Raw genomic sequence first — 55393 nt, forward strand, 5'->3', positions numbered from 1 at the left:
TGCTCGACCTGCGCGGAGTCTCCGCGCTGACGCACTTGACGGAGCTGCGGATCGTGGACGGCGAACGGTTCGCCTCCGTCAGGGGAGTCGGGTACCTGCCTTCCCTGGAGAAGGTGACCTTCGAGAACTGCCCCGCGCTGGCGGACTTCGCGGACCTGGCCGGCCTCGCCGCCGGGTTCCGGCTTCACCTGGACGGGCTGGGCCTGCTCCGGGACCTCGCCCCGTTCGCATCCCTCTCCGGCCTCCGCGGACTCAGCCTCGACAGGTGTCCCGGACTGCTGGACCTCACCGGCCTCGGCGCCCATCGCGCGCTGGAGGAACTGTCCGTCAGCCGTGCCGACGGCCTGAGCGACCCCGGTGACCTGGGCGATCTGCCGACCCTGCGCGAACTCGGGTTCAGCGGTCTTCCCTCGCTCACCGGCCTCGGTCGCCTCGACGGCCTGACCGCGCTCGCCAAGGTCAGTGTGCGGGACTGTCGTTCGCTGACGGACGTCAGCGGCCTGGGCGGCACCCCGGTCACCGACCTGACACTCGACGGCCTCACGAGCCTCGACTCGCTCGGCGTCCTGGAGGCCTGCCCCGACCTACGCGTACTGAGCGTGGAACGCGTCCCGCAGCTGACCGGCTTCCCCGCCGTTCGCTCCCTGACCCGGCTCTACCTCTCCCGCCTGCCCTGGGGGGACCTGTCGCCCCTGGCCGGACTCACGTCGCTCCAGTACCTGCGCATGGGCTACATGGACGAAGTGGCGGACATCGGTACGCTCGCCGACCTGCCCGATCTCTCCGAACTCATCCTCGGCGGCCTCCACGCCCTCACCGAGTTCGGCCCCCTGCTCAAGATGAAGTCGTTGCGACGGCTCAACAAGTCACTGCAGATGAACGCAGAGATACTGCAAGGCCGACGCGATCCCGTCCTGATCGAGCTCGCGGCACGCGGGCTCGCGATCGACCAGCGCTGACTCTTAATCGACACCGGTGATGAAGTGGCCGTGCGATTCCGGATCGCGATCAGGGTACGCGCCACGGTGGCACACCGGACATGACGCTCTGTCATACCCAAGGGCGCTCGGTGAAGGGTTTGGACAGTCAGGTTTGGGCAGTCGGTCGCCGGCGTCGCGGACGCGTGGTCGAGCCGCGGGCGTGGGCCGGTGTGAGGTGGGGCGCAGCGGACCTTTGGTGAAGGCGACGTTTCAGTCCCCGACGTGCGCCCGTACTGTTTCGGCCAGCTCGTCCTCCATGGGTGGGCCGCTTGCGGTAGTCGGGCCCGGTCGCGACGATCACGGCCTTGGCGCGGTGGACCGTGCCCGCGGTGTCCGTGCCGGTCTTGACGTCCCCGGTCAGGTCGACCTCGACCGTCTCGGCGCCGCCGCGTTCGGCCTGGGCCTGCAGGTCCTGCATGAGGGCCGGGCCGTCGACGCCCTCGGGGAAACCGGGGAAGTTCTCGACCTCGCTGGTCGTGGCCAGGGCCCCGCCGGCGAAGGCCGCGCCGCCGAAGACGAGCGGCTTGAGTTCGGCGCGGGCGGTTTAGAGGGCGGCGGCGGTGTATCCGGCGGGCCCGGAGCCCATGACGATGGCCTCGCGGACGTCCGTGCTCGTGCTCATGAGGTTGGCTCCGGCGCGATCTCCTTGATCAAGCCCTCGGTGAGCAACTTGATCTCGTCCCGGATCGGACGCACGGCCTCGACACCCTGGCCCGCCGGGTCCTCCAGCTGCCAGTCCAGGTACCGCTTGCCGGGAAAGACCGGACAGGTGTCGCCGCAACCCATCGTGATGCAGACGTCAGATTCCTTCACCGCGTCCACGGTGAGCATCTTCGGCATCTCGGCGGAGATGTCGATGCCGACCTCGGCCATGGCCTCGACCGCGGCCGGGTTGACACCGGCGCCCGGGTCGGAGCCGGCGGAACGGACCTCGACGCGGTCCCCGGCCAGATGGGTCAGCCACGCGGCGGCCATCTGGGAACGGCCGGCGTTGTGGACACAGACGAAGAGCACGGAGGGCTTGTCGGACATCAGGAGCTCTCCCTTGTCTCACGACGGCATCAGGCACGAATGACTTCAGCGCCCAGTGGTGTCAGTCGCCACTGATGTGAGAGTATCAGCCCATGATGACGTCAGTCGACGCTGATCTGATGCGAGTCCTCGCCGACCCGCTCCGCCTCCAGATCGTCTCCCTCCTTGCCAAGGAGACGCTCTGCTCCACGCACCTGATCGAAGAGACCGGTGCGAAGCAGACCAACGTCTCCAACCACCTGAGGGTGCTGCGCGAGGCCGGGGTCGTCGAGACAGAACCGTGCGGCCGGTACATGTACTACCGGCTGCGCCCGGACGTCATCGCCCAGCTCGCAGGTCAGTTCGCCGACCTGGCCGAATCCGCTCGCGATGCCGCCGAGAACAAGAGGGCCTGTCCGTGACCCCCACCGAAACAGCCGCGACGACCGGGGAGTCCTCGGTCGTCGCGAGGCTGTCGACGCTCGACCGCTTCCTCGCCGTATGGATCCTGCTCGCCATGGCCCTCGGCCTCGGCCTCGGCAGGCTCATCCCCGGCTTGAACGACGCCCTCGCCAAGGTCGAGATCGGAGGCATCTCCCTGCCGATCGCCGTCGGACTGCTGATCATGATGTATCCGGTCCTGGCCAAGGTCCGTTACGACAAGCTCGACGCCGTCACCGGCGACCGCAAGCTCATGGTCTCGTCGCTGGTCATCAACTGGATCGTCGGCCCGGCGGTGATGTTCGCACTGGCCTGGATCTTCCTGCCGGACCTGCCCGAGTACCGCACCGGCCTGATCATCGTCGGTCTCGCCCGCTGTATCGCCATGGTCATCATCTGGAACGACCTCGCCTGCGGAGACCGCGAGGCCGCGGCCGTCCTGGTCGCGCTGAACTCGGTCTTCCAGGTCCTGACGTTCGGCCTGCTCGGCTGGTTCTACCTCGACATCCTGCCCGGCTGGCTCAACCTGGGCGACGGCGAGCACCTCGACATCTCCATGTGGAAGATCGCCCTGAACGTCGTCATCTTCCTCGGCATCCCGCTGCTGGCCGGGTTCCTCACCCGCCGCATCGGCGAGAAGGAGCTCGGCCAGGAGAAGTACGAGTCCGACTTCCTTCCGAAGATCGCCCCCTGGGCCCTGTACGGACTGCTCTTCACGATCGTCATCCTCTTCGCCCTGCAGGGGAAGACGATCACCTCGCAGCCCCTCGACGTGGCCCGTATCGCGCTGCCACTGCTCGTGTACTTCGCGATCATGTGGTTCGGCACCTTCGCCCTCGGCAAGGTCATCGGCCTCGCCTACGACCGCACCGCCACCCTCGCCTTCACCGCGGCCGGCAACAACTTCGAACTGGCCATCGCGGTCGCCATCGCCACCTTCGGCGTCACCTCCGGCCAGGCCCTGTCCGGCGTCGTCGGCCCGCTCATCGAGGTTCCGGTCCTGGTGGCGCTGGTGTACGTCTCCCTGGCCTGGCGACGGAAGTTCAGCGCCGCCCAGACGCTCACACCGGTACAGCAGGAGGGCTGATGCACTGCCTGGACTGCTACAGCGGTGGACGGCAGGCACCGGCGATCGGCGTCGGCCGCCGGCGCGGGGCAGCAGTCCCCGACCTGCACCAAGCCGATCAACCGCGCGGTCGCCATCGATCCACCCGTACGACGGCTGCTGTGCCGGACGTGCTCCGCCGCCCATCAGGCACACGCCACCTTGTTGCCCCAGGTCGCCAACACCGTCCGGACCCCGTGACCGACTGCGGTCGGACGCGGGTGGGGTGATCGGCGGCGGCCAGGCCGGGCTCACCGCCGGCTACCACCTGCGCCGCCCCGGTGTGGACTTCGTCATCCTCGACGCCCAGTCCACACCGGGCGGCGCCTGGCGGCACGCCTGGGACTCCCCGCACCCGTTCTCCCCGGCCGCCAACTCCTCACTGCCGGGTCGTTCGATGCCGCTACAGGCGGGACAGAGGTACTGCACCGCCCCGTACGCGTCACCGGGGTCCACCGGGACGGCGAGTTCCTGCGTGTCGAGACGGATGTGGGCGCCTGGCAAGCCCGGGTCGTCATCAGCGCCACCGGCACCCGGTGGCGCCCCTTTCTGCCCGCCGTCGCCGGCCGAGCGGGCTTCCGCGGGCGCCGGCTGCACACCGTGGAGTACCGCAGCCCGCTCGACTTCGCGGGACAGCGGACCGTCGTGGTCGGCGGCGGCAACTCCGGCGCGCAGATCGCCGCCGACGAGCAGGGTCGCTCAAGCTGCCCACTTCCGTCCCTGTGCTGTTCGCGGCGGTCAGGCTGCGGCTGGCGTAATGGTCAGCAGCTTGCCCATCGCGGCCAGCACGGACGGCTCGACGCGGTAGTAGACCCAGGTGCCGCGCCGCTCGGAGGTGAGCAGCCCGGCCTCCTTGAGCTTCTTCAGGTGATGGGAAACGGTCGGCTGCGAGACACCGACGTCGGAGATGTCGCACACGCACGCCTCACCGCCCTCGTGCGAGGCCACGGCGGAGAACAGTCGCAGTCGTACCGGGTCGCCGAGCGCCTTGAACATCCGCGCGGCAGTCTCGGCCTCCTCCGCCGTGAACGGGCGCTCGGTGAGCGGCGGGCAGCACGGCGCCGCAGCCTCGCGGGGGCCGGGGTCCAGCAGCGGCAGCACCTTCGTATTCGACATACATCTATGTTGACACATGTCGAACCAGTGGGGTGAGGGGTGGACGGTCCCAGGCGCGGTTCAGGTGGGAGGCGATGCGCTGCGCAGCCCGGGCGGCATCCCTTCCGGCCCCGCGCAGGGAGTTCGACGACAGGCTGCGCTGCCACTCCGGCCGGACGTGCGCCGGCCCCGGACGCGTCAGTGACACCCCCTCACGACGGCGAGGGTGCCCGGCAGCGCCGAGCTCGCCGGGTGGGCTCGGGTGACGCTCGCGGCGCGGTCCAGCGTGAACGCGCCGCCCTGGAGGCGACATCCGTACCCGTGTCCGGGTACGAATGTCGGCGTCCGGCCTGTCGGTGCAGTGCAGCAGATGGGCGGCGACCTCGGCGCGGTGCGGATAGCGGTCCGGGTCCCCGTCGAACGGCAGGCCGAGCAGGGAGCTGTCCCGGGCCGGCGAGAGGTGAGGCTGTCGTAGTAGCGCAGCCGCCACCGATCGCCGCGACATCGACCTGTTCCACGATCCCGTGAATTCGATGAATGTCTATGTTGACGCTCATCAATACAGGTGCCATGCTGAGTCGCGCAAGCCATCGACGAATGTCGAAGCAAAGGGGAATCTCGTGAACGCGCCCACCACCGACCAGCTGCCCGTCGCGGTCGTCGGCGCCGGCCCGATCGGTCTGGCCGCCGCTGCCCGCCTCATCGAGCGCGGCCTCGAACCGCTCGTCCTGGAGGCCGGGCCGTCAGCCGGCACCGCCGTACGGGCCTGGTCGCACGTGAGGTTGTTCTCCCCCTGGGCCGAGGTCAGCGACCCGGCCGCGGAAAAGCTCCTCGCCCCGACCGGCTGGGTTCGCCCCGACGGCACCGCCTACCCCACCGGCGGCGACTGGGCCGAGCGCTACTTGCAGCCGCTCGCCGACATTCTCGGCGACAAGGTCCGCTACGACGTCACAGTCACCGGTGTCGCCCGCGCGGGCCGGGACCGCATCGTCGACTCCGGCCGCGACGAGCAGCCCTTCACCGTGCACATCCAGCTCACCGACGGCCGCGAGGAGCTTCTTGCCGCCCGCGCCGTCATCGACGCCTCCGGCACCTGGTCCACCCCCAGCCCGATGGGCGCCGACGGCCTGCCCGCCCTCGGCGAGAAGGCAGTCGCCGACCGCATCTCCTACCAGGTCCCCGACTTGGGCGACCCGGCCGTACGCGCCCGGTACGCGGGCAAGCGCACCGCCGTGATCGGCTCCGGTGCCTCCGCCTTCACCGCCCTCGCCCACCTCGCCGACCTGGCCAGGGAGGAGGACGGCACCCACGCCGCGTGGATCCTGCGCCGCGGCATCGGCTCGAGCACCTACGGCGGTGGCGAGGCGGACGAGCTGCCCGCGCGCGGTGCGCTGGGCCTGCGTGCCAAGGCGGCCGTCGAGGCCGGCCACGCGAGCGCGGTCACCGGTTTCCGTACACAGGCTGTGGCGCGGGAGGGTGACCGGCTCGTCCTCGTTGCCGAGGACGGCCGCCGTCTGGACCCGGTCGACGAGGCCATCGTCCTGACCGGCTTCCGACCCGACCTGTCCTTCCTCTCTGAGGTCCGCCTCGGCCTCGACGAGCGCCTCCAGGCCCCCACCGCGCTGGCCCCGCTGATCGACCCGAACGTGCATTCCTGTGGCACGGTCTACCCGCACGGCGTGAACGAGCTCTCCCACCCGGAGAAGGACGTCTACCTGGCAGGCATGAAGTCCTACGGCCGCGCGCCCACGTTCCTCGCGATGACCGGTTACGAGCAGGTCCGCTCCATCGCCGCCGCGCTCGCCGGCGACCAGGAGGCCGCCGAGCGCGTCGAGCTGACCCTGCCGGAGACCGGTGTATGCGGCGGCGCGGGCCTGTTCGACGACCCCGACGCCGCCCAGAGCGGCGAGGGCGGCGGATGCTGCGCCGCGCCCGGCACCCTCCAGATCGGCATCGGCGCCCCGGCCACCACCTCCGGCGGCTGCTGAACTCCCCACCCACCCCAGGAGGTTCGCCATGACGTCCCGTGTACAGCTCGCCCTCCGCGTCCCCGACCTCGGCGCATCCGTGGCCTTCTACACGAAGCTGTTCGGCGCCGAGCCCGCCAAGCTCCGTGACGGCTACGCCAACTTCGCCATCACCGAGCCTTCGCTCAAGCTCGTCCTGATCGAAGGCACTGTGGACGAGGCGACGCGCATGGACCACCTCGGCGTCGAGGTCGAGAGCACCGAGGCCGTCCACGGCGCCACCGCTCGCCTGGGCGAGGCCGGCCTGGCGACAGACGTGGAGAACGACACCACCTGCTGCTACGCCCTCCAGGACAAGGTCTGGGTCCACGGGCCCGGCCAGGAATCCTGGGAGGTGTACGTCGTCAAGGCCGACGCCGACTCCCTGGCCAAGCAGCAGGGCAGTACCTGCTGCGGCGGCATCGCCGAGGCCGACACCGGCACGCAGGAACCGGTCTCTGCGGGCGGCTGCTGCTGACCGCCGATGACCGACATCGACACCAACGGGGCCGTGACCGGGACGGGGGTCCTGTCAGGGCCGGCAGGAGCGACCACCGCGGCGTTCTCGCTCGGCCTGGCCGTTTCCGCGCTCGCCGGTATTCGGGCGGGAAGGACGCTCGACCGGCGTGGCCCGTGCACCGTCATGACGGCAGGCCAGCCCCTGGCGCCGCCAGCCTGCTCGTGCTGGCCACGACCTCCAACCTGCCTATGTTCTCCGCCGGTTGGGCGCTGGCCGCCACGTTCTACCAGCCCGCGTCCGCTGCCCTCGTCCACTGGTGGCCCGGACATGTCCGGGCCCTGACGATCGTCCCCCTCGCCGGCGGTCTGGCCTCCACCGTCTTCGCACCCCTGGCGGCCCTGCTCGCCGACCACCTGTCCTGGCGGCACACCTACCTCGTCCTGGCCGGGATCCTCACCGCAGTCACCGTCCCCGCCCACGCCCTCGCGCTGCGAGCGTCCTTGCCGGACGCCCATCCAGTCCTGCGCAAGCCGCCGCAGGCGCGGCCCCGGTGGTGCGCAGCGTCGTCGCCCTCGTACCGCTCCTGATGGAACGCGGGTACACCACCAGCCAGGCAGCATGGAGAAGAAGTGCACGCTGCGCGCGGCCGGCGTGCAGTTTCTCGCCGGCTCTGATCTCGGACGCAGCCGGAGCCGGTGTCGGCGCAGGAGTACATCGAGCAGCGTTGGCCGCCGCGCATCTCGTTCTGGCTTGCCTCCGGTGTCGACCCGGCAGAGTGTGCGCGCCGCGCCGGAAAAGCATCCAGGTTCTCTTCCGTTACTACGCCAGATTTCTGGTCGAGGCGCGGAACCGTGCCAACAGCCTGATCGAGGAGCCGATGCGAAGGTGGGAGGGGCAGGACAGCAGCGCAGAGGACGCGCGTGAGCCGAACCTTGGCCCGGAAATGCCCCGGAACAGCTGGTCAGAGGTGGGATGGCAGTGGGACATATCCAGAGTTGCTCTGCGCGTCACCCCGTGGCTTAGTGGTCGGCTGCGGAAGTCCTTCGGGGGTTGACTTGAGCGCTCGTCTTGTGGCGTCCAGTCAGCGGAGTGGACGTGCCACCGGTGTCATTGCGCATGACGCCAGCGTGGCCCATCTGTAGCCAGCCGGGAGATCCGGATCTGGACCCGGTCTGCGGCAGCGGATATGCCCAGTTCTCGTCCACGGATTCCGGGCTGGTGGGTCGCTGCCGTCAGCCGCGCACCACAGCCAGACACTCGTCGTAAAGGTCCATGATGTCGCTCTTGCCGTCGTTGGCGACCCACGTCATCGATGCGGCATCCAGGCACGCGAACGCCGTCGCGATCACCGCGTGGGCCTTCGCGCCTTTGTTGTCGGTAGCTGCGTCCATGCGGGTCTCGACGAGCGGCAGCAGATCCTCCTGGAATCGCAATCGCTTTTCGAGCCAACCGGCACGCAGCGAGGCGGTGTTGTGCAGGAGACGGAACCGCTCCAGGGCCTGTTCGCGGCTGTCATGCAGGCTCAGTACGGCAGCAACCCCTGCGCGCAGGGCTTCCCAGACGTCGACCTCGGCCGGCAGTTCGCTGATCGCGTCTGTCAGGACCTGCCCGAAGCGGTCCTGGTTGCCGCCGAGAAGGTCCTCCTTGGTGCCGAAGTAGCGGAAGAGGGTGCGCTGGGAAACGCCGGCCTCCCGGGCGATTTGGGCGATGGTCGTCTCGTCGTAGCCCTGCTCGGTGAACAAGCGCAGAGCCGTTTCGAGGATCTCTCGGGAGGCCATCTGTCGTGTCCGGTCCCGCAGCGTGGCCGGAGTCGTCGCTGCCTTGGCGTCCTGTTGCATACCACCAGATTACCCAGCGCTGCCAGACCGGCATACACTTCCCAAGTGGCAGTGACCGCCAATCTGGCATACGCTGCCAGAAGGGTCGCGGCACAGCACACTGCCCCACGGACAGAGCCGCTCATCCCCTTCCCAGAAGTACGCAAAGGAGCGCATCATGCCTGCACCCACAGCTTTGATCACTGGTGGAACCAGCGGCATCGGCAAGGCGACCGCCGAACTACTCCACTCCCGCGGCTACCGCGTCATGGTCACTGGCCTCGGCAATGTCGCCGACGCCGGGCTTCCCGAAGGCATCACGGCTGTCCGGGCCGACGCACGGTCCCTGCCGGACATCGACCAGGCGATGGATCAGGCGCGCCGGCAACTCGGCTCCCTCGACCTGCTCTTCCTCAACGCGGGCGTCTCCCGCCCCGGCCCGATCGAATCAACCGACGAAGCCGCCTTCGACGCCCTGTTCGACATCAACGTCAAGGGCAACTTCTTCACGCTGCAAAAAGCGCTCCCGCTCCTGAATGAGGGCGCCTCCGTCGTGTTCACCGTGGGCGCCGCCGAAGGTCTCGGAGCCGCCATGACAGCCGCCAAGGGCGCACTGTTGCCCTTCATGCGGTCCCTCGCGCTCGAACTCGCCCCCCGCCGCATCCGCGTCAACGCCGTCAGCCCAGGACTGATCGACACCCCCGCCTACAGCAAGATGGGTGTCTCCCAGGAAATGATCGACTCCTGGGCCCGGGACGTCCCGCTCGGCCGCGTCGGCGCTCCCGCCGACATCGCCGAAGCCGTGGCCTTCCTCGCCTCAGACGCCGCCGGCTACATCACCGGCGACAACCTCACCGTCTCCGGCGGCATCGGTGTTCACTCCAACGCCTGACGAGTGATTTGGCTCTGACCTGGAAGGTTCACCGGGGTCGATGCTCAGGCTGTGGCCCCGGCGAGCCGACGGCCCGTGCGGGAAGCCGGCCCCGCCACTTCGTTCTCCACCACGGATAGATGGGCCGCCCACCTTCCCTGCCCGTGTGCTCCGCCGTGCCCTTGGAACTGACAGCTGCCGAGCGCCACCGGCTCAAGAAGATGGCCTACGGCCGCAAGACGCCGCACCAGGCACGCCAGCGGGCGGATGATCGTCCTCCTGGCCGCACGAGGCCGCAACAACGCCCAGATCGCCGCTGAAATCGACCTGCACGTGGGCACCGTGCGCCGCTGGCGCGGCCGATTCGCGGCCGGCCGGGTGCCCGCCCTGGCCGACCGCAAGCGGTCGGGGCGGCCTCCGACGTTCACCGCGCTGCAGATCGCCGAAGTCAAGACACTGGCCTGCCGGTTGCCCACCGAGTCCGGAGCCCCGCTCTCGCGCTGGTCATGCCCCGAGCTTGCGCGCGAGGCCGTCACCCGGGCCGTCGCCGACACGATCTCCGCCTCCACTGTGGGCCGCTGGCTCAGGGACGACGCACTCAAGCCCTGGCAGCACCGTTCCTGGATCTTCATCCGCGACCCGAACTTCCGCGCCACCGCTCAACAGGTCCTGGACCTGTACGCGCGCATCTTCGATGGCACCCCGCTCGGAGAGACGAATACGTCATCTCCGCGGATGAGAAGACCTCCATCCAGGCCCGCTGCCGCTGCCACCCCACCCTGGCCCCCGGCCAGGCCCGAACGATGCGGGTGAACCGCACCTACGGGCGCGGCGGCGCGCTGGCCTGCCTGGCCGCCTACGACGTCCACCGCGCGAAGGTTTTCGGCCGTTGCGAGCCGACCACCGGCATCGATCCGTTCATGGCCCTGGTCGCCCAGGTCATCACCCAGGAGCCCTACGCCAGCGCCAAGGGCGTGTTCTGGGTCGTCGACAACGGCTCCTCCCACCGGGGCAAGAAGGCCGCCGACCGGCTTGCCGCCGCCTTCCCAGAACGCGGTACTGGTGCACACCCCGGTCCACGCCTCCTGGTTGAACCAGGAGGAGATCTACGTCTCCGTCGTGCAGCGCAAGGCCGTCTCGCCCAACGACTGCACCGACCTCACCCAGGTCGGGGACCGGCTCCGAGCATTCGAATACCGCTACAACGCCACAGCACAGTCGTTCCAGTGGAAGTTCACTACCTCCGACCTGGACGATCTGCTGGCCAGACTCGACCGGCACACCGCCGATCACCAGGAGGAATCCTCCGCCGCACCGGCAGCTTGATCAGCCCCCGGAGGACTTACGACGCCGACCGCTTAGACGCACGCGGGGAAGGGCGCCTGTCAGGTGAATTGCCTGGGCAGGCGCCCTTTTTGGCGTCTAGAAGAAGCCCAGTTTCTTCGGCGAGTACGACACGAGGAGGTTCTTCGTCTGCTGGTAGTGGTCCAGCATCATCTTGTGGTTCTCGCGGCCGATGCCCGACTGCTTGTAGCCGCCGAACGCCGCGTGCGCCGGGTACGCGTGGTAGCAGTTCGTCCACACCCGGCCCGCCTGGATCGAGCGACCCGCGCGGTACGCCGTGTTGAGGTCGCGCGTCCACACGCCGGCGCCGAGGCCGTAGAGGGTGTCGTTGGCGATCTTGATGGCGTCGTCGAAGTCCGAGAACGACGTGACGGACACGACGGGACCGAAGATCTCCTCCTGGAAGACCCGCATCCTGTTGTCGCCCTGGAAGATCGTCGGCTGTACGTAGTACCCGCCGGCCAGCTCGCCGTCGTAGTCGATACGGTGACCGCCCGTCAGTACCTTGGCGCCCTCCTGCTGGCCGATGTCCAGGTAGGAGAGGATCTTCTCCAACTGGTCGTTGGAGGCCTGGGCGCCGATCATCGTGTCGGTGTCGAGCGGATGGCCGGGCTTGATCGCCTCGGTACGGGCGACCGCCGCGTCGAGGAACTCGTTGTAGTGGCCCTGCTGGACGAGCGCGCGGGACGGGCAGGTGCACACCTCGCCCTGGTTCAGCGCGAACATCGTGAAGCCTTCGAGCGCCTTGTCCCGGAAGTCGTCGTCCTGCGCCCACACGTCGTCGAAGAAGATGTTCGGTGACTTGCCACCGAGTTCGAGCGTGACCGGCTTGATGTTCTCGGAGGCGTACTGCATGATCAGCCGCCCCGTCGTGGTCTCGCCGGTGAACGCCACCTTCGCCACCCGCGCGCTGGACGCCAGGGGCTTGCCCGCCTCGACACCGAAGCCGTTGACGATGTTCACGACGCCCGGCGGCAGCAGGTCCGCGACCAGGCTCATCCAGTAGTGGATGGACGCCGGGGTCTGCTCGGCGGGCTTGATCACGACAGCGTTGCCCGCCGCGAGCGCGGGCGCCAGCTTCCACACCGCCATCAGGATCGGGAAGTTCCACGGGATGATCTGCGCCACGACGCCCAGCGGCTCGTGGAAGTGGTACGCCACCGTGTCGTCGTCGATCTCGCCGAGCGACCCCTCCTGGGCCCGGACCGCTCCCGCGAAGTAGCGGAAGTGGTCGATGGCGAGGGGGATGTCGGCGGCCAGGGTCTCGCGGATCGGCTTGCCGTTCTCCCAGCTCTCCGCGACCGCGAGCTTCTCCAGGTTCGCCTCCATGCGGTCGGCGACCTTGAGGAGGATGTCGGCCCGTGCGGTCACCGATGTGCGGCCCCAGGCGGGGGCGGCGGCGTGTGCCGCGTCCAGCGCGCGCTCCACGTCCTCGGCCGTGCCTCGCGCGATCTCCGTGAACGGCTGCCCGTTCACCGGACTCGGGTTCTCGAAGTACTGCCCACGGGCGGGCTCCACGTACTCGCCGCCGATGAAGTGGTCGTACCGCGACTGGTAGGAGACGATCGCGCCTTCGGTGCCGGGCGCTGCGTAACGGGTCATGTGCTCTGCCTCCCGAGGAAGGGCCGCCCGCCGTTGGACAGCTCTCGCCGCGAGAGTAGGGACGGAAAGGTTGCAGGTACGTTGCGCGGCACGGCGGCACGGCGGCACGGCGGCACGGCGGCACGGCGGCACGGGGACGGGGTGGGGTGGCGCGGGCGGGGGAGTCGGTGTGCCGATGTCGGGTGGACGTACCCGTGGTCGTCAGTGGTGTGCCCACCCGGGGGACGCCGACTGTTCGGCTTCCAGTTCGGCAAGCCGTGCCCGTACCGGAGCTGTCGGGCGCGTGACGGCCAGCGCCCTCCAGACGTCGAGGTCGTCCTCGCCCCACGAGGCCTGGGCCCATTGCGCGAGCAGGTCGGGGTCACGGGCGGAGACGAGAGCGGCACGCAGCCCGTCCGCGAGCCGTCGGCGCAGCCGCACCACCGCCGGGGCCTGCGAACCGGGCAGCAACGGACCGGCGTACGCCGCCATGGCCGCCGTGACCGCTCCGACGCCGAGTCTGCGCTCCACGACGGCGACGTCGGACTCGACCGGAACCGCGAGCCGATAGGGACGTGATCCGAGGACCTCGGCCCCGAGCAGCCGGCGCAGCCGGGCCAGCTCGGCCCGCAACGTCACCGGCGTCACCGACTCGTCGGCGTACAGCGCGCACAGCAGCTCGTCGCCCGTCAGACCGTCCGGATGCCGGGAGAGCAGCACCACGAGCTCGCTGTGTCTGCGGCTCAGGCGCAGCTTGCGGCCGTCCGCCACGAGCAGTGCCTCGTCCCGGCCGAGCGCCGTCAACTGCAGGGCGTCGGTGGCGGCCGGTGCCGGGGAGAGCAGTGCCAGTTGGGACTCGGCGGCGCGTGCCACGGCCTGCACGAAGCCCAGGCTGTGCGGATGCGCGAGCCCGTCCCCGCCGGTGATGTCGACAGCGCCGAGCAGCCGACCCGTGCGAGGGTCGTGTACCGGAGCCGCCGCACACGTCCATGGCTGGACCCGCCGGATGAAGTGTTCTGCCGCGAAGACCTGCACCGGCCGGTCGAGCGCGACCGCAGTTCCCGGAGCGTTCGTCCCCATCGCGGACTCCGCCCATCGTGCGCCCGGCACGAAGTTCATGCTGTCCGCCTTCTGGCGCGTGGCGGGATGTCCCTCCACCCACAGAAGTCTGCCCTGCGCGTCGCACACCGCGAGGAGGTGCTCGCCGTCGGACGCGAACGTGCCCATGAGCTCCCGGAACAGCGGCATCACCAGTGCCAACGGATGTTCCGCCCGGTACGACCCGAGGTCCCCGCCGGTGAGGTCCACAGACGCGGAACCTTCCGGCCGGACTCCGGCCCGTGCCGAACGCCGCCATGATTCGGCGACCACGGCCCGTACCGGACGAGGTACCGTGCCCGCCTCGGTGAACGCCTCGTGGGCGCGACGCAGTACACGAACCCGCTCGACGGGATCGGCACCCGGGTTCAGGGCCACCCATGGATCGGTCAATTCGGCCTCCCCGGCGGTGTCGCGGCGGGACGGAAGGGGTCTGGACGAGACGTGTCCGTACGCGGGTTGGGTCTGGATGCTCCGATCTGGACGTGGGTCCGGTCGCTCCGGACACTGCGCGGCTGGTGCCATCGTCACTCCGCCGGCGGACGCGGACAAGCGTCGCGGCCGATCCGGACACGTCGGCCGCGTCCCGTGGCGCTCCGGCCCGGATCTCGGCCGGTCAGGCGAAGTCGACGAGTCTCATATAGCGCGTCCAGTCCCAGTGGGGACCCGGATCGGTGTGGTCGCTGCCCGGCACCTCGTAGTGCGCGAGGATGTGCGAGCGGTCCTTGGGGATCGCGTACGCGGCGCAGATCGACGCGGTGAGTTTCGCCGACTCCTCGTACAGGGCGTCGGTGAAGTAGGCGGGCTTGTCCACCCAGCCCTCGTGCTCGATACCGATGCTGCGGGTGTTGTAGTCCCAGTTGCCCGCGTGCCAGGCGATGTCGCGCTCGCGCACCATCTGCGCGATGTGGCCGTCGGCGGACCGGACGACGTAGTGCGCGGACACCTGCTTCTTCGGGTTCTGGAAGATGGCGAGGGTGTCCGAGTAGGTCGCCTGCGTCACGTGGATGACGACGAAGTCGACGGGGTGGCTCGTGGGGCGGCCGGCCACCGTGTAGTTGGACGTGTTCGCCGGGACCCATTCGGACGGCGGGTAGTCGTAGCCCTGCGGCTCCGCGCCCGCCCGTGTGCTGGGGAGCAGCGCGGTCGAGAGCGTGGCGAGGGCCGCGCTCTGCAGCAGGCGCCGCCTGCTGGGCAGGGAGGCGGACAGGGACTTGGCTCGGTCCACGGCGGTTTCCTTTCGGGGGCGGTGACCTGCTCGGCAGGACGGAACACACGGGCCATGCGCCTCCGTTCACCCGACGGCGGCGTCTCGCGTGAAACACGTTACGGGTCTTGCCGGTTGGGGAGGAGAGGCCCGCCCGGGTCCGTGGACAGCACGGTGAATGTGGATAACTCGGTCACCTGAAAGGGGGATCGGAGCGCCCGTGAGCGGCAAGTTGCTGACGAGGCGTCGGGCGAGAGACCGGTCGCCGGCGACGGATCCGCGCGCCGACAGCTTGCCGAGAGCGCGGTGTGAGGCGGTGAGAGCGGGCGAGGACGGAGTAGGGACGCGCCGAGGACCGGGGGACAGCGGTCGGGAGTGGTGAGAGCGGGGTAGGGCGCCTACGCCCCGCCTGCTCCCACCGCCGCCGCCGGATCATCGAGCACGGCTCGTACGACGGAATGCGCGGCGCCCAGCAGAGGGCCCTGCGGGCCGAGCCGGGAGACCGACACCGCGCAGGCGGGACCCGCCGTCCTGCGGGCCAGTTCCCGCTCCAGCGAAGGCAGCAGCCAGGGAGCGAGCCCGGCCAGGGCCCCGCCCAGCACGACGGCCTCCGGGTCCAGCAGATTGACGGCGCCCGTCAGCGCGATGCCCAGCGCGGTACCGGCGTCGCGCAGGGCCCGCCGTACGTTCTTGTCGCCTTCCGCGGCGTGCTCGGCCAGCAGCCCGACCCGGTCCTCGCCCGGTTCCAGGCCCGCCGCGCGCAGTACGGCCTCCTCGCCCGCGTACTGCTCGAGGCAGCCGCGTCCCCCGCAGGCGCACGCGGGGCCCTCGGGCCGTACCGGCACGTGTCCCAGCTCGCCCGCGAAGCCACGCGTCCCGCGCAGCAGCCGTCCGTCCACGACCACGGCCCCGCCGATACCGATCTCCGCGGAGACGTGCAGGAAGTCGCGTGGTGCCTGCTCGTTGAGCCAGAGTTCGGCCAGGCCGCCGAAGTTCGCCTCGTTGTCGACGGTCAGCGTCAGCTCGCCGGGCAGCAGCGGCCCCAGGTCCGTGTCGTGCCAGCCGAGGTTGGGGGCTCGCACCACGGTCCGCGCGTCACGCGCGACCAGGCCGGGCACGGCGACGGCCAGGCCCGCCGGCCACAGCCCCTCCCGATCCGTCTCGGCGATGATCCGGCGTACGAGCGCGGTGAGTTCCCGCAGTACGGGTTCGGGCGCACGGCCGCGGTTGGTGCCGTGCCGCACGACCCGCGCGCGTACCCGGCCGCGCAGATCGACCGCGCAGACGGCGAGGTGGTCGACGCCCACCTCCGCGCCGATTCCCGCCGGGCCGCGACCGCTCAGGGCCAGTGCCGAACCGGGCCGGCCCACCCGCGCAGGCCGCTCGGGGCCCAGCTCCTCCAGCAGCCCCGAGCGGATCAGCTCGTCCACGAGGGTCGAGACGGCCGCCCGGGTCAGTCCGATGCGCGAGGCCACGGCCGCGCGGGACAGCGGCCCGTCGGCGTTCACGGTGTGCAGGACCCGCGACAGGTTGCGGCGGCGCATGCCCTGCTGGGTGTCGGGCAGCCGTCGGCCGGGACTGCTGGGGTGGGCCTCGTGCAGCGGTGCGGTCATGCCTGAGTCAGTCCTCGTCCGGCCGGTTTCCCTGAGGGTTGTCCTGTCCGTGATGGCGCCTCCGGTCAGCGGGAGCCGGCCACAACCGGCTTCCGGTTCTTGCTGACCGGAGGCGAAGCCGTCAGCGCCGATCGGCCTCCCTCTCCAGCAGCGGGGCGGCGTCGGAGATCACCCCGGCTATCCGCGCGAGCGCGGCCTCGTCCCGTTCCCCGGCCGCGAGCACCGGCCCGCGTGCCGTGTTCCAGCGCCGCGCCACCGCTGCGGGATCCTCCCCGGTCAGCACACCCGCGGCCTGTGCGGCGGCGCCGAGCGCGACCAGTTCCCTGGCCTCGGGCACCTGAACAGGGCGTCCGGACAGCCGTCGTACGGTCTCCTGCCAGGCGGTTCCCCGCGCGCCCCCGCCGATGAGCAGGAGCGGCGCCGAACGGTCCGCGTCCTCGTCGAGGACCAGGTTCAGGGCGCCGAGCAGCGAGTGCACGGCCCCGTCGTAGGCGGCCTGGAGCAGTTGTCCCCGCGTCGTGTCGTGCCGCAGCCCGTGCAGCAGGCCCGAGGCATGCGGCAGGTTGGGGGTGCGCTCGCCGTCCAGGTAGGGGAGCAGCGTCACCTCCGTGCCGGGCTCGACGGCCTCGCGGTCGATGCCGAGGAGTGCGGCGACGCGGTCCACGGCGAGCGTGCAGTTGAGGGTGCAGGCCAACGGCAGCCAGTCGCCCCGCGCGTCGGCGAAGCCCGCCACGGTGCCGGTGGGGTCGGCGGGGCGCCGTGTCGATACCGCGTACACGGTGCCCGACGTGCCGAGGCTGAGCACCGCGGTGCCCGGACGCAGGCCGAGGCCCAGCGCGGCGGCGGCGTTGTCCCCGGTGCCGGGAGCGACCAGGGTGCCCTCGGCGAAGGGCAGGCCGTCGCGGGCGCGTACGGTTCCGGCGACCTCGCCGGGCCGGACCACCCTGGGCAGCAACGCCGGGTCGAGCCCCACGTGCCCGAGCACCTCCTCGTCGTACTGCTCCGTGCCGGACGCCCACCAGCCCGTACCGGAGGCGTCGCCCCGGTCGGTCGTGCCGAGCCCCGTGAGGAGTCCGGTCAGATAGTCGTGAGGCAGCCGCACGGAAGCGGTGGCGCGCACCGACTCCGGCTCGTGCTCGGCGAGCCAGGCCCACTTGGTGACCGTGATGGACGCGCCCGGCACGCTGCCGGTGCGCTCGGCCCACGCCTTCGGGCCGCCCAGCTCCTCCACGAGACGGCGGGCCTGCGGCGCCGACCGTACGTCGTTCCACAGCAGTGCGGGACGCACCGGAGCGCCCTGGGCGTCGAGTGTGACGAGCCCGTGCTGCTGGCCGCCGACCGACACCGCCGCGGCTTCGCGCGCCGCGTCCCCGCACTGGTGCAGCGCCTCGCGCAGCGCGTCCCACCACTGGCGCGGATCGCTCTCCCGGCCCGCGCCGGAGGACACGGTGTGCGGCGCCTGGCCGCTGGCGACCACTGTTCCGGTGGCCACGTCCACGACCAGGGCCTTGGTGGACTGGGTGGATGTGTCCACACCGACGACGAGCGGACCCTCGGCTGCTGACATCGGGCTCTCCCTCTTCCGCGGCTCCGCGGGATCTGACGTGCTCTTTTCCGGGTTCATCGGGTCGGAACAGCCCCGGTTTCACCCGTTGCCCCTCCTTGGGGACATCTTCTCTCTTCCCAGAGATGCATCCGCATACTAATTTGTTAAGTGCCATGACGAAATAGTCGGAGCAAGCAAGGAGCCGCGGCATGAACTACCAGCCCACCCCCGAGGACAGGTTCACCTTCGGCTTGTGGACCGTCGGCTGGCAGGGAAGGGACCCCTTCGGTGACGCCACCAGGGCCGCCCTGGACCCGGTCGAGTCGGTGCAGCGCCTTTCGGAACTCGGCGCCCACGGAGTGACCTTCCACGACGACGACCTGATCCCCTTCGGGTCCTCGGACACCGAGCGCGAGTCGCACATCAAGCGCTTCCGGCAGGCCCTCGACGCGACCGGCATGAAGGTGCCGATGGCCACCACGAACCTGTTCACGCACCCCGTCTTCAAGGACGGCGCCTTCACCGCCAACGACCGGGACGTGCGTCGCTACGCCCTGCGCAAGACGATCCGCAACATCGACCTGGCGGTCGAGCTGGGCGCGGAGATCTATGTGGCGTGGGGCGGCCGTGAGGGTGCCGAGTCGGGCGCCGCGAAGGACGTACGCGTCGCGCTGGACCGTATGAAGGAGGCATTCGACCTCCTCGGCGAGTACGTGACCACTCAGGGTTACGACCTGCGCTTCGCGATCGAGCCGAAGCCGAACGAGCCCCGCGGCGACATCCTCCTGCCGACGGTCGGTCACGCGTTGGCCTTCATCGAGCGGCTGGAGCGGCCGGAGCTGTACGGCGTCAACCCCGAGGTCGGCCACGAGCAGATGGCCGGGCTGAACTTCACGCACGGCATCGCCCAGGCGCTGTGGGCGGGCAAGCTCTTCCACCTCGACCTCAACGGTCAGTCCGGCATCAAGTACGACCAGGACCTGCGCTTCGGAGCGGGGGATCTGCGGTCCGCCTTCTGGCTGGTGGACCTCCTGGAGACGGCCGGTTACGCGGGCTCGAAGCACTTCGACTTCAAGCCGCCGCGGACCGAGGACTACGACGGTGTGTGGGCCTCGGCCGCGGGCTGCATGCGCAACTACCTGATCCTGCGCGAGCGGACGGCCGCCTTCCGGGCCGACCCCGAGGTCCAGGCGGCCCTGCGCGCCTCGCGCCTGGACCAACTCGCCCAGCCCACCGCCTCGGACGGCCTCCAGGCACTGCTCGCGGACCGTGCCTCCTTCGAGGACTTCGACGCCGAAGCGGCCGCCGAGCGCGGGATGGCGTTCGAGTATCTCGACCAGCTGGCCATGGACCACCTGCTGGGCGCCCGCGGCTGACCGGGGCCGACCCCGGCAAGGCCGCCGAGGAAGGCCGGGCAAGGCCAGACCACGACGGAGAGCGTCCCCTGCGCTGCGGCGTCCGGAATCATGCGATCCATGCCATGAGTCCGTATCAAGTTCCGCGCAGGGGTCGCGTCGTGACCGGTTCGAGGCGACTCTTGACGGTATGGCCACGCCGCCTTTACCGCCCCAGCCTCCTCGGCCGCCGGACAACACACCGCCGTACGGCGGCGGTGGGTACGGTCCGCCGCCCGGAGGCTTCGGGCCCCCTCCCGACGGTTACGGTCCACCTCCTGGAGGCGACGGTCCGCCGTGGTACGGCGGGGGTGGCGGGCAACCACCACCCCCGCCGCCTCCGCCGCCACCCGGATCACGGGGCGGTCCGGGCGGGGGCCGCAGGACGCTCCTGCTCCTGCTGGGCGTGATCCTGGCGATCGGCGTGATCTCCGCCGTCGTGCTCGTGGCCACCGGAGGCGACGGCTCGTCGGACAAGAAGCCGCCGGCGGAGAGCAGTTCCGCCACGGGACGGCTGCCGTCGCCCTCACTGAGCCTGCCGTCGCAGCTGCCGAGCGAACTGCCCTCCCTGCCGTCGGGAGTGCCGTCCGAGGTGCCCAGTGGTCTGGAATCGCTGCTCCCGTCGCTCGCGAGCGACGAAGTGCCCTACTACATGCTGCGCACCGGTGACTGCTTCGACGTCGACGACAGCCGTCCGGGCCAGGCGGTGAAGCGCTCGTGCGACGGGGCGCACGACGCCGAGGTCGTGACGGTCACCGAACTGGAAGGCGCGTACAAGACCGATGCCGCCCTCAAGAAGGCGGCATCGGACCTCTGTCGGAAACCCCTGGACACCAAGGCGGCCGAGCAGCCCGCCGACACCGTGGGCGGCACCCTGGTGCAGTACCCCGATCCCGCGGGCTTCGAGGTCGGCATCGACAACGTCGCCTGCAGCCTGGCCGCGGACATCGGTGCGGGGAACGGCAAGCTCACCGAGCCCTTGAAGTGAGCACACACGCGCGCGCGTCAACGAGCGATCCCACGTGACGAGGGATTCACGTGATCCACGCGCGCGTGGAGGGCGAGAGCGCCGGGTGGGGGGCGTCCGATCAGATCCCGTGCGGCAGGTGTACGTACGTCACGGTGGTCTCGACACCGCTGTCCACCAGGCGTCCCCGCGCGTCGAACGCCCCTGTCCCGTCGGTCATCCCGAAGTCGTTGTCGTTGATGAGGGCGAGCGTGTCACGGTCCACGCGCGCGACGCCCTCGATCTTCCCGGGTACGCCCTTCACCTTGCCGAGGTCGACGACAAGACGCTTGCGCAGCACGGGGACACCGGATGCCGCGGGATCCTCCGACTGCTCCAGGGACGGCGACGTCGTGCTGTCGTCCCACTTGTCCCCGAGGATGTCCGCCCCGCGGCTGAGCTTCACGACCTGCAACCGAGCGGCCTTGTCGGTGCGCTCCTCGACCAGCAGCCGGTCGCGGCCCACGGCCACCACGGAGGAGATCTTCAGCTCGGACGTGTCGTCCTCGCCGGGGTCGACCACGCCCACCGGGTCGAACCGGTACGCGTACTCGGCGGTCACGGCCTGCTTCTTCGTCGAGAAACGCAGCAGACGCGTGGTCAGCGACGCCTCACCCGCATCCGTGTCCGGCAGGGACAGCGGGCTCTGCACGGCCAGCACCAGGTCCCCGCCGGGCAGCTGTGCGAGCCCCTCGAAGCCCCGGTTGATCTTCCGGTGCAGCAGAACCGCCGGCAGCGCCTCGACCACCGGGTAGCCCGCGCCGGTCAGGTCCAGCCCCTTCGGGACGTACCGGGTGAGTACCTTCCCGCGCGCGGAGACGTGGACCAGCGAGGGTCCGTACTCGTCCACGAGCCAGAAACTGCCGTCCTCGGCACGTACGATCCCCTCGGTGTCCAGACCGTTCGGGTCGAACGAGAGCGGCGTCCCCGCGTCGTAGGAGTACGGCGCCTCGTCGCGTCCCTCCTGGTTGGACAGACCGGTGACGGGCCTGCCCGACGTGGTGGTGATCGGGATCGCGTCCAGCACCTTCACCGTGTCGCCGGACACCCGGACCCTCACGATCGCCGGGTCGAAGCCGGGTACGGGAAACGTACGGCGCTTCTCGCCGTCCACCTTGATCTGACCGTTGGGCCCGCGGTCCGTGACGGTCCAGAACTCTCCCTTGCGGCCTGCCGGGTAGATGTCGCTCCCGATGCCGCCGAGATCCACGCCCCGGTCGTCGGCCACGGTGCCCGGCAGCAAACCGTTGCTGAACGTGCCGAGCGGCAGGTCGCCGAGCGTCGCGGAACCCGTGACCCGCGCCTCGGCGGAGGGCGCGCCGACCGCGGGGCCCGCGACCGCGAGCGCGGCCAGTACGGCGAGCGGCACGCCCACGGCGACGGAACGGTGGGCACGGCGGCGGCCTACGGCGTACGGGGACATGGAGCCTCCTGGGACACAAGTTCGATGACAGCCGCAAGATTTCGCCCTCGCATCGAACGGCGCACGGCCGACGGGTGAACACCGGGAGTCCAGCGCTCATCCGGTGAGGGCGAGTCCCACCCTGACCGCCCCTACCGACCCGCCGCCCGAGGTCACTTCTGTCCCTCGGCCAGGGCCAGGGCCGTCGCCGGGTCCTGCGACGCAGGGCCGACGGGACTCCAGCGGCCTCGCTGTTTGCGGTACGGCCACCAGCGGCCGTCCGGGCCCAGACGGAGCTGAGCCTGTCCGCCGGCCAGGGTCCAGCGGTTGCGGGACGCGCGCAGTACGGGCCGCTCGCCCTCCTCCCAGGCCGACTCCAGGGCGGCACGCGCGCGTGCGAGCGTTTCCGACCCCGCCGACCCGTCCGCCTCCAGTACGTCGAGTGCGGGCGCGCCCCCGTACTCCCAGGCGCGCACCGCGAGCGCCAGACCCTCGCGGTCACGCCCCGAGCCTTCCGCGAGTCTGGCGGCCACCGAGGACTCCGGCCCACCGGACGCCAGCCGCACGGCATCCTGCCCGGACGTCAGTTCGGCCTCCACGGCGCGCTGTTCGTGGCCAGGCCTGAGCGCCTCGGTGAGCAGCCGGTGCGCCTCGCGGGCGGCCTGCGCCGCCAGGAACTCCAGCGCGGCCGGGTCGACGCCGGGAGCGGGAGCGGTCTCCGTGTCGAGCGAGGGCGGCAGGCCGGGTTCCGCGGGCACGGCGGGTGCCTCCGGCAGCGGCGGCAGTATGTTGCCCGCCGCGTACGCCTCGGCGGCGTCCACGCCCTCGTACGTCTCCTCCCGCGTCGTGTCGGTCTCGGCGGCCCGGGGGACGCTGCGCGTCTGCAGCTCGTCGAGGAGCTCGCGCTCACCGCGGCCGCGCAGCAGGAGCAGCACGAACGGATCCTGGTCGAGGAGCCGTGCCAGCTGGTAGCAGAGCGCGGTGGTGTGGCGGCAGTGGTCCCACGCGTCGCAGTCGCACTGCGCCTCCAGATCGCCCAGCCCCGGCAGGAGTTCGACACCGGCGTTCGCCGCGTCCTCGACCAGATGCGGTGGCATCTCACGGTCCAGGAGTGCCGCGATGTGCCCCGCCCGCTCGGCGGCCATGTCCAGGAACCGGTCCCACTGTTCCTCGGACAGCTCCTGCAGCAGGACGTCGGAGCGGTGCGTGCTGCGGTCGCGGTCCTGGACCACCGCGGTGACGCGCCCGGGGCGCACCGACACGGCGCCCACGGCTCCCGCGCGTGCCAGCTGCCGCCCCGTCTTCAGCTGCCCCGAGTCCAACGCGGCGTCCTCCAGCGACTTGAGCCAGGCCTGTCCCCACCAGGTCCGGGCGAAGCCCCGGCCGTGCGCGGGCGGCAGAGCGGCGAAGGTGCGCTCCGGAACGTTCTCGTACGGATCGCTCATCGGGCGCCTCCTCGCAGTTCGACCAGGTCGGCCAGCTGGGCGTCGGTCAGTTCGGTGAGGGCCGACTCCTCGGATCCCAGTACCGCGTCCGCCAGCGCCCGCTTGCGCGACAGCATGTCGGCGATACGGTCCTCGATCGTCCCCTCGGCGATCAGCCGGTGCACCTGGACCGGCCGTGTCTGGCCGATGCGGTACGCGCGGTCGGTGGCCTGGGCCTCGACGGCGGGGTTCCACCAGCGGTCGTAGTGCACGACATGCTCGGCCCGCGTCAGGTTCAGACCCGTACCCGCGGCCTTCAACGACAACAGGAAGACGGGCACCTCGCCGTCCTGGAAGCGCTGCACCATGGCCTCACGCGCGGGGACGGGCGTACCTCCGTGCAGGAACTGGGAGGCCACCCCGCGCGCGCTCAGATGGCGTTCGATCAGACGGGCCATGCGCACGTACTGCGTGAAGACCAGGACACAGGCCCCCTCGGAGAGGATCGTGTCGAGCAACTCGTCCAGCAGCTCCAGCTTGCCGGAGCGTCCGGCGATCTTCGGCCGGTCCTCCTTGAGGTACTGCGCCGGGTGGTTGCAGATCTGCTTGAGTCCGGTGAGGAGCTTCACGATCAGCCCGCGCCGCGCCATGCTGCCGGCGCCCGCGATCTCCGCGAGGGTCTCGCGCACCACGGCCTCGTAGAGCCCCGTCTGCTCCTTGGTGAGTGACACGGCGCGATCGGTCTCCGTCTTCGGCGGGAGCTCCGGTGCGATGCCGGGATCGGTTTTGCGGCGACGCAGGAGGAACGGCCGTACGAGCTGGGCTAGCCGGTCCGCCGCTCCCGGATCCTGCCCGCCCTCGACGGCCTTCGCGTACTGGTTGCGGAACGTGCCGAGCCGGCCCAGCAGGCCCGGTGTCGTCCAGTCGAGGATCGCCCACAGTTCGGAGAGGTTGTTCTCCACCGGAGTGCCGGTGAGCGCCACGCGCGCGCGTGCGTCGATCGTGCGCAACTGCCGGGCCGTGTCCGAATAGGGGTTCTTCACGTGCTGCGCCTCGTCCGCCACGACCATGCCCCATGACGCGTCCGCCAGGCGCGCCGTGTCGAGCCGCATGGTCCCGTAGGTGGTGAGGACGAACTCGCCGGCGGTGAGACCCTCCAGGCTGCGTCGCGCGCCGTGGAAACGGCGGACGGGAGTGCCCGGAGCGAACCTCTCGATCTCGCGCTGCCAGTTGCCCATGAGGGACGTCGGACACACGACGAGTGTCGGTCCGGCGGCGGAGACGTCGCTCTGGCGGTGCAGATGCAGCGCGATGAGTGTGATCGTCTTGCCGAGCCCCATGTCGTCGGCGAGACAGCCGCCCAGCCCCAGGGACGTCATCCGGGCCAGCCAGTTGAGCCCCCGCAGCTGGTAGTCGCGCAGGGTCGCCGCCAGTGCCTCCGGCTGCCCGACAGGTTCCTGCGCCTCCGGGTCCGACAGATGGTCCCGGAGGGTCTCCAGCCATCCGGTGGGTCGCACCTCGACCCGTCGCCCGTCGACCTCCGTGGAGCCCGTGAGAACGGCACTCAGCGCGTCGACGGGTGTCAGCTTGCGGTCCTGCTGGTCACGGGCGCGGCGCACCTCCTGCGGGTCGACGAGGACCCACTGGTCCCGCAGGCGCACCATGGGGCGGTTCGCCTCGGCGAGCCGGTCCAGCTCCTCACGCGTCAACTGCTGGTCGCCCAGCGCGAACCACCAGGTGAAGGTCAGCAGGGCGTCGGCGGACAGGAAGGACGGCGAGTCCGAGACCGGTCCGCTCGCGCCCTGCCCGTCGTCCGGCGGCCCGATGACCGCACGGGCCGTCAGCTTGGGTGCCAGTTCCCTGGGCCAGTGCACCTCCACACCGGCTGCCGTGAGTGCTCGTGCTCCCTCGCCCAGGAGTTCGGTGACGTCCTCGTCGGCGAGTTCGACCGAATCGGGCACGGTCGCGGACAGCAGGGGAGCCAGCGGGGTCCAGGCTCGGGCGGCACGGCGCAGGGCGAGCAGGGCGTCCATCCGCGCGCGCGGGCCGAAGGCCGGGCTCGAACCGCCCCACACCTCGGCCGCGTCCGCCAGCAGGGCCGGATCGCTGACGCTGTGCAGTTGCAGGACCGCGCGGAACGGCAGCCGGTTCTCGTCCGACACCGCCGACGTGAGGCCCGGCACCTCGACGCGCAGCGAGATGCGTACCCCGGCGTCGTGTCCGGCCGCGACATCGGCCGCCCAGGCGCGGTGCTCGGGTACATGCTGCGGGGCGGGGGCGGCGAAGGCCGGACCGCCCGCGGCCAGGGGAGCGGCGGGGGAGCGGGGCAGCGTGTCGGCGACGGCGTCGAGGAAGGCGCGCAGCAGCCACTCGGGATCGGGCAGCCGCAGCGGTTCGGACTCGTCGAGGGGGACCGCGTGGGCGTACGGCGGCATCGCGGCGGCCAGCTCACGGATCCGCTCCACGTCCCGCGCGCCCAGAGGTCCCGCGCGCCACGCGTCGTGATCGCCGGCGCTCAGACCGGGCAGCAGCAGCCCGCGTGCGGCCAGTTGGAGCGCGAGCACGGCCGCGGCACCCCAGAAGGCGGTCGCCCCGTGAGGCTGGGCGGCGCCACGCGCGCGTGTGAGGACCGGGAGCGCGGCCCGCACCGGCAGGACCACGGCCGGCACCCGCACCGATTCGACCGCGGACTGCTCGGCGCGGCTGCGCTCGACACCTTCCGCACCGCCTTCTTCGGCACCTGCCGTGCGGGGAAGGACGACGGTCAGTTCCCGGGCAGAGCCCGAGCCGACGGCCGGAGGCTCCTCGCCGTCGGGCAGCCAGAAGGCGACGCCGCCCGTGCGGGCCGGGTCGGCGGGGACGAACACGGCGCGGCAACGGGCCAGTTCGGAGATCTCGGAGGGAGTGGGGGCAGGAATCCTCTGCACAGCGATGACTGCGTTCCTCAAATTTGACTACCAGGGGTCGCGGTCGCCGAGGATACGGCACGTCCAGAGATGCGCCAAATGCCCGAGCGGTGATCTGAGTCACCTTCCGCTGCGGAGTGGCGCCAGGTCCACCCCGCGGTCGAGTTGTCCCCCGTCCGGACCCGGGTGGTGGCGCCATGGTCGCGCGAGGCGCCGGTCCATACGTTCTTACAGGTCGGCTCGTCGCCCGCGCACCCTGCTTCCTTCAGAGATCCGGAGTCCCGCCATGCCCGAAACCACCGCAGCCCTCGCGGAGCCGCCTTCCAGGGTCGCTGCCGCCAGCGAGTTCACCCCGCTCCTGCGCACCGTCAGAGGGCAGGGACTTCTGGACCGTCGACAGGGCTGGTACGCGCTCACCGTCGCCGGCAACGCCCTGGCCCTGGCAGCCGTCGTTACGGGCATCGTCCTGATCGGCCACTCCTGGTGGGTGCTGTCGCTGGCCCCGGTGCTGGCCGTGCTGTGCGCCCGCACGGCCTTCATCGGCCACGACGCGGGCCACTCCCAGATCAGTGGCAGCCGGCGGGCGGGGCGCGTGATCGGACTCGTCCACGGGAATCTGCTCCTCGGGATGAGCTACGGATGGTGGAACACCAAACACAACCGCCATCACGCCAACCCCAACCACATCGACAAGGACCCCGACGTCAAAGCCGACGTACTGGTGTTCACCCGTGGGCAGACGGTGGAGCGCACCGGTTTCCGGCGCTGGCTCACCCGCCATCAGGCATGGCTCTTCTTTCCGCTCACGCTTCTCGAAGGCGTCGCCCTGAAGGTCCACAGCTTCCAGGACCTGCGCAGGCAGCCTCCTCGTGAACGTCCGGTGGAGGCCTTCCTGCTGACCGCGCACCTCGCCGCGTACGGGACTCTGCTCCTGGGCTCCATGCCCCTCGGTACGGCACTCGTCTTCGCGGCCGTCCATCAGGCGCTCTTCGGACTGCACCTGGGCATGGCCTTCGCGCCGAACCACAAGGGCATGGAGATGCCCGACCCCGACGGCGAGGGGTGGGGGCACCTCCGCCGCCAGGTGCTGACCTCGCGCAACGTCCGTGGCCGGATCCTGACAGACTGGTTCCTCGGCGGTCTCAACTACCAGATCGAGCATCATCTGTTCCCCAGCATGCCCCGCCCGCACCTGAAGCTCGCCCGGCCCCTGGTGCGCGCTCACTGCCGGGAGTTGGGTGTCCCTTACGCGGAGACGGGTCTCATGGACTCCTACCGCCAGGCCCTGCGGTACATGTACGAGGTCGGGGAGCCCCTCAGGGTCGAGTAGGGGCCGCACCTCAGGGTTGTATCAGGGGCGCGGTCGGAACCGCAGGGAGCACGGGTCCGTTCTCAGAACAGAGAGCGGCAGTGGCCGCTAAGGAGGCTGGCACATGTCAAGGAACGCGAAGATAGCCGTCGGGGGTGTCGCGGTCGGCATCATCCTGCTCGTCTGGCTGCCCTGGTGGGCCGCCCTGCTGATCGTCCTGGGCGTTCCCGCGGCGGCGTATCTGACCCTGGACCCCTCGCAGCGCCGCAGGCTGCGCCGTGTCGGGCGCAAGGAGCTCGGTCGCTGACGCGCCCCATCCGGGTCGGTTTCCCCTGCAGAGCACAGGAGCCCACGTCGCCGCTCACGGGCCTGCCGCTGAGGCGGTCCGAGGACGGCGACGTGCCCTCTTGAGCCTGACCCTGGTCACATTGAAGCCCGGCCCCGGCCAGGGCTCGCCGGGCTCAGTTCGGGCGTACGGCCATCTTGTCCAGAGCCTCCAGCAGGCTGGGCAGCTCGGGGCCGCGGCCGACCGGAAGGATCTCCCCGGGTTTCTCGTCGAGCAGCACGAAGGCGATGTCGTCGGTCCGCGCCACCATCGACCAGCCGGGCCCGTCCGCCCGGAGTGTCCGTGCGTCCCCCGGTGCGAAGGACGAGCGGACGCGGCCGAGCGGCGGAGGCGCGGCCACGTACGAGTGCGCTTCGGCGAGGACACGCCGGACACCGTTGAGCGGCTTCCGTTCGCCCGCTGTGCCCTCTGCGCCCTCGTCCGAGTCTGCGTCCCGCTCTCCGTCCCCGTCGCGCTGGGCCGATTCGTCGCTCGGGGCGGTCGTCCCGGCGGTCGAACCGGCGAACTCGCTCTCGTCGACCTGTTCACGCCAGGCAGCCCACTGGAGGGCGATCTCGTCCGCGCCGAGGCGCCGCTGAGCGGCACCCCAGACAGACGCGTCCGGCGGGCACAGCGGCGCCTGCTCCGCGATGTCGGGCGAGGGATCGTGCGGGGCGGGCACACCGGGCGCCGCGACCGCCACGGCGAGCGGCCACCCGGGCAGCGCCGCCACCATCGTGCGATCGTCCGGCGACAGGTCGTACTCCATGCCGCAGTCCCAGGAGGAGATGGCGACGGCCACCAGTGAGACGTCGTCGATGACGACGGTCCACCGGGCTCCGTCACCGTCCTGGCCCAGTACGAGGCCGTACCCGTCGGCCAGGGGTGGGAGACCGAGTGCCGCGCAGGCCTCGGGGTAGTCGTCGCCCAGCACGCTGGGGAACTGCGCCGGCGTCAACAGCACCGCCGTCAGCACATACAGTGCGTCGTCGTCCCCGGTGGCGACGGCCTCATCGTCCGTCCCGGCCATCCCAGCCTCCCCATCGCTACATCCGTCGGCGCACCCTAATGCGCGTCCGCGGCCGTTGTCACGGGTCCGGAACGAGCGAGGAACCGGGAATGTCGTCCTGTACGAGGGCGAAACGGCCACCTGCGGTGGCACTCATTCCGCTTTCTCCTCCGGCTCGGGTCCACCGTCCCGCCGGGGGTGAGGCGCGTCGAGACACGGAGCGGCAGCGGCCGCCCCGCTTCTCGTCGGCTCAGACGACCGGCAGGCCGAGGAGCGTCCGGGCCACCACTGTGGGCGACTCGTCGCGTTCCCGCGCGAGTGCGATGACGGCGCGGCACGCCAACTCGGTCACGCCGAACGAGAGAGCCTCCGGCGACACCCAGGTCACGGCCTCGTCGACCCCGTCCTGGTCGTCCTCGGCGCCCGCCGCCACGTAGGCCGCCGCGGCTTCGAACAGGTTGTGCGTCTGCTTCTTGGGACGAGGCTCTGCCGATGGCACAGGGCGCTGCGAATCAGCCGGCCGCGGGCGTGCGAGGAGCTTCCAGAGTCTGGTCAGCGTGCCGGACATTCGGGCCACCCTCTCCCGTGTGCTGTTTCATCGGTCATCGCCCAGCTGTCTCCCCTCAACGTAGAGTTGAAGCTTCGGCATCAGAAGAGGAGCGGTGCCGTGGAAAGCTCTGGGCGGCCGGAAGGCCCTACGGGGTGTGTCTCAGGGGCGGCGCACGGCCAGCGCGAGGAACCGGGCGTCCTCGTCCACGTACGACGTCATCCGCCAGCCGGAGGCGGACAGGAGCGGGCCGAGGTTGGTCTCCGCCCGTAGGTCGTCCGGTGTGATCTGCCGCCGCTGGCGGGCCGCGAGGGCGGCCCGTCCGATGGGGTGGAAGAGTGCCAGGACCCCGCCGGGCCGTACGACCCGCGCCAACTCCCGCAGGTTCTCGGCGGGGTCCGGAAGATGCGCGACGAGCCCGGCCGCGAAGACGGCGTGGAGCGACTCCGTGCGCAGCGGCAGCCGTGACACGTCGGCAAGGAGCAACTGCCCGGCCCGGTCACGGCCCGACCGTGCCGCGGCCTCCAGCATGGCCGGTGTCAGGTCCGCGCCGAGGACCACACCGGAGGGCCCCACGGCGCCCCTGAGGGGCGGCAGGGCCCGTCCCGTGCCGCAGCCCGCGTCGAGCACCCGGTCGCCCTCCCGCAGCCCCAGCTCGGAGACGGCCGCCGCGTACGCCGGGCCGTCGTCGGGGAACCGGTTGTCCCAGTCGGCCGCGCGGGCCGAGAAGAAGTCCTGGACATGCGTGTGGTCGTCGCTCATGCACCGCATGATCTCGCATCGCATCCCGGGCGACATGGTCGAACGCCGACGCGGAGCACGGCACCACGCGCGTCAGCGGTGTCGGCTGTGCCGGGTGCCGGGTGCCGGGTGCCGGGTGCCGGGTGCCGGGTGCCGCGTGGCGGGTGGTGCCGGTTCGTTCAGTCGGAGACCGAGGCTTCCGCGAGCACCTTCTCGATCCTCACGCGTACGACGAGTTCGCCGGGCACGCCGTTGCGGGCCGCGAACTCCTCGGCGCGCTCCTCGCCCATGTACCGGCCACCGATCCGCCCGGCCCAGAGCCGGACGTCGTCGACGTCCTCCGAGATCCGGGCACGTCCCTGCAGGACGACGTACGCGTACGGAGGCCGGTCGTCGTCCACACACAGGGCGACCCGGCCGTCCCGGGCCAGGTTGCGCCCCTTGACGGTGTCCTTCCCCGTGTTGAAGACCAGGTCGTCCCCGTCGAGCACGAACCAGATCGGTGCCACGTGGGGGCGTCCGTCGGCCCGGACGGTCGACAGCTTGCCGGTGCGGGTTCCGTGTGACACGAACGCCCGCCATTCCTCATCGGTCATCTTGTGCGCCATGCCCCTATCCTCCTTGCCCGGACGGCAACGGTGGGGAAGGCTGGTCGATCGGATCCTCCGGCCGGGGGGAGCCACACATTACGGGGAGACGGATCATGGCTGAGAACCCGGGACTTGACTGGCTGCTCGACGATCTGACCCAGCGTGTCGAGCACATACGACACGCACTGGTGCTGTCCAACGACGGGCTGGTGACCGGTGCGAACACAGCTCTGAGACGAGAGGACGCCGAACACCTCGCCGCCGTCTCCTCGGGCTTACACAGCCTGGCCAAGGGCTCGGGCCGGCACTTCGGCGCGGGCCGCGTCCGCCAGACCATGATCGAGTTCGACGACGCGGTGCTCTTCGTCACGGCGGCCGGCACCGGCAGCTGTCTGTGTGTGCTCAGTGCGGCGGAGGCCGACATCGGCCAGATCGCGTACGAGATGACGCTGCTCGTCAATCGTGTCGGCGAGCATCTCCACATCGATCCCCGACAGCCGGAGCACTCACCCGCCGTGGACGGCTGACCTGCGCCGACGGCGTCGCGATCGAGGTTATCCACAGGCCCGGCGCGAGGAGTGGCGGACCGGCTACGGTTTTTCCCGAAGCAAGCGAAACGCAAGCGCACACCGCTGCACGGGGGAGAACCGCCATGTCCCACAGCACCATCACGCAGTCCGTCAAGTCTGCCAGGTCCGCCACGTCCGTCCTCTCCGGCTCGAACGATCCCGCCGACGCCGGGGGTACTTCCGCTGCCACCGCCTCCACCGCTGTCGTGGCCGTCGCTCCGGCGTCGCCACGGACGCTCGCGCAGGCCCGAGCCGCCCGGGAGCTGGGGCTCAAGCGAGGCGAGCTCGACCTCGCCGTTCGGCTCGGGCGTATCCGCACGGTGCCTGACGAGGGCGGCGGAGGCCGTCGCGTCACCCGGGCGGAGATTGACAGGGTGAGGTCCGAGGAAGGCTTCCCGGAGACCCTGCGGGAACGTGTCAAAGCGGTCGGCACCTCACAGGGCGCGGCCCTCATGGAGGTCACGACCGCCCGGTTCACCCGCTTCGCCCGGCTGGGCCTCGTCGTTCCCGTCAAGTTCTACCTGAACCGCTACCGAGCCGTGGTGTGGCTGTATCTGGCCGAGGAACTGCGGCAGTTCGCGGAAGACGAGCAGCACGCGCCCCTGCTGAACGGCCGCGTCCCCGAGGGACTGCGCGACCAGTTGGCCGCGGGCCTGGATCTCCGGGCCCGGAACTGGCGAGGCCGGCACCTCGGCTCGCTGCTTCGCCTGACCGAGGATCCATGGGCACGTGCCGCGGCTGTGGCGTCGCTGCTCGACCCCGTCCAGGTCGCCGAGATCGTGACCGATCCCTACGAGCGCACCTACATGGACCGATACCGGCCCGACCGGAGCGAGCCCGGTGCGCCCGATTCGCCGGCCGCTCTCGTCACCGCCCGGATCATGACAGCGGTGGATCCGGACGAGATCGGCTGGCTCCGGGCCGACTTGGCGAACGGGCTGGAGGAGGCACGCGACAACCGGCCCGCACCACGGCCGACGACGAAGCCGGAGAATCCGTATGTACGCCACGACCGGTCGGGCCCGCTCGCGGAGCACCGGCCGGAGACCGAGCATCGACGTCCTGCCGAACTACGGAACCCCGCCGAACCACGGAAACCCACCGAACCCTCCGAATCACGGAAACCCACCGAACTGCGGAAGTGCACCGCACTGAGCAAGCCCGTCGCACCGCGGCGATCGGCCGAACCGCAGCACCCGGCCGACGTACGACGACCCCGCGACGGACGGCGACCGGCCGGTGTACGGCGACCGGGCGAGCCGCGACGCTCGACCGTGCCGCGGCACCCCACCGAAGTACATCGCCCCGCCGAGGCACGGCACCTGGCCGACGTGCGACGGCCGACCCAGGCTCCACGATCCGGCGAGGCCCGGCACGGGACGGACGAACCGGAGCGCCCCAGGGGCCTCTTCGGCTGGCTGCGACGCAGAAACCCCTGACACGACCCGTCGTCAGCCCTCGAGCTTGCGGAAGAGTCCCTCCTGGACGACGGAAACCAGCAGGCGTCCCTCCCGGTCGTAGATACGGCCACGGGCCAGCCCCCGGCCGCCGGTGGCGATCGGAGACTCCTGGTCGTACAGGAACCACTCGTCGGCGCGGAACGGCCGGTGGAACCACATCGCGTGGTCCAGGGAGGCCATGTCGAAACCGCGCCGGCCCCAGAGCGGTTCCACCGGGATGCGGACGGCGTCCAGGAGGGTCATGTCGCTCGCATAGGTGAGCGCGCAGGTGTGGACCAGCGGGTCGTCACCCAGGGGGCCGACGGCGCGCATCCACACGGCGCTGCGCGGCTCGGCGCCCTCGATCTCCTCGGGAGTCCAGCGCAGCCGGTCCGCGTAGCGGATGTCGAAGGGCTGGCGCCGGGCCATGCGCTCCAGTGACTCGGGGAGCGCGCCCAGATGTTCCTTGACCTCCTCGGCGACGCTCGGGAGCGAATCGGGGTCCGGGACGTCACGGGCAGGCGGCAGCTGGTGCTCGAAGCTCCCTTCCTCAGGCAGGTGAAAGGAGGCGGTCAGATTGAAGATCGTGCGGCCCTGCTGCACACCGGTGACGCGGCGCGTGGTGAACGACCGCCCGTCCCGTACCCGTTCGACCTGGTACACGATGGGCACGCCGGGCCGGCCCGGACGCAGGAAGTACGCGTGCAGCGAGTGCACGGGCCGCTCCGGGTCCGTGGTGCGGCCGGCGGCGACGAGGGCCTGGCCCGCCACCTGTCCGCCGAAGACCCGCTGCAGGGACTCCTGCGGGCTGCGGCCACGGAAGATGTTGACCTCGATCTGCTCCAGGTCGAGCAGATCGACGAGCCGTTCCGCTGGATTCGTCATGTGTCGCGTTCTCCTGTGCTCACAGCTGGCCGACGGCGGTGACCTTGACGATGGCGCGTCCCTCGGCGTCGGAGGCCACGAGGTCGACCTCCGCGCTGATACCCCAGTCATGATCGCCGTTCGGGTCGGCGAAGGCCTGGCGGACCCGCCACAGACCGTTCTGCGGCTCCTCCTCGATGAGCAGGAGCTTGGGGCCGCGCGCGTCCGGGCCTGTGCCGAGGTCGTCGTACTCGTCCCAGTAGAGGTCCATCGCCTCGCCCCAGGCGTCGGCGTCCCAGCCGGCCTCGGCGTCCATCTCGCCGAGTTCCCGGACGTGGTCGAGCGCGGCGAGCTCGACGCGCCGGAACATGGCGTTGCGGACGAGGACCCGGAAGGCACGCGCGTTGGCCGTGACCGGCTTGACCTGGTCGGCCCTCTCCTGGGCCTCCTCCGCCGTCATCACCTCGGGGTTGGCGAGCTGCTCCCACTCGTCGAGGAGGCTGGAGTCGACCTGCCGCACCATCTCGCCCAGCCAGGCGATCAGGTCCTCCAGGTCCTCCGACTTGAGATCGTCCGGGACGGTGTGGTCAAGGGCCTTGTAGGCGCTCGCCAGGTAGCGGAGCACGATGCCCTCGGTGCGGGCGAGCTCGTAGTTGGACACGAACTCCGTGAAGGTCATGGCCCGTTCGTACATGTCGCGGATGACGGACTTGGGGGAGAGCGGATGGTCGCCCACCCACGGGTGGCTCGTGCGGTAGGTGTTGTACGCGTGGGCGAGCAACTCCTCCAGCGGCTTGGGGTACGACACGTCCTGGAGCCGCTCCATGCGGTCCTCGTACTCGACACCGTCCGCCTTCATCGCGGCCACCGCTTCGCCGCGGGCCTTGTTCTGCTGGGCGGCGAGGATCTGCCGCGGGTCGTCCAGCGTGGACTCCACGACGGACACCATGTCCAGGGCGTACGAAGGGGATTCGGGGTCCAGGAGCTCGAAGGAGGCGAGAGCGAAGGTCGACAGCGGCTGGTTGAGGGCGAAGTCCTGCTGCAGGTCGACGGTGAGACGCACGGTGCGGCCTTCGGCGTCCGGCGTGTCCAGTTTCTCCACGACCCCGCCGTCGAGGAGCGAGCGGTAGATGGCGATCGCCCGCTTGATGTGCCGCACCTGCTGCTTGCGCGGCTCGTGATTGTCCTCCAGCAGATGCCGCATCGCCGCGAAGGCGTTGCCGGGCCGTGCGATCACGGACAGAAGCATCGTGTGGGTGACCCGGAAGCGCGAGGTCAGCGGTTCGGGATCGGACGAGATCAGCTTCTCGAACGTGCTGTCCGACCAGCCGACGAACCCTTCCGGAGCCTTCTTGCGCACCACCTTGCGACGTTTCTTCGGATCGTCGCCCGCCTTGGCGAGGGCCTTCTCGTTCTCCACCACATGCTCGGGGGCCTGCGCCACGACAAAGCCCGCCGTGTCGAAGCCCGCCCGGCCGGCTCGGCCCGCGATCTGGTGGAACTCCCGCGCGCGCAGCGTCCTCACCCGCGTGCCGTCGTACTTCGCCAGAGCGGTGAACAGCACGGTGCGGATGGGCACGTTGACGCCGACGCCGAGCGTGTCCGTACCGCAGATCACCTTCAACAGACCGGCCTGCGCCAGCTTCTCCACCAGGCGGCGGTACTTGGGCAGCATGCCGGCGTGGTGCACCCCGATGCCGTGCCGTACGTAACGGGAGAGGTTGCGGCCGAACTTGGTGGTGAACCGGAAGTTGCCGATCAGCTCGGCGATCTGGTCCTTCTCCTCACGCGTGCACATGTTGATGCTCATCAGCGCCTGCGCGCGCTCCACGGCCTGCGCCTGGGTGAAGTGCACGATGTAGACGGGCGCCTGCCGCGTCTCCAGGAGCTCGGTGAGCGTCTCGGTGAGCGGCGTCAGCCGGTACTCGTAGGAGAGCGGGACCGGACGGGTCGCCGAGCGGACCACCGAGGTGGGACGGCCGGTCCGCCGGGTCAGATCCTCCTCGAACATGGAGACGTCGCCGAGCGTCGCCGACATCAGGATGAACTGCGCCTGTGGCAGTTCGAGGATCGGGATCTGCCAGGCCCAGCCGCGATCGGCCTCGGCGTAGAAGTGGAACTCGTCCATCACGACCTGGCCGACGTCGGCACGCTTGCCGTCGCGCAGCGCGATCGACGCCAGGACCTCGGCGGTGCAGCAGATGACGGGGGCGTCGGCGTTCACCGACGCGTCGCCGGTCAGCATGCCGACGTTCTCGGTGCCGAACATCTTGCACAGCTCGAAGAACTTCTCCGAGACGAGCGCCTTGATCGGTGCCGTGTAGAAGGTGACCTCGTCCCGGGCGAGCGCCGCGAAGTGCGCACCCGCGGCGATCATGCTCTTGCCGGACCCGGTGGGGGTCGAGACGATCACGTTCGCACCCGAAACCACCTCGATCAGCGCCTCCTCCTGGTGGGGATAGAGGGTGAGACCGCGTTCCCCGGCCCACGACTCGAAGGCTTCGTAGAGGGCGTCGGGATCTGCGGTCTTCGGCAGCTGATCGATAAGGGTCACACCCCCATCTTGCCTGTCATCCCACCCGATGAGGGAATCGGCTGCGGGGCCGAAGATCACGAACGCTACGCTGTGTCGCCGACCCGGTGTCAGTTCACCCGGGCAACTGGCTGTCAGTACAAGAGGAATGGGGCGGGGCACGGCCATGATGGGACCAGCACACTCACTGTCGGGGGCCGCGGCCTGGCTGGGCGTGGGGGCGGCCGCGGCCGCCTCCGGCCACACGATGCCCTGGCCGGTCCTGCTGACCGGCGCGCTGATCTGCGCGGGCGCCGCGCTGGCGCCGGATCTGGACCACAAGGCGGCCACCATCTCGCGGGCCTTCGGTCCCATATCCCGGGGTCTGTGCGAGATCGTCGACAAGCTTTCGTACGCCGTCTACAAGGGGACGAGGAAGCCTGGCGACCCGCGCCGTTCCGGAGGGCATCGCACCCTCACCCACACCTGGCTGTGGGCGGTGCTGATCGGCGGTGGGGCCTCGGCCATCGCGATCACGACGGACCGCTGGGGGGTGCTGGCACTTCTGTTCGTGCACATGGTGCTCGCCATCGAAGGGTTGCTCTGGCGGGCGACGCGTGGTTCCAGCGCCGACGTCCTGGTCTGGCTGCTGGCCGCGACGAGTGCCTGGATCATCGCGGGAGTGCTGGACGAGCCGGGCAACGGCGCGGGCTGGCTGTTCACGGAGCCCGGCCAGGAGTACCTGTGGCTGGGACTGCCGATCGTCCTCGGCGCGCTGGTGCACGACATCGGGGACGCGCTGACGGTGTCCGGCTGCCCGATACTGTGGCCGATCCCGATCGGCCGCAAGCGCTGGTACCCCATCGGGCCGCCCAAGGCGCTGCGGTTCCGGGCGGGCAGCTGGGTGGAGCTGAAGGTGCTGATGCCCGTGTTCATGGTGCTGGGCGGCGTGGGCTGCGCGGCGGCGCTCAACTTCATCTGAGGGACCGCGGTCCACATGCTGTAGCTGTAGCTGTAGCTGTAGCTGTAGCTGTAGCTGTAGCTGTAGCTGTAGCTGTAGCTGTAGCTGTAGCTGTAGCTGTAGCCGTAGCCGTAGCCGTAGCCGTAGCCGTAGCTGTCGGCTGCCGGGACGCGTTCGTCCCGGCGGGGTCACTTCGCGTCGTCGCCGCTCGGCGCCTTGTCCTGGCCCCCGCCGGCGCCGTACCGCTTCTCGAAGCGGGCGACCCGCCCCTCCGTGTCCACCGTCCTGGCCTTGCCCGTGTAGAAGGGGTGGCTCTCCGAGGAGATCTCCACGTCCACGACGGGGTACGTCCGGCCGTCGTCCCACTCGATGGTCTGGTCGCTGGCCGCGGTGGACCGGGTCAGGAAGGCGTACCCGGCGGCGCGGTCCCGGAAGACGACGGAGTGGTAGTCGGGGTGCTTGTCCTGCTGCATGAGTGCTCCTTGCCTGAGGGCTTGCCTGGGGGAGGGGTGCGCGGACAGGTCAGGGGAGAAGAAGAGGACGGGGTCAGCCGGACGGGGAGTCCTCGTCCACGATGTGCATGGCGGCCTCCTCCGCCGACGCGGCCGCTCCGTCGATGCCGACGTCGGTGGCGATCAGTCCGCTCTCCTCGTCCTCGTGCGCGCCTTCGTCGGGGGCCACCAGACGTCCGGAGCGCAGAGCGCCCACTTCGTTGTCCAGGGGTTCTCCGTCCGAGTCGGGGCAGTCCCCTATTCCGTCGCCGTCGGGGGTCGCGAGGTCCGGGACTTCTTCCGCGAGACGTTCGTCGAGACTCTCTCCGTGGTGCCGCTCGGCAGCTGTCACGTCGTTGCGTTCCACCGCCCAGGGACGTTCCGGAGGCGACCAGCCCCGGTCCAGCGGGTCGCTCACGCCGTCGGTCTCCAGCGTGTCCTCGGCGTCCAGCAGCCCGCTGTCGTCCTGAACCTCGGATCCGTCGGGCTGGTAGACGTCGTCTCCCCATCCGTCGGCGCTGTCCACAGGTACCTCCAGATGGTGCGGGCCGGTGCCGACCTCCACACTTCCACCCCTCTTCGGCACCGCGCAACGGCACGGAGCCCGGCCCGGCCGCACGTGGGTCCCTCGCGGACCCCGGCCCGCGCGGGCCGGGACCACACGGGTCAGGCCGAGCCGGTGAGGCCGGCTCACCCGTGCCAGGACCGCCACAGCGCCGCGTACGCGCCGTCCGCGGCGACCAGCTGGTCATGGCTGCCGAGCTCGCTGATCCGGCCGTTCTCGACGACGGCGATGATGTCCGCGTCGTGGGCGGTGTGCAGCCGGTGGGCGATGGCGACCACCGTGCGGCCGTCCAGGACACGGGCCAGGGAGCGTTCCAGGTGCCGGGCCGCCCGCGGGTCGAGGAGCGAGGTGGCCTCGTCCAGGACCAGCGTGTGCGGGTCGGCGAGCACCAGGCGGGCGAGCGCGATCTGCTGGGCCTGGGCCGGCGTGAGCGCGACACCGCCCGAGCCGACCTCGGTGTCGAGACCGTCGTCCAGCGCCCGCGCCCAGCCGTCGGCGTCGACCGCGCCGAGGGCTGCCCACAATTCGGCGTCGTCGGCACCCGTTCGGGCGAGGAGCAGGTTGTCGCGCAGGGCGCCCACGAACACGTGGTGCTCCTGGTTGACGAGCGCCACATGGGTGCGGACCCGTTCCGCCGACATGTGGGAAAGTTCCGCGCCGCCCAGGGTGACGGTGCCGGTGCGGGGTGCGTAGATCCCGGCGAGCAACCTGCCCAGCGTGGACTTGCCCGCGCCGGACGGGCCCACCAGGGCCAGCCGGGTGCCGGGTGCGACCTCCAGGGAGACCTTGCGCAGCACGTCGACGCCCGCCCGGTAGCCGAAGTGCACCCCCTCGGCGTGCACGTCACGCCCGTCGGGGGCCAGCGACCCGTCCCCCGCGTCCGGTTCGATGTCGCGGACGCCCACAAGACGGGCCAGCGACACATGGGCCACCTGGAGCTCGTCGTACCAGCGCAGGATCAGGCCCACCGGGTCGACGAGCATCTGCGCGATGAGGGCGCCCGTCGTCAGCTGGCCCACTCCGATCCAGCCCTGGAGGACGAAGCAGCCGCCGATCATCAGCACCGAGCCGAGGACGGTGATGTGTGTGGCGTTGACGACGGGGAACAGCACCGACCTCAGCCACAGGGTGTACCGCTCCCAGGCGGTCCACTCCCTGACCCGTCGGTCCGACAGGTCGATGCGGCGCGCGCCCAGGCGGTGTGCCTCGACGGTGCGTCCGGCGTCCACGGTCTCGGCGAGCACGGCGGCCACGGCCGCGTAACCGGCGGCCTCGGAGCGGTAGGCCGCCCCCGCGCGCTTGAAGTACCAGCGGCAGCCGATCACCAGCACCGGGACGGCGATCAGCACGGCGGGCGCGAGCGGCGGCGCGGTCACGACCAGCCCGCCGAGCAGCAGCGCCACCCACACCACGCCGATGGCCAGCTGGGGCACGGCCTCGCGCATGGCGTTGGCCAGCCGGTCGATGTCCGTGGTGATCCGGGAGAGCAGATCGCCCGTACCGGCCCGCTCCAGGACGCCGGGCGGCAGCCCCACGGCCCGTACGAGGAAGTCCTCGCGCAGGTCGGCCAGCATCCGCTCGCCGAGCATGGCCCCGCGCAGCCGTACCTGGTGGACGAAAACGGCCTGGACGGCCAGGGCGAGGGTGAACAGCGCGACGACGCGCCCCAGGTGCAGCTCGCGAGCGGCCGCCGCACCGTCGGAGACGTGCTGGACAAGAGAGCCCAGCAGGTAGGGGCCCACCATCGAGGAGACGACGGCGACCGTGTTGACGGCGATGAGGATCAGGAGGGCCCGGCGATGCCGTTGGAACAGTTCGGCCACGTAGGCGCGTACGGTCGAGGCGGCGCCGACGGGCAGGGTCTCTGCGGTCGTCGGGGCCGCCGGGTCGTAGGCCGGTGGCGCCACGCCGATCATGCCGTCTCCTCGATCTCTTCCAGGTCTTCCAGGTCTTTCAGCGCTCGCAGGCTCAGCTCGTGCGCGGCCGCCTCGTCGTCGGTCTCACGGGTGACCACCACGCGGTACCGCGCGTCGCTGTTCAGCAGTTCGCGGTGTACGCCCACCGCCGCCACCTCGCCCTCGTGGACGAGTACGACCCGGTCCGCACGGTCCAGGAGCAGCGGCGACGAGGTGAAGACCACCGTCGTGCGTCCCTGGCGCAGCGACCGGATGCCGTCGGCGATCCGTGCCTCGGTGTGCGAGTCGACGGCGGACGTCGGTTCGTCCAGGACCAGCACCCCCGGGGAGGTGACCAGCGACCGGGCCAGGGCGAGGCGCTGGCGCTGGCCGCCCGACAGGGAGCGGCCGCGTTCGGTGATCCGGGCGTCCATCGGGTCGGCCGCGTCCAGTGCCCCCTGGGCGAGCGCGTCCAGGACGTCGCCGCACTGCGCCGCGGAGAGGGCTTCCTCGGGGCTGACGTCGCCGGAGGAGGGCACGTCGAGCAGTTCGCGCAGCGTTCCGGAGAGCAGGACCGGATCCTTGTCCTGGACGAGGACGGCGCTGCGGGCGGAGCCGAGGGGCAGCTCGTCGAGCGGCACGCCGCCGACCAGCGCCGACGGCAGCTCCGAGGAGTCCGCCGTATGACCGCCGAGCCGCTCGGCCAGCTCACCCGCGAAGTCCGGGTCACCGCACACCACGGCGGTGAGCCGGCCGGCCGGCGCGAGCAGACCGGTCGCGGGGTCGTACAGGTCCCCGGCCGGGACGACCGCCTCGAGCGTCCCCTCGCCGTCCGTGGCCCGCTCCAGCGACAGCACCCGCGCCGCGCGCTGGGCGGACGGCCGGGAGAAGGAGTACGCCATCGCGATCTCCTCGAAGTGCCGCAGCGGATAGGTGAGGATCATGACCGCGCTGTACACGGTGACCATCTCGCCGACGGTGATCCGGCCCTCGCGGGCCAGGTTCACGCCGTGCCAGACGACCGCGATCAGCAGAAGCCCCGGCAGCAGGACCTGGATCGCGGCGATCAGTGCCCACATGCGGGCGCTGCGCACGGCGGCGTGCCGGACCTGCTGCGAGGCGCGGCGGTAGCGGTCGAGGAACAGTTCCTCGCCGCCGATGCCGCGCAGCACGCGCAGACCCGCGACGGTGTCCGAGGCCAGCTCGGTGGCGTGGCCGGCCTTCTCACGCTGGAAGTCGGCGCGGCGGGTGGCCCGGGGCAGCAGCGGAAGGACCGACAGCGCAAGCAGGGGCATGCCCACGGCGACGACGACGCCGAGCGCCGGCTGGTAGACGACGAGGGCGACACAGACGAGCACGATGGTCACCGCGGCGGCCGTGAACCGCGACACGGCTTCCACGAACCAGCCGATCTTCTCCACGTCGCCCGTGGACACCGCGACGATCTCGCCGGCCGCGACGCGTCGGGTCAGCGCGGACCCCAGCAGGGCGGTCCTGCGGGCCAGCAACTGCTGGACGCGCGCGGCCGCGGTGATCCAGTTGGTGACCGCGACGCGGTGCAGCATCGTGTCGCCCAGCGCGATCCCGACTCCGCACAGCGCCATCAGCCCGCCCGCGAGGCCGAGTCGCGCACCGGAGCGGTCCACCACCGCCTGGACGGCGAAGCCGACGCAGAAGGGCAGCGCGGACACGGACACGAAGTGCAGCAGCCCCCAGAGCAGGGCTTTGAGCTGTCCGCCGAGCTGGTTGCGGCCGAGCCAGAGCAGGAACCGGGGCCCCGAGCGTGCGTCCGGCACACCCGGGTCGGGATACGGGAGGTCTTGAATCTGCATGGTGTTCCAGAGCGCTCGTTGTACGGGGCGGGGGAGGCGACAAGCTGTGACAGGTTCGCGGCGCAGTGTGTCCGCAGGCAAACGGTTTTCCGTCATGGGGCAAAGATTCGGCCCGGACCGCCCGGATATGACCGATAGGCCGAGGAGCCGGGCGCGATCGTCCGGTCCGTGGTGCGACGATGGAGGACATGCGAATGAGCGGTGCGATACGTCCGACAGCCGTGGCCGCGGTCCTGGGCGCCCTGGTGTTGCCCCTGACGGCCTGTGGCGGCTCGGACGGCGGGGGCGGGGAGAAGAGCAACGGGCAGGCCGGCGACGGGTCCCGGGCCGGACAGGCGCGCACGGTCGACCTCAAGCGCATCCCCGACGTGGGGAACACGCTGCTGAAGCAGATCCCCGCCGACTCCCGCCAGGTCGTCGCGGTCTACGGCCGGGGCAAGAACTCGGCGGACTCCACGATCGTCCTCTACACCAAGTCCGGCTCCACCTGGGACAAGACCCGCAGCTGGGAAGGGCACAACGGCAAGAAGGGCTGGACGACCGACCACCGCGAGAACGACAAGCGCAGCCCTGTCGGGGTGTTCACGCTCAGCGACTCGGGCGGCGTCCTCGCCGACCCCGGCGCCAAGCTCCCGTACACGCAGTCCGCGGGTTTCCAGGCCCCGCACTACTGGGCCAAGTCGCACTGGAACGACTTCGACTACGTCATCGCCATCGACTACAACCGCGTCAAGGGCACCTCGCCGAACGACCCGACCCGCCCCCAGGGCCAGTCCAAGGGCGGCAGCATCTGGCTGCACATGGATCACGGCAGCGGTACGTCGGCCTGTGTGAGCCTGCCCAAACCGGGCATGGAGTACCTGCTGCGCACCCTCGACCCGGACCGGAACCCGGTCGTCGTGATGGGCGACAAGGCGGACCTCAAGGCCTGACCGAGCCGGCGGCCCGAGGAGTCCGAGCGGCCAGAGGAGTTCGAGCACGCGCGGACTCAGCGGCCCCGCCCGGCTCAGTAGTAGTGGCGCAGCGAAGGCCACAGGCTGGACCACGGCCGTATCGTGCCCGAGCACAGCAGCACCGCCGCGCCCTGCTCCTCGTTCTCCACCCCGTGGCCGTTGTCCACGCGCGCGACCTGACGGCAGTCGGTGAAGTACCGCTCGACACCGCCCGCGTCCTCCTCCTGACGTACGACCAGCACCGGCCCGTCGGCCGTGTCCGGCGGAGGGCCCCAGTCGGCGTAGCTCATATGGCCGGAGTAGGGGCGGGGCAGTCCCCGCGCGGGCCCGTAGTGGTCGAGGGCGCCCGCCTCGCCGTAGTTCTGCGTGAAGACCACGGCACGCGCCCGCTCACGGGCCGCGATCGTGGCCCATCCCCGTGCGGTCGCGTCGGCCAGTGCCGGCCAACCCACCTGCTCCCCCTGCTCCTTGTTGAGTGCCATCGGCACGGTGAGCGCGCTCTGCGGCAGCACCGGCAGGGTCACCGCCGCATTGATCGCGACCGTCACGGCGACAGCCGCCACGGGCCACGTACGGCCGTGCCGCCGCGTCCAGCCGACGGCGGGCTCGCAGCCCGCCACGAGCAGTACGAGCAGCAGCGGAACGACGTAGTACCCCTTGCCGCCGAGGGCCAGCACCAGCACGCACGACAGCGGGTACGCCACCGCGGCCGACCGGGCCCACCGCAGCGCGGGGTCGCGCCACAGCCGCCGCCAGCCCGCGATCCACACGGGGACGAACAGCGGGGAGAGGTAGATGAGTTGCTGCGGCACGAACAGGATCCGGTTCTCGGCCCCGTCGTCCTCCCCGATGCCCCGCGCCACTGTCAGCTGCGGCCAGTCGTGGTCGGCCTGCCACCACAGGTCGGGCGCCGCCACGAGGAGGGCCGCGGCCACGCCGGCGGGCAGCCACGGGCTGCGCAGCACCTGCCGCGGACCCACGGCGAGCACGGCCGCGAGCAGCGCGACGACCAGCAGCGCCAGGAGGTACTTGTTCAGCAGACCGACCCCGGCGCACAGGCCGATCAGCAGCCACCACCGTCCGTCGCCGGTGCGCAGCAGCCGGAGCACGAGCCAGCAGATCACCAGCCACACCAGCAGATCGAAGCCCGCGGTGGACACCATGTGCCCGACCGCCAGCGGCTGCGCGGACACCGCCGCGAGCCCGGCGGCGAGCAGTTGCGTCCGCCGGTCGCCTCCCAGCTCGCGCGCGACGAGGGCGACCACGAGGACGGCGGCGACGAGAGTGAGCGTCGCCAGGACCCGCAGTCCGACGGTGGAGTCCCCGAACACCTCGGTGGCGGCCCGTGAGAGGAGCGGCGTCAGCGGTGGCTGGTCGACGTATCCCCACGCGAGGTGATCGCCTGCCGCCAGGAAGTACAGCTCGTCCCGGTGGTACCCGTACCGGCCGGACAGCGAGGTCAGCGCGACAGCGAGGAGGGCCGCCAGCCCTGCCACGGGACCGAGCGCGAACGGCGGTAACTCGCCTGGTACGTCGTCCCGTTCCCGATCCATAGCGCCCCCTCGCCAACCGGTCGCCCCACGGTACTGACGAGGGCCGATCCGGTCGAGGGTCCTGTCGCGACCGACGCGCGGACCGCTCGACCGCCGCCGCGCCCGCTCACTTCTGCGGTTCCTGCGGTTTCTGCGAGTCCATCCCGGGACGCTCCTTCCTCCACAGCCCGCGGGTGAAGTCAGGGATGGCCTGCGGCGCGCCGTTCGCCTTGATCGAGGCATGGCTCAGCGGCACGGGCGCGGTCCAGGTGGCGGCGTCGTACACGTCGAAGTCCGGTACGAGGCCGAGCCGCAGCGACTGCGTCAGCCGGTACAGCATGATGTAGTCCATCCCGCCGTGCCCGCCGGGCGGATCGGAGTGCTCCTTCCACAGCCAGTGGTCCCAGTCCGCGTACGCCGAGAAGTCGCCCCAGGCGTCGTCCGTGTGGTCCGGTTCGAGGTAGATCCGTTCCGGGTAGTCCTCGAAGACGCCCTTCGTGCCGCCGAGGCTGTTGATCCGCGAGTAGGGATGCGGCGTCGACACATCGTGTTCGAGCCGGATCACCCGTCCCTTGGCGGTCTGTACGAGGCTGATGGTCCGGTCGCTCTCGATGTACGTCTCCTTCCAGCTCGGGTCGCCCGCCGGCATGTGCTCCGCGCGGTACTCGGCGAGGCCGAGCGAGGGCGTGCCGAAACTGGAGATGTGGGTGACGCGGTCACCGCGGTTGACGTCCATGTAGTTGGCGACGGGGCCGAAGCCGTGGTTCGGGTACAGATCGCCGCGCAGCCGGGTGTGCCACAGGCGGCGCCAGGGGCCTTCGTAGTAGTCCGGGTCGAACATCAGGCCACGCAGGTCGTGGTTGTAGGCCCCGGCGCCGTGCAGCAGACGGCCGAACTTGCCCGCGTGCGCCATGCGCAGGACCCGCATCTCGTTCCTGCCGTAGCAGCAGTTCTCCAGCTGCATGCAGTGCCTGCGGGTGCGCTCGGAGAGGTCGACCAGTTCCCAGAGCTGGTCGAGCCGCATCGCGATCGGACACTCCACGCCGACGTGCTTGCCGCTGAGCATCGCCGTCCGGGCCATCTCGAAGTGCAGGTCCCAGGGAGTGGCCACGTAGACGAAGTCGAGGTCACCGCGTTCGCAGAGGTTGACGAAGTCGTGTTCGCCCTTCGTGTACGTCGCCGGGGCGGGCTGACCCGCGGCCACCACCTTGGCCGCGGCGCTCGCGGTCTTGTCCTTCACCGGGTCGCACAGCGCGACGACGCGGACCCCGGCCAGGGCCAGGAACAGATCGATCATGCCGCCGCCGCGGTTGCCGAGTCCGATGATCCCGACCCGCACGGTGCCGCGCCCCTCGAAGGGCACACCGATCATGGTCCGGCCCTGCGCGGCGGGAGCGGTCGCTCCGGCGTCCACCGGTGCGCCTCTCGACGCGCTTTCCGATGCGCCTTCCGGCGCGTCCGGCGCCGTCCCGGGTCCGGCGGCGTGCGCCGTGCCGCCGCCCGCGAGAGCGCCGAGCCCCAGCCCCGCTCCGGTGATGCCCGCCGTGCGCAGTACCGAGCGCCGGGACCGGCCCTCGGGGTTCTCGTCGGACTCCGGTGTCGCGTTCTCGTCGGGCATCGGACCTCCTCGGTGGGGGAGCGCGGGTGGGCGCGCTGTCACCCTCCTAGGAGGTGGGCCGGGAGGCAAGGGGCGGATGTGGTCAGGGGGTTGGACTTCCTGTGCCGGGCCTTTGGACTTCCGTGCGCACCTGCGACCGGGGTGTCCCGGACAGCACCTCGCCGTCAGCAGTCGTGGCCGGGCCCCCGCGCCGCACCTGCCTTACCGGCCGTCGCGCCTGCCTCGTCGGCCGCGGCACCCGCCCCGTCGGTCACCGCCGTGTCGGCCACCGTCCCCATGCCGTCGACCAAGGTGTCCAGCAGATCGCCGAGCACCGCGCGCTGCTCGTCCGTGAGGGGGGCCAGGATGTCCTCGGCGGCGGCCCGGCGTGCGCCGCGCAGTTCCCGCAGGGCCTGGCGTCCGTCGTCCGTCAGCTCGATGCGGATGACCCGTCGGTTGGTGGGGTCCGGCACGCGCCGTACCTTGCCGCTCGCCTCCAGGCCGTCGACCAGACTGGTCACGGCCCGCGGCACCACCTCCAGCTGCTCGGCCAGGTCGGCCATGCGCGGCGGGGAGCCGTAGTGCGCGAGAGTGCGCAGCAGCCGGGACTGGGCCGGTGTGATGCCGAGCCCCCGCGTCTGCAGATGGCGCTTCTGGATGCGGTGCACACGGCGGGTCAGCCGCAGCAGCTGCTCGGCGAGCCGGCCGTCGGCGTCGGGGGTGTCCATGGCGGGAACAATATCAGGACCTAGTTCATTGTGAGTATAGGTAACAATGAGCTATGCTCCGTCAGTCCTCTCCGTCTCACATCCCGTAGGAGCCCATGCCCCGCGACGACATCAAATGGACGCCGCCACCGGCCGAGGCAGGACAGCCCCGGCAGGTGCGCCGCATCCTCACGCTCTTCCGTCCCTACCGCGGCAGGCTGGCCGTCGTCGGCCTGCTCGTCGGCGCCGCGTCCCTGGTCTCGGTCGCCACGCCCTTCCTGCTCAAGGAGATCCTGGACACCGCGATCCCACAGGGCCGCACCGGTCTGCTGAGCCTGCTCGCGCTCGGCATGATCCTCAGCGCCCTCCTCGGCGGAATCTTCGGTGTCCTGCAGACCCTGATCTCCACCACCGTCGGGCAGCGCGTCATGCACGACCTGCGCACGGCCGTCTACGACCGGCTGCAGCGCATGTCGCTCGCCTTCTTCACCAGGACGCGTACCGGCGAGGTCCAGTCGCGCATCGCGAACGACATCGGCGGGATGCAGGCGACGGTCACCTCGACCGCCACCTCCCTGGTCTCCAACCTCACCAGCGTCGTCGCCACGATCATCGCGATGATCGCCCTCGACTGGCGGCTGACCGTCGTCTCGCTGCTCCTGCTGCCGGTGTTCGTGTGGATCAGCCGCCGGGTCGGCGACGAACGCAAGAAGATCACCACCCAGCGCCAGAAGCAGATGGCGGTCATGGCCGCCACGATCACCGAGTCGCTCTCCGTGAGCGGCATCGTGCTCGGCCGCACGATGGGCCGCTCCGACTCGCTCACCCGCTCCTTCGCGGCGGAGTCCGAGAGCCTCGTCGACCTGGAGGTCCGGTCGAACATGGCGGGGCGCTGGCGGATGGCCGTCATCGGCATCGTCATGGCCGCGATGCCGGCCGTCATCTACTGGGCTGCCGGTGTGGCGCTCCAGTTCGGCGGCCCCGCGGTCTCCCTCGGCACCCTGGTCGCGTTCGTCTCGCTCCAGCAGGGACTGTTCCGGCCCGCCGTCAGCCTGCTGTCCACCGGCGTCCAGATCCAGGCCTCGCTCGCGCTGTTCCAGCGCATCTTCGAGTACCTCGACCTGCCCATCGACATCACCGAACCCGAGCATCCGGTCCACCTCGACCGGGTCAAGGGCGAAGTGCGCTTCGAGGAGGTCGAGTTCCGCTACGACGACAAGAGCGGCCCGGTCCTCCAGGGCATCGACATCACCGTGCCCGCCGGCAGCAGCCTCGCGGTCGTCGGCCGGACCGGCGCCGGAAAGTCCACACTCAGTCATCTCGTGCCGCGCCTGTACGACGTCACGGGCGGCCGCGTCACCCTCGACGGGGTGGACGTGCGCGACCTGGACTTCGACACCCTGGCCCGAGGGATCGGCGTCGTCTCCCAGGAGACGTACCTCTTCCATGCCACGGTGGCCGACAACCTGCGGTTCGCCAAGCCGGACGCCACCGACGAGGAACTGCACGCCGCCGCGAAGGCCGCGCAGATCCACGACCACATCGCGTCCCTGCCCGACGGGTACGACACGGTGGTGGGCGAGCGCGGACACCGGTTCTCCGGCGGGGAGAAGCAGCGGCTGGCCATCGCCCGCACCGTCCTGCGGGACCCGCCGGTCCTCATCCTCGACGAGGCGACCAGCGCTCTGGACACCCGCACCGAGCGGGCCGTCCAGGAGGCCATCGACGCCCTGTCGGCCAACCGGACGACGCTCACCATCGCGCACCGGCTGTCCACCGTTCGGGGTGCCGACCAGATCGTGGTCCTCGACGGCGGACGCCCCGCCGAACGCGGCACGCACGAGGAACTGTTGGAGCAGGACGGGCGCTACGCCGCACTGGTCCGCAGGGACGCCCAACTGGAGCCAACAAGATGAAGATATGTCGGGTTTATGGCGACATTCGGGTTACCGTGCCCGCATGCAGACCTACACCTCGCCCACTCCGCCGACGACGCCGCGGAGAACGATCCGACTGACGCGCCGGGGCCGGACCGCCCTGATCGCGACCGGCGCCGTCGTGGCGGCCACCGCCGTGGCGGTGCCGCTGCTGAGTACGGACGAGAAGAAGGAACCCCAGGCCCTGGTGATCCCGGAGGGCTGGCGCTCCGGCCAGGTGTACGAGGCCATGGACAAGGTTCTCGCCCTGCCGGCGGGGACCAGCAAGAAGTCCTTGGACAGGACACCTCTCAAGCTGCCGAACGACGCGAGCGGCAACCCCGAGGGCTACCTCTTCCCGGCGACCTATCCCATCGACAAGAAGACGACCCCCACGTCCCTGCTCTCGTCCATGGTCGACACGGCGAACAAGAAGTTCGGCGGCGGGACGGTCACGGCCGGGGCCGAGCGCAACGCGATGAACGTCTACCAGACCGTCACCGTGGCGAGCATCGTCCAGGCGGAGGCCGCCACCAGGGCGGACATGGGCAAGGTGGCCCGGGTGATCTACAACCGGCTCGACCGGGGCATGCCGCTGCAGATGGACTCCACCATCAACTACGCGCTGAACCGCAGCACGCTCCGTACCAGCCAGAACGACACGCAGCTGGAGAGCCCGTACAACACGTACGCACGGATGGGGCTGCCGCCCACCCCCATCGCGAACCCGGGCGAGGAGGCCATGCGCGCCGCCGTCGCACCGACCCAGGGCGACTGGCTGTACTTCGTCACCGTCAAGCGGGGCGACACGCGCTTCACGGCCGACTACGGGGAGCACAAGAAGAACGTCGCCGAGTTCAACCATGCCGAGAAGAGCGCCGCCGACAAGAAGGCCGTCGACGAGAGCGCTTCCCCCTCGCCGCGCTGATCCCCGGATCGCGGCCACGGCGTGACAGGCGCTCACGGGGGCGACCGCGCCTCTCAGCGGGGGGCGCGGTACCTCACAGCTCCCGGGCGCCGTCAGCCACCGGCCTCAACCGGGACCGGGGCGGCCGGGGAATCGGCCCGGGAGCCGGTCCGCGGCGCGTCCGCCAGCAGTCGCCTGATGTCCCGTACCGCCGCCCGTCCGGCGCGGTTGGCTCCGATGGTGCTCGCCGAGGGCCCGTAGCCGACCAGATGGATCCGCGGATCGGCGGCCGCCCGGGTCCCTTCGAGGCGGATGCCGCCGCCGGGTTCGCGCAGCCGCAGCGGGGCCAGGTGGTCGACCGCCGGGCGGAAACCGGTCGCCCACAGGATGACGTCCGCGGCCACGTGACGCCCGTCGTCCCACTCCACGCCGTCCGCGGTGACGCGGTCGAACATCGGCAGCCGGTCCAGGACCCCGTCCGCGAGGCCCTGCCGGATCGCGTCGTTGAGCGGCAGGCCCGTCACCGACACCACGCTCCTCGGCGGCAGCCCCCGGCGGACCCGCTCCTCCACGAGGGCGACCGCCTCCCGGCCCAGGTCCTCGGTGAACGGGCCCTCCCGGAAGACCGGCGGCCGCCGTGTCACCCAGGTGGTGTCCGCCGCGTACGGCGCGATCTCCAGCAGATGCTGGGTACCGGAGGCGCCCCCGCCCACCACGACGACGCGTCGGCCGGCGAATTCCCGCGGGCCGGGATACTGCGCGGTGTGCAGCTGCCGCCCCCGGAAGGTCTCCTGGCCGGGATAGCGCGGCCAGAACGGCCGGTCCCAGGTGCCCGTCGCGTTGATCAGCGCCCGCGTGGACCACGTACCGTCCGAGGTCTCGACGAGCAGCCGGCCCGCGTCGCCCTCGCGCACGGCCCGTACGTCGACCGGCCGCCTTACGCGCAGGTCGAAGGCGCGCTCGTAGGCGTCGAAGTACTCGGCGATGACCTCGGAGGACGGCCGCGTCGGATCCGCGTCCGTCAGCTCCATGCCCGGCAGCGCGTGCATGCCGTGCACCTTGCCGTACGTGAGGGACGGCCACCGGAACTGCCAGGCGCCCCCGGGCCGCGGGGCGTGGTCCAGGACCACGAAGTCCCGCTCCGGCTCGAAGCCGGTACGCCGCAGGTGGTAGGCGCTGGACAGCCCGGCCTGGCCGGCGCCCGCGACGACGACATCGACTTCCCGTACCCGCGCTCCGGTGTTGTTCACGTTTCTACCAACCCGCTCGGTGCCGCGGATCTTCCCGGCACCGCCCTGCGCCTCCGCCGGTGCGCGTACCGACGGAGGCGTACGGTCACGGCGTCATGACTTCTTGGCGGGGCGGGGAGTGGTGGTGGACGGCGGGAGGCCGCCGTTGAAGCGGGTGTCCACGAAATCCCCGAAGTCGACCTTGCGCGGGATGAGCTTCAGCGTGGTGAAGGTGTCCGCGATCTCCTGTTCGGAGGCGATCAGCGGCCGGTCGAGAGCCACCGGGATCCGGGTCGCGTTGGACCGCCGCACCGAAGCCAGCGCCACCTCGTAGGGCAGGCCCGTGTCCTTCGCCCAGACCTCGGCCCATTCCTCGGGGTGCTCGTACACCCAGTCCTGCGCGCGCTGCAGCCGCTCCAGGTAGTCACCGATCGCCGCGGTCTTCTTCTTGTCCGCGAGCGCGCCGGGCGCCGCCACCTGGAAGTTGAGACCGTTGACCACGCCTTCGCCGGTGGTGAGGATCCGCCCCTGCTTCGCCTGCAGCACCTGCGAGGTGTACGGGTCCCAGACCGCCCAGGCGTCGACCTTGCCGCCGGCGAACGCGGCCAGCGCGTCGGCGGGCTGGAGGTACTTGACCTCGATGTCGTTCAGCTCCAGCCCGGCCTTCTTGAGCGAGGCGACCAGTTGGTAGTGCGCGGACGAACCCTGCGCCACGGCCACCGACCTGCCCTTGAGTTCCTCGGTCCCCTTCAGCTTCGAGTCCGGGGGAACCAGCACGGCCTCTCCTTCGGACCGGCCGCGGTAGGCGCCCACGACCGAGATCCGCGAGCCCGCGCCCGCCGCGAAGACGGGCGGGGTGTTGCCGACGCCGCCGATGTCGACGGCCTTCGCGTTGACGGCTTCCAGGAGCGGCGGTCCTGAGGTGAACGTCGACCACTTGATCCGGTAGTCGAGGTCGTCGAGTTCACCCGCGGCCCGCAGAACCGCTTCCGAACCGCCCTTCTGGTCACCGACGTCGAGTGTGAGGGACCCCTTGCCGTCGGTTCCGTCACCCGTCGAGGAGCCGGCCGCGGAGTTCCCGCCACAGGCGGCGGCCAGCAGGGCGAGGGGGAGGAGCAGCGCGACGGGGTGAAGGAGACGAGGGAGAGGGCGGCGCAGGGCGGCGGGGGCGGGCCGTCGTCGCATGGTGATTCCGATCGTTTGGACAGGTGGGGGTGTGGGGGTGAGGGCGGCAGTGGGGCTGGGGGCGGTGTCGGGGGAGCGACCGGGGCTCGGCCGGGTGGGCTCAGGCGGCCTCGGCGGCCGTGTCGACGCCCAGGCGTTCCAGCAGTCGGGCACGGAGTTCGGCGAACCGCGGGTCGGTGAGGTCGCGCGGGCGGTCCAGCGCGACCTCGGTCTCGTACGCGATGACCCCCTCGTCCATCACGAGGACGCGGTCGGCGAGCAGCACCGCCTCCTCCACGTCGTGCGTGACCAGGAGGACGGCGCAGCCGCGACGCTGCCACAGCTCGCCGACGAGCCGCTGCGCCTTGATCCGGGTCAGCGCGTCCAGGGCGCCGAACGGCTCGTCGAGCAGCAGGAGATCGGGTTCGCGCACCAACGCGCGGGCCAGCGAGGCGCGTTGGGCCTCGCCGCCGGACAGGGTCTTGGGCCAGGCGCCGGCGCGGTCGGTGAGCCCGACCTCGGTCAACGCCTGCTCGGCGACGGCGCGTTCGGGCTTGCCGGGCAGTCCGAGCAGTACGTTGCGCCACACCTTCTTCCAGGGCATGAGACGAGGTGACTGGAAGGCGACAGCCTTGCGGCGCGGGACGAGCACGGTGCCCTCGATGTCGCGGTCGAGCCCGGCGAGGATGCGCAGCAGGGTGGACTTGCCGCAGCCGCTGCGGCCCAGGAGGGCCACGAACTCGCCCGGTTTCACGTCGAGTCGGAGGTCGTCGATGACGGCGCGGCCGTCGAAGGCACGGGTCAGGCCCTCCACGCGGACCGCCACGGCACGGTCGGTGTCGCCGTGAGCCTTCTGCGGGCTCACCGTCCGGTGAACGTCGGTCGCCATTGCAGCAACAGCCTCTCGAGGGAACGGACGATGAAGTCGGCGAGCAGTCCGAGGAACGCGTAGACGATCAGACAGACCACGATCACGTCGGTACGCAGGAAATCGCGCGCCTGGACCATCAGGAAGCCGATGCCGGCGTCGGCGTTGATCTGCTCGGCGAAGACGAGGGCGAGCCAGGCGATGCCCAGGGAGTAGCGCAGACCGGTCATGGTGCCGGGGAGGGCGCCGGGCAGGATCACATGCCGTACGAGCCCCCAGCGGGACAGCCCGAGGGACTCGCCGGCCTCGATCAGCTGGGAGTCGACGCCGCGGATGCCCGCGTACACGTTCAGGTAGAGGGGGAAGGAGACGCCGAGCGTGATGATCGCGACCTTCGGGGCCTCGCCGATGCCGAACCAGATGATGAACAGCGGGATCAGACCGACGAACGGCACGGTCCGCAGCATCTGCACGCTCGCGTCGACGAGGTCCTCGCCGATCCGGAACAGGCCCGATATCAGGGCGAGCCCGGTGCCGACGACGGTGCCGAGCAGCAGGCCCACGGCGACGCGCTGGAGCGAGACGCCCATCGCGTGCGGCAGCGACCCGTCGGCGACCAGATCGCGGGCGACCCCGGCGATGGTGCCGGGCGAGGCCAGGATGTCCGGCGTCAGCACGCCGGTACCGCTGAGGACCTGCCACAGGACGAGCAGGAGGAGAGGGCCGGAGGTGCGGCGCAGCCAGCGGGGGACGCGGGCACGGCGGGTCGAGGCGGGGACGATGGGTTCGAGCTCGGGAGGGGAGTGACCGGTGAGGCCGGGCCCGGACGCTGTTCCCGGAGTGTCCGACTCCTGAGAGCTCTGCGAGTCCTGGGAGTCCTGGGAGTCCGGCGGGGCATGACTGATGCTCATGGGGGGCTCCACGGCTGGAGAGCGCGGTGGGGGTGCGTCACGGCGCCCGGCTTCCGGCCCAGGTCAGGCAGACCTGTGGGAGGAACCCGGAGTGGGGACGGGCGAGGGGCGCTGCGGCGCGGGAAGGGAGGAAGCGGGAAAGCTGGTGAAGGGGCGTCAGCGGCCGGTGCTACACGCGGCAGAAGCCACCCGCAGCAGGTCGATGTGACCGCGCGTGGTGAGCATGACTGAACGCAACATGCCACTGAAAGTAGCCAGCTCGACCGCGTACGGTCAATGGTGTCTCGCTGAGTGGACCCGCGTGTCAGGGAGTGGTCGGGTCGCGCGCGGGGAAGGGCGCCGCATGGGCGAGGATCGGTGCATGCCCGATGCCTTCACCACCCGCGTCCTGAACGTCACCTCCGGTTCGAGGGAGGCGGTCGTCGACCTCACCCATGACTGCGAGGCCTTCCTCCGGGAGGCGACGGGCGGTCGCGACGGCCTGCTCAACGTCTTCGTACCGCACGCGACGGCCGGTGTGGCCGTCCTGGAGACGGGAGCGGGCAGTGACGAGGACCTGCTCGCCGCCCTGCACACCCTGCTCCCCGCGGACGACCGCTGGCGGCACCGGCACGGAAGCCCCGGGCACGGCCGCGACCACGTCCTCCCGGCACTCGTCCCGCCGCACGCCACGCTGCCGGTCCTCGCCGGACGGCTGGAGCTGGGGACGTGGCAGTCGGTGTGCCTGGTCGACACCAACGTCGACAATGCCGACCGTCAGGTGCGGTTGAGCTTCCTGGGGTGAGCGAGACCGTCCGCCGTCTCGGGGCGTGAGAGGTTCAGCGCGGTGGGCCGAGGATGGCGGCGCCGTAGAGTTCGGACGCCTCCGCCAGAAGGGACTTGGGTATCTCGAAGCCGTCGGGGCGTGGGGTGGTGCGGTCGCGTCCGGCGTGGCGGAACATGCCCTCGATACCGCCGGGAGTGGCGATCATCAGCAGGTCGGCACGGTCGGAGGTGATGCGGTAGCCGTGCGGGACGTTGCGCGGCAGATAGACGATGCCTCCCTCGCGCAGCTCGTGTTCCTCCTCCCCGGACCACACCAGGGCTGTGCCCTTGATCAGCATGAACACCTCGTCCTCGCGGGTGTGCACGTGGAACGGCGGGGCTTCGCCCTTGGCGACGTCGAAGCGGCCCACGGTCAGCTTGCCCTCGGTGGCTTCCTCGTCGAGCAGCACGGAGAACGTTCCCCCGTCGAGCCATTCGAGCTTCTGCTGCTGTTCGGGCTGCGCCAGATAGGCCATGGTCATGAGAAGTCCCTTCTCGGAGTCGGGCGAGCGGACCAGGGGCCCAGGAGGGCCCCTTCGGGGCCGCACGGTCAGCCGACGGTGAGGACGAGCTTTCCGCGGTTGTGGCCGGCGTCGCTGGCCCGCTGCGCGGCGGCGGCGTCGGCGAGCGGGTAGGTCGCGCCGACGGTGGTGACGAGCTCGCCGTCGGCGGCCAGCCGGGCGAGTTCGGCCAGCCGGGCGGCCGAACGCCGCTGCGGGCCCTCGGCGAAGACGACGCCGAGTTCACGGGCGCGGAAGTCGGCGGTGGTGACGATCCGGTCGGTGCCGCCGCGCAGGGTGATGGAGTCCTCCAACGCGCCCTTGCCCGCGGCGTCGAAGACGGCGTCCA

The 55393-nt window shown here is 70.9% G+C and carries 48 protein-coding genes and 5 pseudogenes (2 of these 53 only partly in view); 21 read left to right on the top strand and 32 right to left on the bottom strand.

From position 1 onward, the window contains the following. Nucleotides 1–959 carry the 3' portion of a hypothetical protein gene (locus ACLVWQ_RS13355; protein ID WP_414108713.1) on the top strand. Its footprint begins 910 nt before the window's first position, so the window shows 959 of its 1869 coding nt (coding positions 911–1869); the start codon falls outside the window, past its left edge; it ends in the stop codon at nucleotides 957–959. Between the two features lie 261 nt (nucleotides 960–1220). Here ACLVWQ_RS13355 and ACLVWQ_RS13360 read toward each other — a convergent pair. Next, nucleotides 1221–1602 (bottom strand): annotated as a pseudogene (locus ACLVWQ_RS13360) (NAD(P)/FAD-dependent oxidoreductase); the annotation flags it as partial. Continuing rightward, on the bottom strand, nucleotides 1599–2012 hold the full coding sequence (locus ACLVWQ_RS13365; protein ID WP_414108714.1) for an arsenate reductase ArsC: 414 nt from the start codon (nucleotides 2010–2012) through the stop codon (nucleotides 1599–1601). The gene ACLVWQ_RS13365 and the pseudogene ACLVWQ_RS13360, both read right to left, overlap by 4 nt. 92 nt (nucleotides 2013–2104) lie before the next feature. Between ACLVWQ_RS13365 and ACLVWQ_RS13370 the strand changes: the two genes are divergently transcribed. From ACLVWQ_RS13370 to ACLVWQ_RS13380, 3 genes and pseudogenes are all read left to right on the top strand, one after another. After that, on the top strand, nucleotides 2105–2413 hold the full coding sequence (locus ACLVWQ_RS13370; RefSeq protein WP_414108715.1) for an ArsR/SmtB family transcription factor: 309 nt from the start codon (nucleotides 2105–2107) through the stop codon (nucleotides 2411–2413). After that, nucleotides 2410–3519, top strand: coding sequence for an ACR3 family arsenite efflux transporter (arsB, locus tag ACLVWQ_RS13375; protein WP_414108716.1), 1110 nt, complete (start codon nucleotides 2410–2412; stop codon nucleotides 3517–3519). The genes ACLVWQ_RS13370 and arsB overlap by 4 nt, the downstream gene beginning before the upstream one ends. A 223-nt stretch (nucleotides 3520–3742) precedes the next feature. Beyond that, a pseudogene (locus tag ACLVWQ_RS13380) lies at nucleotides 3743–4224 on the top strand (NAD(P)-binding domain-containing protein); the annotation flags it as partial. Between the two features lie 51 nt (nucleotides 4225–4275). On the opposite strand, the gene ACLVWQ_RS13385 reads toward ACLVWQ_RS13380, so the two are convergent. Next, a complete protein-coding gene (locus ACLVWQ_RS13385; RefSeq protein WP_414108717.1) occupies nucleotides 4276–4653 on the bottom strand; it encodes an ArsR/SmtB family transcription factor in 378 nt (125 codons plus the stop codon). A gap of 599 nt (nucleotides 4654–5252) precedes the next feature. Between ACLVWQ_RS13385 and ACLVWQ_RS13390 the strand changes: the two genes are divergently transcribed. The 3 genes and pseudogenes from ACLVWQ_RS13390 to ACLVWQ_RS13400 form a co-directional block, all read left to right on the top strand. Beyond that, nucleotides 5253–6620, top strand: a complete 1368-nt coding sequence (locus ACLVWQ_RS13390; protein ID WP_414108718.1) for an NAD(P)-binding domain-containing protein — start codon at nucleotides 5253–5255, stop codon at nucleotides 6618–6620. Nucleotides 6621–6648: 28 nt separating this feature from the next. After that, a complete protein-coding gene (locus ACLVWQ_RS13395) occupies nucleotides 6649–7116 on the top strand; it encodes an ArsI/CadI family heavy metal resistance metalloenzyme (RefSeq protein WP_414108719.1) in 468 nt (155 codons plus the stop codon). Nucleotides 7117–7122: 6 nt separating this feature from the next. Continuing rightward, a pseudogene (locus ACLVWQ_RS13400) lies at nucleotides 7123–7720 on the top strand (MFS transporter); the annotation flags it as partial. Between the two features lie 610 nt (nucleotides 7721–8330). On the opposite strand, the gene ACLVWQ_RS13405 reads toward ACLVWQ_RS13400, so the two are convergent. Then, nucleotides 8331–8936, bottom strand: coding sequence for a TetR/AcrR family transcriptional regulator (locus tag ACLVWQ_RS13405; protein ID WP_414108720.1), 606 nt, complete (start codon nucleotides 8934–8936; stop codon nucleotides 8331–8333). A gap of 157 nt (nucleotides 8937–9093) precedes the next feature. Between ACLVWQ_RS13405 and ACLVWQ_RS13410 the strand changes: the two genes are divergently transcribed. The 3 genes from ACLVWQ_RS13410 to ACLVWQ_RS13420 all read left to right on the top strand — a co-directional run bounded on the left by ACLVWQ_RS13410 (nucleotide 9094) and on the right by ACLVWQ_RS13420 (nucleotide 11112). Next, nucleotides 9094–9807: an SDR family NAD(P)-dependent oxidoreductase gene (locus ACLVWQ_RS13410; protein ID WP_414108721.1), complete on the top strand. Its 714-nt coding sequence runs from the start codon at nucleotides 9094–9096 to the stop codon at nucleotides 9805–9807. A 246-nt stretch (nucleotides 9808–10053) separates the two neighbouring features. Further along, nucleotides 10054–10599 carry a helix-turn-helix domain-containing protein gene (locus ACLVWQ_RS13415; RefSeq protein WP_414108723.1) on the top strand — a complete coding sequence of 182 codons (546 nt, stop codon included), beginning with the start codon at nucleotides 10054–10056 and terminating at the stop codon, nucleotides 10597–10599. 219 nt (nucleotides 10600–10818) lie between these two features. Continuing rightward, nucleotides 10819–11112, top strand: coding sequence for a hypothetical protein (locus ACLVWQ_RS13420; RefSeq protein ID WP_414108725.1), 294 nt, complete (start codon nucleotides 10819–10821; stop codon nucleotides 11110–11112). Between the two features lie 96 nt (nucleotides 11113–11208). Here the strand turns inward: ACLVWQ_RS13420 and adh are convergent, their stop codons facing one another. The 5 genes from adh to xylB all read right to left on the bottom strand — a co-directional run bounded on the left by adh (nucleotide 11209) and on the right by xylB (nucleotide 18196). Beyond that, nucleotides 11209–12732: an aldehyde dehydrogenase gene (adh, locus tag ACLVWQ_RS13425; RefSeq protein WP_414108727.1), complete on the bottom strand. Its 1524-nt coding sequence runs from the start codon at nucleotides 12730–12732 to the stop codon at nucleotides 11209–11211. A 201-nt stretch (nucleotides 12733–12933) separates the two neighbouring features. Beyond that, nucleotides 12934–14202, bottom strand: a complete 1269-nt coding sequence (locus ACLVWQ_RS13430; RefSeq protein ID WP_414108728.1) for a GAF domain-containing protein — start codon at nucleotides 14200–14202, stop codon at nucleotides 12934–12936. 223 nt (nucleotides 14203–14425) lie between these two features. Continuing rightward, nucleotides 14426–15037 (bottom strand): N-acetylmuramoyl-L-alanine amidase, encoded by a 612-nt coding sequence (locus tag ACLVWQ_RS13435; RefSeq protein ID WP_414108729.1) that lies wholly within the window; start codon nucleotides 15035–15037, stop codon nucleotides 14426–14428. Between the two features lie 377 nt (nucleotides 15038–15414). After that, entirely contained in the window at nucleotides 15415–16629 is a 1215-nt protein-coding gene (locus ACLVWQ_RS13440) for an ROK family protein (protein ID WP_414108730.1), read from the bottom strand. A 121-nt stretch (nucleotides 16630–16750) separates the two neighbouring features. Then, nucleotides 16751–18196, bottom strand: a complete 1446-nt coding sequence (gene xylB / locus ACLVWQ_RS13445) for a xylulokinase (RefSeq protein WP_414108731.1) — start codon at nucleotides 18194–18196, stop codon at nucleotides 16751–16753. Between the two features lie 188 nt (nucleotides 18197–18384). Here xylB and xylA point away from each other — a divergent pair, with 188 nt between their 5' ends. Both xylA and ACLVWQ_RS13455 read left to right on the top strand, forming a co-directional pair. Then, nucleotides 18385–19551 carry a xylose isomerase gene (gene xylA, locus ACLVWQ_RS13450; protein WP_414108732.1) on the top strand — a complete coding sequence of 389 codons (1167 nt, stop codon included), beginning with the start codon at nucleotides 18385–18387 and terminating at the stop codon, nucleotides 19549–19551. A 424-nt stretch (nucleotides 19552–19975) separates the two neighbouring features. Further along, on the top strand, nucleotides 19976–20557 hold the full coding sequence (locus ACLVWQ_RS13455; RefSeq protein WP_414108733.1) for a hypothetical protein: 582 nt from the start codon (nucleotides 19976–19978) through the stop codon (nucleotides 20555–20557). Between the two features lie 100 nt (nucleotides 20558–20657). Here ACLVWQ_RS13455 and ACLVWQ_RS13460 read toward each other — a convergent pair whose 3' ends face one another. The 3 genes from ACLVWQ_RS13460 to ACLVWQ_RS13470 all read right to left on the bottom strand — a co-directional run bounded on the left by ACLVWQ_RS13460 (nucleotide 20658) and on the right by ACLVWQ_RS13470 (nucleotide 26328). Further along, the gene (locus ACLVWQ_RS13460; protein WP_414108734.1) at nucleotides 20658–21998 is read right to left on the bottom strand and encodes an esterase-like activity of phytase family protein; all 1341 of its coding nucleotides are present in this window, start codon (nucleotides 21996–21998) and stop codon (nucleotides 20658–20660) included. A gap of 152 nt (nucleotides 21999–22150) precedes the next feature. Next, a complete protein-coding gene (locus ACLVWQ_RS13465) occupies nucleotides 22151–23422 on the bottom strand; it encodes an SWF or SNF family helicase (RefSeq protein ID WP_414108736.1) in 1272 nt (423 codons plus the stop codon). Next, the gene (locus ACLVWQ_RS13470; RefSeq protein ID WP_414108737.1) at nucleotides 23419–26328 is read right to left on the bottom strand and encodes a DEAD/DEAH box helicase; all 2910 of its coding nucleotides are present in this window, start codon (nucleotides 26326–26328) and stop codon (nucleotides 23419–23421) included. Before ACLVWQ_RS13470 ends, ACLVWQ_RS13465 begins: the two co-directional genes overlap by 4 nt. Before the next feature lie 265 nt (nucleotides 26329–26593). Here ACLVWQ_RS13470 and ACLVWQ_RS13475 point away from each other — a divergent pair, with 265 nt between their 5' ends. Beyond that, nucleotides 26594–27637: a fatty acid desaturase family protein gene (locus tag ACLVWQ_RS13475; RefSeq protein ID WP_414108739.1), complete on the top strand. Its 1044-nt coding sequence runs from the start codon at nucleotides 26594–26596 to the stop codon at nucleotides 27635–27637. A gap of 103 nt (nucleotides 27638–27740) precedes the next feature. Then, a complete protein-coding gene (locus ACLVWQ_RS13480) occupies nucleotides 27741–27923 on the top strand; it encodes a hypothetical protein (protein WP_414108740.1) in 183 nt (60 codons plus the stop codon). A 154-nt stretch (nucleotides 27924–28077) separates the two neighbouring features. On the opposite strand, the gene ACLVWQ_RS13485 is transcribed toward ACLVWQ_RS13480, so the two are convergent. The 4 genes from ACLVWQ_RS13485 to ACLVWQ_RS13500 all read right to left on the bottom strand — a co-directional run bounded on the left by ACLVWQ_RS13485 (nucleotide 28078) and on the right by ACLVWQ_RS13500 (nucleotide 30846). Then, a complete protein-coding gene (locus ACLVWQ_RS13485; RefSeq protein ID WP_414108741.1) occupies nucleotides 28078–28971 on the bottom strand; it encodes a hypothetical protein in 894 nt (297 codons plus the stop codon). Between the two features lie 229 nt (nucleotides 28972–29200). Next, nucleotides 29201–29518: a hypothetical protein gene (locus tag ACLVWQ_RS13490; protein WP_414108742.1), complete on the bottom strand. Its 318-nt coding sequence runs from the start codon at nucleotides 29516–29518 to the stop codon at nucleotides 29201–29203. A gap of 141 nt (nucleotides 29519–29659) precedes the next feature. Beyond that, nucleotides 29660–30259, bottom strand: a complete 600-nt coding sequence (locus tag ACLVWQ_RS13495; RefSeq protein ID WP_414108743.1) for a class I SAM-dependent methyltransferase — start codon at nucleotides 30257–30259, stop codon at nucleotides 29660–29662. A 158-nt stretch (nucleotides 30260–30417) separates the two neighbouring features. After that, nucleotides 30418–30846: a PPOX class F420-dependent oxidoreductase gene (locus ACLVWQ_RS13500; RefSeq protein ID WP_414108745.1), complete on the bottom strand. Its 429-nt coding sequence runs from the start codon at nucleotides 30844–30846 to the stop codon at nucleotides 30418–30420. A gap of 95 nt (nucleotides 30847–30941) precedes the next feature. Between ACLVWQ_RS13500 and ACLVWQ_RS13505 the strand changes: the two genes are divergently transcribed. Together ACLVWQ_RS13505 and ACLVWQ_RS13510 are read left to right on the top strand one after the other, a co-directional pair. Next, a complete protein-coding gene (locus ACLVWQ_RS13505) occupies nucleotides 30942–31355 on the top strand; it encodes a roadblock/LC7 domain-containing protein (protein WP_414108746.1) in 414 nt (137 codons plus the stop codon). Between the two features lie 125 nt (nucleotides 31356–31480). Further along, nucleotides 31481–32479 (top strand): annotated as a pseudogene (locus ACLVWQ_RS13510) (DUF6397 family protein); the annotation flags it as partial. Nucleotides 32480–32848: 369 nt separating this feature from the next. Here ACLVWQ_RS13510 and ACLVWQ_RS13515 read toward each other — a convergent pair. Together ACLVWQ_RS13515 and ACLVWQ_RS13520 are read right to left on the bottom strand one after the other, a co-directional pair. Next, nucleotides 32849–33721 carry an acyl-CoA thioesterase gene (locus ACLVWQ_RS13515; RefSeq protein ID WP_414108748.1) on the bottom strand — a complete coding sequence of 291 codons (873 nt, stop codon included), beginning with the start codon at nucleotides 33719–33721 and terminating at the stop codon, nucleotides 32849–32851. Between the two features lie 19 nt (nucleotides 33722–33740). After that, nucleotides 33741–36254 (bottom strand): DEAD/DEAH box helicase, encoded by a 2514-nt coding sequence (locus tag ACLVWQ_RS13520; protein WP_414108749.1) that lies wholly within the window; start codon nucleotides 36252–36254, stop codon nucleotides 33741–33743. 145 nt (nucleotides 36255–36399) lie between these two features. Between ACLVWQ_RS13520 and ACLVWQ_RS13525 the strand changes: the two genes are divergently transcribed. Next, nucleotides 36400–37194, top strand: a complete 795-nt coding sequence (locus tag ACLVWQ_RS13525) for a metal-dependent hydrolase (RefSeq protein ID WP_414108751.1) — start codon at nucleotides 36400–36402, stop codon at nucleotides 37192–37194. A gap of 167 nt (nucleotides 37195–37361) precedes the next feature. Here the strand turns inward: ACLVWQ_RS13525 and ACLVWQ_RS13530 are convergent, their stop codons facing one another. From ACLVWQ_RS13530 to ACLVWQ_RS13545, 4 genes are all read right to left on the bottom strand, one after another. Beyond that, on the bottom strand, nucleotides 37362–37646 hold the full coding sequence (locus ACLVWQ_RS13530) for a type B 50S ribosomal protein L31 (protein ID WP_414108752.1): 285 nt from the start codon (nucleotides 37644–37646) through the stop codon (nucleotides 37362–37364). 73 nt (nucleotides 37647–37719) lie between these two features. Further along, nucleotides 37720–38190, bottom strand: coding sequence for a DUF5709 domain-containing protein (locus tag ACLVWQ_RS13535; RefSeq protein WP_414109047.1), 471 nt, complete (start codon nucleotides 38188–38190; stop codon nucleotides 37720–37722). A gap of 164 nt (nucleotides 38191–38354) precedes the next feature. Then, complete coding sequence (locus ACLVWQ_RS13540) at nucleotides 38355–40145, bottom strand: ABC transporter ATP-binding protein (RefSeq protein ID WP_414108753.1); 1791 nt, start codon at nucleotides 40143–40145, stop codon at nucleotides 38355–38357. Then, a complete protein-coding gene (locus tag ACLVWQ_RS13545; RefSeq protein ID WP_414108754.1) occupies nucleotides 40142–41956 on the bottom strand; it encodes an ABC transporter transmembrane domain-containing protein in 1815 nt (604 codons plus the stop codon). The genes ACLVWQ_RS13540 and ACLVWQ_RS13545 overlap by 4 nt, the downstream gene beginning before the upstream one ends. Before the next feature lie 188 nt (nucleotides 41957–42144). On the opposite strand from ACLVWQ_RS13545, the gene ACLVWQ_RS13550 reads away from it, so the two are divergent. Next, on the top strand, nucleotides 42145–42888 hold the full coding sequence (locus ACLVWQ_RS13550) for a hypothetical protein (protein WP_414109048.1): 744 nt from the start codon (nucleotides 42145–42147) through the stop codon (nucleotides 42886–42888). 74 nt (nucleotides 42889–42962) lie between these two features. On the opposite strand, the gene ACLVWQ_RS13555 is transcribed toward ACLVWQ_RS13550, so the two are convergent. From ACLVWQ_RS13555 to ACLVWQ_RS13565, 3 genes and pseudogenes are all read right to left on the bottom strand, one after another. Next, a complete protein-coding gene (locus tag ACLVWQ_RS13555; protein WP_414108756.1) occupies nucleotides 42963–44462 on the bottom strand; it encodes an ArnT family glycosyltransferase in 1500 nt (499 codons plus the stop codon). Between the two features lie 106 nt (nucleotides 44463–44568). Next, nucleotides 44569–46059, bottom strand: a complete 1491-nt coding sequence (locus ACLVWQ_RS13560; RefSeq protein WP_414108758.1) for a Gfo/Idh/MocA family protein — start codon at nucleotides 46057–46059, stop codon at nucleotides 44569–44571. 278 nt (nucleotides 46060–46337) lie between these two features. Continuing rightward, a pseudogene (locus ACLVWQ_RS13565) lies at nucleotides 46338–46766 on the bottom strand (MarR family winged helix-turn-helix transcriptional regulator); the annotation flags it as partial. Nucleotides 46767–46861: 95 nt separating this feature from the next. Between ACLVWQ_RS13565 and ACLVWQ_RS13570 the strand changes: the two are divergent. Next, nucleotides 46862–48661, top strand: coding sequence for an ABC transporter ATP-binding protein (locus tag ACLVWQ_RS13570; RefSeq protein WP_414108759.1), 1800 nt, complete (start codon nucleotides 46862–46864; stop codon nucleotides 48659–48661). Between the two features lie 43 nt (nucleotides 48662–48704). Next, on the top strand, nucleotides 48705–49589 hold the full coding sequence (gene mltG, locus ACLVWQ_RS13575; protein ID WP_414108761.1) for an endolytic transglycosylase MltG: 885 nt from the start codon (nucleotides 48705–48707) through the stop codon (nucleotides 49587–49589). Nucleotides 49590–49681: 92 nt separating this feature from the next. On the opposite strand, the gene ACLVWQ_RS13580 is transcribed toward mltG, so the two are convergent. The 5 genes from ACLVWQ_RS13580 to ACLVWQ_RS13600 form a co-directional block, all read right to left on the bottom strand. Beyond that, nucleotides 49682–50818 carry an NAD(P)-binding domain-containing protein gene (locus ACLVWQ_RS13580; RefSeq protein ID WP_414108763.1) on the bottom strand — a complete coding sequence of 379 codons (1137 nt, stop codon included), beginning with the start codon at nucleotides 50816–50818 and terminating at the stop codon, nucleotides 49682–49684. A gap of 93 nt (nucleotides 50819–50911) precedes the next feature. Next, the gene (locus tag ACLVWQ_RS13585; RefSeq protein WP_414108765.1) at nucleotides 50912–51982 is read right to left on the bottom strand and encodes an ABC transporter substrate-binding protein; all 1071 of its coding nucleotides are present in this window, start codon (nucleotides 51980–51982) and stop codon (nucleotides 50912–50914) included. Nucleotides 51983–52082: 100 nt separating this feature from the next. Then, nucleotides 52083–52850: an ABC transporter ATP-binding protein gene (locus ACLVWQ_RS13590; protein ID WP_414108767.1), complete on the bottom strand. Its 768-nt coding sequence runs from the start codon at nucleotides 52848–52850 to the stop codon at nucleotides 52083–52085. Further along, a complete protein-coding gene (locus tag ACLVWQ_RS13595) occupies nucleotides 52823–53740 on the bottom strand; it encodes an ABC transporter permease (protein WP_414108769.1) in 918 nt (305 codons plus the stop codon). The genes ACLVWQ_RS13590 and ACLVWQ_RS13595 overlap by 28 nt, the downstream gene beginning before the upstream one ends. Nucleotides 53741–53896: 156 nt before the next feature. Further along, nucleotides 53897–53980, bottom strand: coding sequence for a putative leader peptide (locus ACLVWQ_RS13600; protein WP_414109049.1), 84 nt, complete (start codon nucleotides 53978–53980; stop codon nucleotides 53897–53899). 121 nt (nucleotides 53981–54101) lie between these two features. Here ACLVWQ_RS13600 and ACLVWQ_RS13605 point away from each other — a divergent pair, with 121 nt between their 5' ends. Beyond that, nucleotides 54102–54524, top strand: coding sequence for a secondary thiamine-phosphate synthase enzyme YjbQ (locus ACLVWQ_RS13605; protein WP_414108770.1), 423 nt, complete (start codon nucleotides 54102–54104; stop codon nucleotides 54522–54524). Nucleotides 54525–54558: 34 nt separating this feature from the next. Here the strand turns inward: ACLVWQ_RS13605 and ACLVWQ_RS13610 are convergent, their stop codons facing one another. Beyond that, the gene (locus tag ACLVWQ_RS13610; RefSeq protein ID WP_414108771.1) at nucleotides 54559–55026 is read right to left on the bottom strand and encodes a cupin domain-containing protein; all 468 of its coding nucleotides are present in this window, start codon (nucleotides 55024–55026) and stop codon (nucleotides 54559–54561) included. A gap of 68 nt (nucleotides 55027–55094) precedes the next feature. After that, nucleotides 55095–55393, bottom strand: the final stretch of a protein-coding gene (locus ACLVWQ_RS13615) for an NADP-dependent oxidoreductase (protein WP_414108772.1). It continues 616 nt past the right edge of the window; the window shows 299 of its 915 coding nt (coding positions 617–915); its start codon lies off the right edge, out of view; it ends in the stop codon at nucleotides 55095–55097.

This window comes from Streptomyces sp. CWNU-52B (genome assembly GCF_047444975.1).
Lineage (GTDB): Bacteria > Actinomycetota > Actinomycetes > Streptomycetales > Streptomycetaceae > Streptomyces.

What these genes read in the sequence shown, in the direction of transcription:
- ACLVWQ_RS13365 (WP_414108714.1), bottom strand. Translation starts at nt 2,012, where the DNA reads ATGTCCGACAAGCCCTCCGTGCTCTTCGTCTGTGTCCACAACGCCGGC.
- ACLVWQ_RS13370 (WP_414108715.1), top strand. Translation starts at nt 2,105, where the DNA reads ATGATGACGTCAGTCGACGCTGATCTGATGCGAGTCCTCGCCGACCCG.
- ACLVWQ_RS13385 (WP_414108717.1), bottom strand. Translation starts at nt 4,653, where the DNA reads ATGTCGAATACGAAGGTGCTGCCGCTGCTGGACCCCGGCCCCCGCGAG.
- ACLVWQ_RS13395 (WP_414108719.1), top strand. Translation starts at nt 6,649, where the DNA reads ATGACGTCCCGTGTACAGCTCGCCCTCCGCGTCCCCGACCTCGGCGCA.
- ACLVWQ_RS13405 (WP_414108720.1), bottom strand. Translation starts at nt 8,936, where the DNA reads ATGCAACAGGACGCCAAGGCAGCGACGACTCCGGCCACGCTGCGGGAC.
- ACLVWQ_RS13410 (WP_414108721.1), top strand. Translation starts at nt 9,094, where the DNA reads ATGCCTGCACCCACAGCTTTGATCACTGGTGGAACCAGCGGCATCGGC.
- ACLVWQ_RS13415 (WP_414108723.1), top strand. Translation starts at nt 10,054, where the DNA reads ATGATCGTCCTCCTGGCCGCACGAGGCCGCAACAACGCCCAGATCGCC.
- adh (WP_414108727.1), bottom strand. Translation starts at nt 12,732, where the DNA reads ATGACCCGTTACGCAGCGCCCGGCACCGAAGGCGCGATCGTCTCCTAC.
- ACLVWQ_RS13440 (WP_414108730.1), bottom strand. Translation starts at nt 16,629, where the DNA reads ATGACCGCACCGCTGCACGAGGCCCACCCCAGCAGTCCCGGCCGACGG.
- xylB (WP_414108731.1), bottom strand. Translation starts at nt 18,196, where the DNA reads ATGTCAGCAGCCGAGGGTCCGCTCGTCGTCGGTGTGGACACATCCACC.
- xylA (WP_414108732.1), top strand. Translation starts at nt 18,385, where the DNA reads ATGAACTACCAGCCCACCCCCGAGGACAGGTTCACCTTCGGCTTGTGG.
- ACLVWQ_RS13460 (WP_414108734.1), bottom strand. Translation starts at nt 21,998, where the DNA reads ATGTCCCCGTACGCCGTAGGCCGCCGCCGTGCCCACCGTTCCGTCGCC.
- ACLVWQ_RS13465 (WP_414108736.1), bottom strand. Translation starts at nt 23,422, where the DNA reads ATGAGCGATCCGTACGAGAACGTTCCGGAGCGCACCTTCGCCGCTCTG.
- ACLVWQ_RS13475 (WP_414108739.1), top strand. Translation starts at nt 26,594, where the DNA reads ATGCCCGAAACCACCGCAGCCCTCGCGGAGCCGCCTTCCAGGGTCGCT.
- ACLVWQ_RS13480 (WP_414108740.1), top strand. Translation starts at nt 27,741, where the DNA reads ATGTCAAGGAACGCGAAGATAGCCGTCGGGGGTGTCGCGGTCGGCATC.
- ACLVWQ_RS13485 (WP_414108741.1), bottom strand. Translation starts at nt 28,971, where the DNA reads ATGGCCGGGACGGACGATGAGGCCGTCGCCACCGGGGACGACGACGCA.
- ACLVWQ_RS13490 (WP_414108742.1), bottom strand. Translation starts at nt 29,518, where the DNA reads ATGTCCGGCACGCTGACCAGACTCTGGAAGCTCCTCGCACGCCCGCGG.
- ACLVWQ_RS13495 (WP_414108743.1), bottom strand. Translation starts at nt 30,259, where the DNA reads ATGAGCGACGACCACACGCATGTCCAGGACTTCTTCTCGGCCCGCGCG.
- ACLVWQ_RS13500 (WP_414108745.1), bottom strand. Translation starts at nt 30,846, where the DNA reads ATGGCGCACAAGATGACCGATGAGGAATGGCGGGCGTTCGTGTCACAC.
- ACLVWQ_RS13505 (WP_414108746.1), top strand. Translation starts at nt 30,942, where the DNA reads ATGGCTGAGAACCCGGGACTTGACTGGCTGCTCGACGATCTGACCCAG.
- ACLVWQ_RS13515 (WP_414108748.1), bottom strand. Translation starts at nt 33,721, where the DNA reads ATGACGAATCCAGCGGAACGGCTCGTCGATCTGCTCGACCTGGAGCAG.
- ACLVWQ_RS13525 (WP_414108751.1), top strand. Translation starts at nt 36,400, where the DNA reads ATGATGGGACCAGCACACTCACTGTCGGGGGCCGCGGCCTGGCTGGGC.
- ACLVWQ_RS13530 (WP_414108752.1), bottom strand. Translation starts at nt 37,646, where the DNA reads ATGCAGCAGGACAAGCACCCCGACTACCACTCCGTCGTCTTCCGGGAC.
- ACLVWQ_RS13540 (WP_414108753.1), bottom strand. Translation starts at nt 40,145, where the DNA reads ATGATCGGCGTGGCGCCACCGGCCTACGACCCGGCGGCCCCGACGACC.
- ACLVWQ_RS13545 (WP_414108754.1), bottom strand. Translation starts at nt 41,956, where the DNA reads ATGCAGATTCAAGACCTCCCGTATCCCGACCCGGGTGTGCCGGACGCA.
- ACLVWQ_RS13550 (WP_414109048.1), top strand. Translation starts at nt 42,145, where the DNA reads ATGCGAATGAGCGGTGCGATACGTCCGACAGCCGTGGCCGCGGTCCTG.
- ACLVWQ_RS13555 (WP_414108756.1), bottom strand. Translation starts at nt 44,462, where the DNA reads ATGGATCGGGAACGGGACGACGTACCAGGCGAGTTACCGCCGTTCGCG.
- ACLVWQ_RS13560 (WP_414108758.1), bottom strand. Translation starts at nt 46,059, where the DNA reads ATGCCCGACGAGAACGCGACACCGGAGTCCGACGAGAACCCCGAGGGC.
- ACLVWQ_RS13570 (WP_414108759.1), top strand. Translation starts at nt 46,862, where the DNA reads ATGCCCCGCGACGACATCAAATGGACGCCGCCACCGGCCGAGGCAGGA.
- mltG (WP_414108761.1), top strand. Translation starts at nt 48,705, where the DNA reads ATGCAGACCTACACCTCGCCCACTCCGCCGACGACGCCGCGGAGAACG.
- ACLVWQ_RS13585 (WP_414108765.1), bottom strand. Translation starts at nt 51,982, where the DNA reads ATGCGACGACGGCCCGCCCCCGCCGCCCTGCGCCGCCCTCTCCCTCGT.
- ACLVWQ_RS13590 (WP_414108767.1), bottom strand. Translation starts at nt 52,850, where the DNA reads ATGGCGACCGACGTTCACCGGACGGTGAGCCCGCAGAAGGCTCACGGC.
- ACLVWQ_RS13595 (WP_414108769.1), bottom strand. Translation starts at nt 53,740, where the DNA reads ATGAGCATCAGTCATGCCCCGCCGGACTCCCAGGACTCCCAGGACTCG.
- ACLVWQ_RS13600 (WP_414109049.1), bottom strand. Translation starts at nt 53,980, where the DNA reads ATGTTGCGTTCAGTCATGCTCACCACGCGCGGTCACATCGACCTGCTG.
- ACLVWQ_RS13605 (WP_414108770.1), top strand. Translation starts at nt 54,102, where the DNA reads ATGCCCGATGCCTTCACCACCCGCGTCCTGAACGTCACCTCCGGTTCG.
- ACLVWQ_RS13610 (WP_414108771.1), bottom strand. Translation starts at nt 55,026, where the DNA reads ATGACCATGGCCTATCTGGCGCAGCCCGAACAGCAGCAGAAGCTCGAA.